At 68.7% G+C, this 56,481-nt stretch carries 52 protein-coding genes, 2 tRNA genes and 3 rRNA genes (2 of these 57 running past the window's edge); 20 read left to right on the forward strand and 37 right to left on the reverse strand.

Annotated elements, in window-relative coordinates; genetic code table 11:
• Together J2S42_RS14820 and J2S42_RS14825 are read left to right on the forward strand one after the other, a co-directional pair.
• Positions 1-274, forward strand: the final stretch of a protein-coding gene (locus J2S42_RS14820; RefSeq protein WP_307239555.1) for an ABC transporter permease. 515 nt of this gene lie to the left of the window's left edge; only the last 274 of its 789 coding nucleotides appear in the window; the start codon falls outside the window, past its left edge; the stop codon is at positions 272-274.
• A gap of 16 nt (positions 275-290) precedes the next feature.
• Positions 291-1,304, forward strand: a complete 1,014-nt coding sequence (locus tag J2S42_RS14825) for a serine hydrolase domain-containing protein (protein WP_307239557.1) — start codon at positions 291-293, stop codon at positions 1,302-1,304.
• 1 nt (position 1,305) lies between these two features.
• Here the strand turns inward: J2S42_RS14825 and J2S42_RS14830 are convergent, their stop codons facing one another.
• On the reverse strand, positions 1,306-2,838 hold the full coding sequence (locus J2S42_RS14830; RefSeq protein WP_307239559.1) for an alkaline phosphatase D family protein: 1,533 nt from the start codon (positions 2,836-2,838) through the stop codon (positions 1,306-1,308).
• A 250-nt stretch (positions 2,839-3,088) separates the two neighbouring features.
• The gene (gene ndk, locus J2S42_RS14835) at positions 3,089-3,514 is read right to left on the reverse strand and encodes a nucleoside-diphosphate kinase (RefSeq protein WP_306826366.1); all 426 of its coding nucleotides are present in this window, start codon (positions 3,512-3,514) and stop codon (positions 3,089-3,091) included.
• 174 nt (positions 3,515-3,688) lie between these two features.
• Here ndk and J2S42_RS14840 point away from each other — a divergent pair, with 174 nt between their 5' ends.
• Entirely contained in the window at positions 3,689-9,733 is a 6,045-nt protein-coding gene (locus J2S42_RS14840; protein ID WP_307239560.1) for a VOC family protein, read from the forward strand.
• On the forward strand, positions 9,709-11,001 hold the full coding sequence (locus tag J2S42_RS14845) for a glycosyltransferase 87 family protein (protein ID WP_307239562.1): 1,293 nt from the start codon (positions 9,709-9,711) through the stop codon (positions 10,999-11,001). Before J2S42_RS14840 ends, J2S42_RS14845 begins: the two co-directional genes overlap by 25 nt.
• On the opposite strand, the gene J2S42_RS14850 is transcribed toward J2S42_RS14845, so the two are convergent.
• From J2S42_RS14850 to J2S42_RS14875, 6 genes are all read right to left on the reverse strand, one after another.
• Entirely contained in the window at positions 10,924-11,280 is a 357-nt protein-coding gene (locus J2S42_RS14850; RefSeq protein WP_307239564.1) for a DUF4233 domain-containing protein, read from the reverse strand. The two genes, J2S42_RS14845 and J2S42_RS14850, sit on opposite strands and share 78 nt — an antisense overlap.
• The gene (locus J2S42_RS14855) at positions 11,277-12,602 is read right to left on the reverse strand and encodes a bifunctional folylpolyglutamate synthase/dihydrofolate synthase (RefSeq protein WP_307239567.1); all 1,326 of its coding nucleotides are present in this window, start codon (positions 12,600-12,602) and stop codon (positions 11,277-11,279) included. The genes J2S42_RS14850 and J2S42_RS14855 overlap by 4 nt, the downstream gene beginning before the upstream one ends.
• Positions 12,603-12,710: 108 nt before the next feature.
• The gene (locus J2S42_RS14860; protein WP_307239569.1) at positions 12,711-15,335 is read right to left on the reverse strand and encodes a valine--tRNA ligase; all 2,625 of its coding nucleotides are present in this window, start codon (positions 15,333-15,335) and stop codon (positions 12,711-12,713) included.
• A 92-nt stretch (positions 15,336-15,427) separates the two neighbouring features.
• Positions 15,428-15,544: ribosomal RNA gene (gene rrf / locus J2S42_RS14865) — 5S ribosomal RNA — on the reverse strand.
• Positions 15,545-15,631: 87 nt separating this feature from the next.
• Positions 15,632-18,706: ribosomal RNA gene (locus J2S42_RS14870) — 23S ribosomal RNA — on the reverse strand.
• Between the two features lie 361 nt (positions 18,707-19,067).
• A 16S ribosomal RNA gene (locus J2S42_RS14875) occupies positions 19,068-20,585 on the reverse strand.
• The 16S, 23S and 5S rRNA genes sit together here, the layout of an rRNA operon.
• A gap of 677 nt (positions 20,586-21,262) precedes the next feature.
• On the opposite strand from J2S42_RS14875, the gene J2S42_RS14880 reads away from it, so the two are divergent.
• Entirely contained in the window at positions 21,263-21,487 is a 225-nt protein-coding gene (locus J2S42_RS14880; protein WP_307239571.1) for a hypothetical protein, read from the forward strand.
• Positions 21,488-21,603: 116 nt separating this feature from the next.
• On the opposite strand, the gene J2S42_RS14885 is transcribed toward J2S42_RS14880, so the two are convergent.
• Together J2S42_RS14885 and J2S42_RS14890 are read right to left on the reverse strand one after the other, a co-directional pair.
• Positions 21,604-22,413, reverse strand: a complete 810-nt coding sequence (locus J2S42_RS14885) for a DUF6585 family protein (RefSeq protein ID WP_307239573.1) — start codon at positions 22,411-22,413, stop codon at positions 21,604-21,606.
• A gap of 24 nt (positions 22,414-22,437) precedes the next feature.
• Positions 22,438-23,088 (reverse strand): TetR/AcrR family transcriptional regulator, encoded by a 651-nt coding sequence (locus tag J2S42_RS14890; protein ID WP_307239574.1) that lies wholly within the window; start codon positions 23,086-23,088, stop codon positions 22,438-22,440.
• Positions 23,089-23,174: 86 nt separating this feature from the next.
• Here J2S42_RS14890 and J2S42_RS14895 point away from each other — a divergent pair, with 86 nt between their 5' ends.
• Entirely contained in the window at positions 23,175-24,626 is a 1,452-nt protein-coding gene (locus J2S42_RS14895; RefSeq protein WP_307239576.1) for an MFS transporter, read from the forward strand.
• Positions 24,627-25,132: 506 nt separating this feature from the next.
• Here J2S42_RS14895 and J2S42_RS14900 read toward each other — a convergent pair.
• The 7 genes from J2S42_RS14900 to J2S42_RS14930 form a co-directional block, all read right to left on the reverse strand.
• Positions 25,133-25,930, reverse strand: coding sequence for a carbon-nitrogen hydrolase family protein (locus J2S42_RS14900; RefSeq protein WP_307239578.1), 798 nt, complete (start codon positions 25,928-25,930; stop codon positions 25,133-25,135).
• Positions 25,931-25,940: 10 nt separating this feature from the next.
• Positions 25,941-26,591, reverse strand: a complete 651-nt coding sequence (locus J2S42_RS14905; RefSeq protein ID WP_307239580.1) for a GNAT family N-acetyltransferase — start codon at positions 26,589-26,591, stop codon at positions 25,941-25,943.
• Between the two features lie 44 nt (positions 26,592-26,635).
• Positions 26,636-27,931 (reverse strand): ATP-dependent Clp protease ATP-binding subunit ClpX, encoded by a 1,296-nt coding sequence (gene clpX / locus J2S42_RS14910; RefSeq protein WP_307239582.1) that lies wholly within the window; start codon positions 27,929-27,931, stop codon positions 26,636-26,638.
• 318 nt (positions 27,932-28,249) lie between these two features.
• On the reverse strand, positions 28,250-28,915 hold the full coding sequence (locus J2S42_RS14915) for an ATP-dependent Clp protease proteolytic subunit (RefSeq protein ID WP_307239583.1): 666 nt from the start codon (positions 28,913-28,915) through the stop codon (positions 28,250-28,252).
• Between the two features lie 11 nt (positions 28,916-28,926).
• Positions 28,927-29,559 carry an ATP-dependent Clp protease proteolytic subunit gene (locus J2S42_RS14920; RefSeq protein ID WP_307239585.1) on the reverse strand — a complete coding sequence of 211 codons (633 nt, stop codon included), beginning with the start codon at positions 29,557-29,559 and terminating at the stop codon, positions 28,927-28,929.
• Between the two features lie 166 nt (positions 29,560-29,725).
• Positions 29,726-31,060: a trigger factor gene (tig, locus tag J2S42_RS14925; RefSeq protein ID WP_307239586.1), complete on the reverse strand. Its 1,335-nt coding sequence runs from the start codon at positions 31,058-31,060 to the stop codon at positions 29,726-29,728.
• Positions 31,061-31,247: 187 nt separating this feature from the next.
• Positions 31,248-31,321 (reverse strand) — tRNA-Pro (locus J2S42_RS14930).
• Positions 31,322-31,463: 142 nt separating this feature from the next.
• On the opposite strand from J2S42_RS14930, the gene J2S42_RS14935 reads away from it, so the two are divergent.
• Positions 31,464-31,537 (forward strand) — tRNA-Gly (locus J2S42_RS14935).
• A gap of 146 nt (positions 31,538-31,683) precedes the next feature.
• Here J2S42_RS14935 and J2S42_RS14940 read toward each other — a convergent pair.
• Genes J2S42_RS14940 through J2S42_RS14950 form a run of 3 tightly spaced genes read right to left on the reverse strand, consistent with a single transcriptional unit; the run spans position 31,684 to position 34,771 of the window.
• Positions 31,684-32,826: a tyrosine-type recombinase/integrase gene (locus J2S42_RS14940; protein ID WP_307239590.1), complete on the reverse strand. Its 1,143-nt coding sequence runs from the start codon at positions 32,824-32,826 to the stop codon at positions 31,684-31,686.
• Positions 32,826-33,044, reverse strand: a complete 219-nt coding sequence (locus J2S42_RS14945; protein WP_307239592.1) for a helix-turn-helix domain-containing protein — start codon at positions 33,042-33,044, stop codon at positions 32,826-32,828. The genes J2S42_RS14940 and J2S42_RS14945 overlap by 1 nt, the downstream gene beginning before the upstream one ends.
• 20 nt (positions 33,045-33,064) lie before the next feature.
• Positions 33,065-34,771 (reverse strand): replication initiator, encoded by a 1,707-nt coding sequence (locus J2S42_RS14950; RefSeq protein ID WP_307239594.1) that lies wholly within the window; start codon positions 34,769-34,771, stop codon positions 33,065-33,067.
• Between J2S42_RS14950 and J2S42_RS14955 the strand changes: the two genes are divergently transcribed.
• Positions 34,770-35,138: a CPCC family cysteine-rich protein gene (locus J2S42_RS14955; protein ID WP_307248765.1), complete on the forward strand. Its 369-nt coding sequence runs from the start codon at positions 34,770-34,772 to the stop codon at positions 35,136-35,138. The two genes, J2S42_RS14950 and J2S42_RS14955, sit on opposite strands and share 2 nt — an antisense overlap.
• Here the strand turns inward: J2S42_RS14955 and J2S42_RS14960 are convergent.
• From J2S42_RS14960 to J2S42_RS14985, 6 genes are all read right to left on the reverse strand, one after another.
• Positions 35,120-35,674 (reverse strand): DUF2637 domain-containing protein, encoded by a 555-nt coding sequence (locus J2S42_RS14960; protein WP_307239596.1) that lies wholly within the window; start codon positions 35,672-35,674, stop codon positions 35,120-35,122. The genes J2S42_RS14955 and J2S42_RS14960 overlap by 19 nt on opposite strands.
• On the reverse strand, positions 35,671-37,104 hold the full coding sequence (locus tag J2S42_RS14965) for an FtsK/SpoIIIE domain-containing protein (protein WP_307239598.1): 1,434 nt from the start codon (positions 37,102-37,104) through the stop codon (positions 35,671-35,673). Before J2S42_RS14965 ends, J2S42_RS14960 begins: the two co-directional genes overlap by 4 nt.
• Entirely contained in the window at positions 37,095-37,451 is a 357-nt protein-coding gene (locus J2S42_RS14970; RefSeq protein WP_307239600.1) for a hypothetical protein, read from the reverse strand. Before J2S42_RS14970 ends, J2S42_RS14965 begins: the two co-directional genes overlap by 10 nt.
• 17 nt (positions 37,452-37,468) lie before the next feature.
• Complete coding sequence (locus J2S42_RS14975) at positions 37,469-37,651, reverse strand: hypothetical protein (RefSeq protein WP_307239602.1); 183 nt, start codon at positions 37,649-37,651, stop codon at positions 37,469-37,471.
• Entirely contained in the window at positions 37,651-37,875 is a 225-nt protein-coding gene (locus J2S42_RS14980) for a hypothetical protein (protein WP_307239603.1), read from the reverse strand. The genes J2S42_RS14975 and J2S42_RS14980 overlap by 1 nt, the downstream gene beginning before the upstream one ends.
• Before the next feature lie 92 nt (positions 37,876-37,967).
• On the reverse strand, positions 37,968-38,399 hold the full coding sequence (locus J2S42_RS14985; RefSeq protein WP_307239605.1) for a hypothetical protein: 432 nt from the start codon (positions 38,397-38,399) through the stop codon (positions 37,968-37,970).
• A gap of 181 nt (positions 38,400-38,580) precedes the next feature.
• Between J2S42_RS14985 and J2S42_RS14990 the strand changes: the two genes are divergently transcribed.
• On the forward strand, positions 38,581-38,883 hold the full coding sequence (locus J2S42_RS14990; protein WP_307239607.1) for a YrhB domain-containing protein: 303 nt from the start codon (positions 38,581-38,583) through the stop codon (positions 38,881-38,883).
• 28 nt (positions 38,884-38,911) lie between these two features.
• Here J2S42_RS14990 and J2S42_RS14995 read toward each other — a convergent pair whose 3' ends face one another.
• The 3 genes from J2S42_RS14995 to J2S42_RS15005 form a co-directional block, all read right to left on the reverse strand.
• Positions 38,912-39,625: a GntR family transcriptional regulator gene (locus tag J2S42_RS14995; RefSeq protein WP_307239609.1), complete on the reverse strand. Its 714-nt coding sequence runs from the start codon at positions 39,623-39,625 to the stop codon at positions 38,912-38,914.
• 92 nt (positions 39,626-39,717) lie between these two features.
• Positions 39,718-39,999, reverse strand: a complete 282-nt coding sequence (locus tag J2S42_RS15000; RefSeq protein ID WP_307239611.1) for a hypothetical protein — start codon at positions 39,997-39,999, stop codon at positions 39,718-39,720.
• A complete protein-coding gene (locus J2S42_RS15005) occupies positions 39,996-40,250 on the reverse strand; it encodes a hypothetical protein (RefSeq protein WP_307239613.1) in 255 nt (84 codons plus the stop codon). The genes J2S42_RS15000 and J2S42_RS15005 overlap by 4 nt, the downstream gene beginning before the upstream one ends.
• A 495-nt stretch (positions 40,251-40,745) precedes the next feature.
• On the opposite strand from J2S42_RS15005, the gene J2S42_RS15010 reads away from it, so the two are divergent.
• From J2S42_RS15010 to J2S42_RS15020, 3 genes are read left to right on the forward strand one after another with little or no spacing between them, the layout of a single operon-like run.
• A complete protein-coding gene (locus J2S42_RS15010) occupies positions 40,746-40,949 on the forward strand; it encodes a winged helix-turn-helix domain-containing protein (protein WP_307239615.1) in 204 nt (67 codons plus the stop codon).
• The gene (locus tag J2S42_RS15015) at positions 40,946-41,497 is read left to right on the forward strand and encodes a GntR family transcriptional regulator (RefSeq protein ID WP_307239617.1); all 552 of its coding nucleotides are present in this window, start codon (positions 40,946-40,948) and stop codon (positions 41,495-41,497) included. The genes J2S42_RS15010 and J2S42_RS15015 overlap by 4 nt, the downstream gene beginning before the upstream one ends.
• Positions 41,498-41,518: 21 nt before the next feature.
• A complete protein-coding gene (locus tag J2S42_RS15020; RefSeq protein WP_307239619.1) occupies positions 41,519-42,184 on the forward strand; it encodes a YdcF family protein in 666 nt (221 codons plus the stop codon).
• On the opposite strand, the gene J2S42_RS15025 is transcribed toward J2S42_RS15020, so the two are convergent.
• A complete protein-coding gene (locus J2S42_RS15025) occupies positions 42,163-42,585 on the reverse strand; it encodes a hypothetical protein (protein ID WP_307239621.1) in 423 nt (140 codons plus the stop codon). The two genes, J2S42_RS15020 and J2S42_RS15025, sit on opposite strands and share 22 nt — an antisense overlap.
• Before the next feature lie 177 nt (positions 42,586-42,762).
• On the opposite strand from J2S42_RS15025, the gene J2S42_RS15030 reads away from it, so the two are divergent.
• Together J2S42_RS15030 and J2S42_RS15035 are read left to right on the forward strand one after the other, a co-directional pair.
• On the forward strand, positions 42,763-43,602 hold the full coding sequence (locus J2S42_RS15030; RefSeq protein WP_307239623.1) for a helix-turn-helix domain-containing protein: 840 nt from the start codon (positions 42,763-42,765) through the stop codon (positions 43,600-43,602).
• Positions 43,590-43,781, forward strand: coding sequence for a DUF397 domain-containing protein (locus J2S42_RS15035; RefSeq protein WP_307239625.1), 192 nt, complete (start codon positions 43,590-43,592; stop codon positions 43,779-43,781). Before J2S42_RS15030 ends, J2S42_RS15035 begins: the two co-directional genes overlap by 13 nt.
• Before the next feature lie 123 nt (positions 43,782-43,904).
• Here the strand turns inward: J2S42_RS15035 and J2S42_RS15040 are convergent, their stop codons facing one another.
• From J2S42_RS15040 to J2S42_RS15050, 4 genes are all read right to left on the reverse strand, one after another.
• The gene (locus tag J2S42_RS15040; protein WP_307239628.1) at positions 43,905-44,399 is read right to left on the reverse strand and encodes a hypothetical protein; all 495 of its coding nucleotides are present in this window, start codon (positions 44,397-44,399) and stop codon (positions 43,905-43,907) included.
• On the reverse strand, positions 44,399-44,869 hold the full coding sequence (locus tag J2S42_RS41945) for a helix-turn-helix domain-containing protein (protein WP_370879185.1): 471 nt from the start codon (positions 44,867-44,869) through the stop codon (positions 44,399-44,401). Before J2S42_RS41945 ends, J2S42_RS15040 begins: the two co-directional genes overlap by 1 nt.
• On the reverse strand, positions 44,866-45,216 hold the full coding sequence (locus tag J2S42_RS15045; protein WP_307239630.1) for a hypothetical protein: 351 nt from the start codon (positions 45,214-45,216) through the stop codon (positions 44,866-44,868). The genes J2S42_RS41945 and J2S42_RS15045 overlap by 4 nt, the downstream gene beginning before the upstream one ends.
• A gap of 1,509 nt (positions 45,217-46,725) precedes the next feature.
• Positions 46,726-47,169 (reverse strand): HNH endonuclease, encoded by a 444-nt coding sequence (locus tag J2S42_RS15050; protein WP_307239632.1) that lies wholly within the window; start codon positions 47,167-47,169, stop codon positions 46,726-46,728.
• Positions 47,170-47,505: 336 nt separating this feature from the next.
• Between J2S42_RS15050 and J2S42_RS15055 the strand changes: the two genes are divergently transcribed.
• A complete protein-coding gene (locus tag J2S42_RS15055) occupies positions 47,506-48,855 on the forward strand; it encodes a serine hydrolase domain-containing protein (protein WP_307239634.1) in 1,350 nt (449 codons plus the stop codon).
• Between the two features lie 105 nt (positions 48,856-48,960).
• The gene (locus tag J2S42_RS15060; RefSeq protein ID WP_307239635.1) at positions 48,961-49,344 is read left to right on the forward strand and encodes an RDD family protein; all 384 of its coding nucleotides are present in this window, start codon (positions 48,961-48,963) and stop codon (positions 49,342-49,344) included.
• Here J2S42_RS15060 and J2S42_RS15065 read toward each other — a convergent pair.
• Positions 49,337-50,548: an MFS transporter gene (locus J2S42_RS15065; RefSeq protein ID WP_307239637.1), complete on the reverse strand. Its 1,212-nt coding sequence runs from the start codon at positions 50,546-50,548 to the stop codon at positions 49,337-49,339. The two genes, J2S42_RS15060 and J2S42_RS15065, sit on opposite strands and share 8 nt — an antisense overlap.
• A 98-nt stretch (positions 50,549-50,646) precedes the next feature.
• On the opposite strand from J2S42_RS15065, the gene J2S42_RS15070 reads away from it, so the two are divergent.
• Positions 50,647-51,531, forward strand: a complete 885-nt coding sequence (locus tag J2S42_RS15070; RefSeq protein WP_307239639.1) for a LysR family transcriptional regulator — start codon at positions 50,647-50,649, stop codon at positions 51,529-51,531.
• Here J2S42_RS15070 and J2S42_RS15075 read toward each other — a convergent pair.
• Entirely contained in the window at positions 51,518-52,066 is a 549-nt protein-coding gene (locus J2S42_RS15075) for a flavoprotein (protein ID WP_307239641.1), read from the reverse strand. The two genes, J2S42_RS15070 and J2S42_RS15075, sit on opposite strands and share 14 nt — an antisense overlap.
• A gap of 90 nt (positions 52,067-52,156) precedes the next feature.
• On the opposite strand from J2S42_RS15075, the gene J2S42_RS15080 reads away from it, so the two are divergent.
• The 3 genes from J2S42_RS15080 (at position 52,157) to J2S42_RS15090 (ending at position 55,016) form a co-directional block, all read left to right on the forward strand.
• Positions 52,157-52,432, forward strand: coding sequence for a hypothetical protein (locus tag J2S42_RS15080; protein ID WP_307239643.1), 276 nt, complete (start codon positions 52,157-52,159; stop codon positions 52,430-52,432).
• A gap of 70 nt (positions 52,433-52,502) precedes the next feature.
• Positions 52,503-53,729 carry a hypothetical protein gene (locus J2S42_RS15085; protein WP_307239645.1) on the forward strand — a complete coding sequence of 409 codons (1,227 nt, stop codon included), beginning with the start codon at positions 52,503-52,505 and terminating at the stop codon, positions 53,727-53,729.
• A gap of 123 nt (positions 53,730-53,852) precedes the next feature.
• Positions 53,853-55,016, forward strand: a complete 1,164-nt coding sequence (locus tag J2S42_RS15090; RefSeq protein WP_307239647.1) for a trans-sulfuration enzyme family protein — start codon at positions 53,853-53,855, stop codon at positions 55,014-55,016.
• A gap of 51 nt (positions 55,017-55,067) precedes the next feature.
• Here the strand turns inward: J2S42_RS15090 and J2S42_RS15095 are convergent, their stop codons facing one another.
• Positions 55,068-56,481, reverse strand: the 3' portion of a protein-coding gene (locus J2S42_RS15095) for a chitinase (protein WP_370879186.1). The gene runs 98 nt beyond the window's last position; only the last 1,414 of its 1,512 coding nucleotides appear in the window; the start codon falls outside the window, past its right edge; the stop codon is at positions 55,068-55,070.

Raw genomic sequence — 56,481 nt, forward strand, 5'->3', positions numbered from 1 at the left:
GAACGTGACGTCCGCGCTGATGGTGCTGCTCACCGGCGTGAACGTGCCGCTCGATCAGCTGCCGGCCGGGCTGCGCGCGATCGGCTCGGTGCTGCCGATCACGCACGCCGCCGCGGCCGCCCGGGACGCTGCCGCGGGTGCCGGGCTCGCCGAGATCGCGCCGGATCTGCTGACCGAGGCCGGCATCGGGCTGGCGTACGCGGTGCTGACCGCGGTGCTGCTGCGCGTCTTCGAGGCGGAGTCCCGGCGGCGGGCCTCACTGGACACGCTGTGAGACGTAGGCTGCGTCGATGACGTCCCTGGCGGAGGCGGTCGACGCGATCGCCGAGGAGCACGGGTTCTCCGGCGTGGTGTCGGTGGACCGGGGTGGCCGGGCCGAGTTCGCGAAGGCGTACGGCCCGGCCGACCGCGCATACGCGATCCCGAACACGGTGGACACCCGGTTCGCGATCGCCAGCGGCGCGAAGGCGCTGACCGCGCTGACCGTGGTGAGCCTGATCGAGGACGGCGTGCTGCGCCTGGACACGACCGCACGGTCGCTGCTGCGCGACGACCTGCCGCTGATCGACGACCGGGTGACCGTGGAGCAGCTGCTCGCCCACCGGTCCGGGATCGGCGACTACCTGGACGAGGACGACCCCGATCTGGACCTCGACGACTACCTGCTGCCGGTGCCGATGCAGCAGCTCGCCGCGCCGGAGGACTATCTCGGCGTGCTGGACGGGTACGCCGCGAAGTTTCCGCCCGGCGAGCGGTTCAGCTACTGCAACGCCGGTTACGTCGTGCTGGCGCTGCTCGCGGAGCGGGCCAGCGGCGTGGGCTACCACGAGCTGGTCCGCAGCCGGGTCTGCGCACCGGCCGGGATGCGCGACACCGAGTTCCTGCGCTCCGACGAGCTGCCGGACCGGACCGCCCGCGGTTACGTGCCGGCCGGGGACGGGCGGTGGCGCAGCAACGTCTTCCACCTGCCGGTGCGCGGCGTCGGCGACGGCGGTGCGTACACCACGGTGGCCGACATGAGCGCGTTCTGGCGGGCACTGTTCGCCGGGCGGATCGTCCCGGCGCGGTGGGTGACCGAGATGGTCCGGCCGCGGCAGGACGTGCCCGGCGAGCGGCTGCGCGCCGGCCTCGGGTTCTTCCTGCACGAGACGCGTGACCAGGTGACGCTGATCGGGCAGGACGCCGGGGTGTCGTTCATGAGCGTGCACGACCCGGCGTCCGCCCTCACCTACACCGTCATCGGGAACACGTCCGCCGGGGCCTGGCCGGTGCTCCGGCCGCTGCGCGAGCGGTTCTCCGGCTGAGTCACGGGCGCGGCAGCGTCCGGCGGAACAGCGACCGGCCGTCGATGTCGCGCAGGTCCACGGTGAACGCGCCGGTGCGTGCGTCGATGTTGACCTCGCCGAAGTGCTGGAAGCCGGCGGCCGGTGAGGTGTTCGCGGCCGGTGGCGCGTTCACGAACACCGCCTCCGGGCCGAACGTGCCGTCCAGCGCGTTCGGGCCGAACGCGCCCGCGTGCGCCGGGCCGGAGACGAACTCCCAGAACGGCGTGAAGTCCTGCACCGCGGCGCGCGCCGGGTCGTAGTGGTGCGCGGCCGTGTAGTGCACGTCCGCGGTCAGGAACACGATGCCGCTGACCCGCGCCCGGTGTGCCTCCCGGAGCACGGTGTGGATCTCCAGCTCGCGGCCGAGCGGCGCGCCCGGGTCACCCTGGGCCACGCCCTCCTGCGCGGTCCCGCCGTCCGGCACGACGAGGCCGATCGGCAGGTCGTTCGCGATCACCTTCCAGGTGGCCCGGGACCGCTTGAGCCCGTCGATCAGCCACCGCTTCTGCGCGGCGCCGAGCAGGCCGCGGTTCGGGTCGGCGTACGTGTTGCCGTCGTTGACGTCCTTCACCGTGCGCATGTCCAGCACGAACACGTCGAGCATCGGGCCGTACGACAGCTTGCGGTAGATCGGCCCGGACAGGTCCGGGATCGGCAGGTACTCGAAGTACGCCTGCCGTGCACGCCGGGCCAGCACGTCCACCCGCTTCTCGGTGTACCGGGCGTCCTCCAGGATCTCGCCCGGGTACCAGTTGTTCGTGACCTCGTGGTCGTCCCACTGATTGATCTGCGGCACCTCGGCCGCGAACCGGCGGTACGGGTCGTCGAGCAGGTTGTACGCGTACTGGCCGCGGTACTCGTCGAGCGTCTCCGCCACCTTGGACTTCGCGTCGGTCACCACGTTCGTCCACACGGAGCCGTCCGGCAGCGTCACGGACTCGGAGATCGGGCCGTCCGCGTAGACGGTGTCGCCGCTGTGCAGGAAGAAGTCGGGCCGTCGCGCACGCATCGAGTCGAAGATGCGCATGCCGCCGAACGCCGGGTTGATGCCCCAGCCCTGGCCGGCCACGTCCCCGGTCCAGACGAACCGGATGTCGTCCCGGCCGGTGGGCGCGGTGGTCAGCGAGCCGGCCAGCGGCGCGGAGGCCCGGCGGTCGCCCTCCACCCGTACCCGATAGAAGACCTTCTCGCCGGCCGGCAGGTCACGCAGCCGCACCTTGCCGGTGAAGTCCGAGCCCGCGGTCAGAACCGGCCCGCGCACCAGCCGCGCGCCACGGAAGTCGGGCCGCCGGCTGACCTCCACCAGCATCCGCCCGGCCCGGTCGGACCGGGTCCAGACGATCGCGGAGTTCGCGGTCGCGTCGCCGCTCTGCACGCCGTGCGTGAGCACCGGACGGCCGCCCGGGTGGAACGCCGGGCCCGCGCTCGCGGCGCCGGCCAGCAGCTGACCACCGATGATGCCCGCGCCGGCGCCGAGGCCCGCCCGGAAGAGTCCACGCCTGTCAATAGTCATGCCAGTCGGTCTACCGACCGAACCTTGCGCAGCGGCGACGAACCACCAAATCCCACACGAAGCCGGTACGGGTTTTGCGGGACCGCCCACGGATCGGACAGGGAGGAGCGCCAGCGACGACCGGTGCCCGCGGGAGCATGCGGAAGGTGCCCAGGCCGGAAGCGGGAACATCAAGATCTTGATCTCCCCGGCCCCGGCCTGGCCCACAGCTCGCGGCCGCGGAACGACCGGTCACGTGGTCAGCGGAAGGTCAGGCCTTGCCGGGGAACCAGAGGTCGATCTCACGCTTCGCGGACTCCGGGGAGTCGGAGGCGTGCACCAGGTTCTCGCGGTTGGACAGGGAGAAGTCGCCGCGGATGGTGCCGGCCGCGGCCTTGCGGCCGTCGGTCGCGCCGATCAGCGCGCGGGTGACCGTGATCGCCTCGTCGCCGGAGAGGACCAGCGCGACGAGCGGACCGGACGTGACGAACTCGCGGAGCGGCGGGTACCACGGCTGCTCGGTGTGCTCGGCGTAGTGGGCGTCCGCGGCGGCGGCATCGATCGTACGCAGCTCCATCGCGTCGATGGTCAGGCCCTTGCGCTCGAACCGTCCGAGCAGCTCGCCGACGAGGCCGCGGCGGACCGCGTCGGGCTTGAGGAGCACGAGCGTGCGCTCGGCCGGGGTGGTGGTGGACACCGAACTGCCTCCTGGGGTGGATCACCGCGTTCCCGATGGAACCGGCGTGACGTTGGGTACTCAGACTAATAGCCGCAGGTTGCGGGGCAGCCGTCACCCAGCGGATGACCTGGCCCTTCCCATCCCCCTGCGAACCGGCCTAGCCTGGTTTTCAACACTCCCGGGAGGTCCACTGTGGCGAACGGTACCCGACCGATCGCGCCGATCCGCAAGGTGAGCGCCGCCGTCCTCGGCACCATCGCGGTGTTCATCATGCTCTTCGGCGCGGGCATGACGAGCTGGCCGATCGCGGCGCTCGGCATCGCGCTGCTCGTCCTCGCCATCAGCCTGCTGGTGACGAACGTGATGCGCCGCGGCCCGCGCGCGCTGGTCCAGGGCACCGCCGAGGTCCGCAGCATCTCCGAGGCGCCGGTCGGCCAGCAGTACGGCCGGGCCGAGATGCAGGTGCGGATCGACGCGCCCGGCCTGCCGATCGCGGACGTGCGCATCCGCGATCCGCGAGTGCCGGTCAACAAGTGGCCCGACCCGGGCGCGCTGCTGCCCGTCCTGGTCGCGATGGACGACATGCGGTACGCGCGGATCCAGTGGGACGACGTGCTCACCCACGCGGAGGCCGCGGCCGGCATGGGCGAGACCGCGTTCCTCGCACCGGCCGACGAGGACGTGGACGAGATGCTCCGCGAGGCGGAGCAGACACCATGGGACCGGCGCGCGGACGACAACCCCGGCGGTACGCCGCTCTACACCGACGAGGGGTACGCGGCGAGTCCGTACGCGACCGAGTCGTACCCGCCGGAGCCGCCCGCGGGCGGTGGCGGCGGCGCTCCGGCCGGCGGCGACATCCCGCACGGCCGCACACCGCAGGACGACCGGCCGAACCCGGTGGTCATCCGCGAGACGCCCGGCGGCGGGATAGTGCTGGAGGGCAGCTTCGTCGCGAAGGACGACCCCGGCGTCACGCAGCTCCCGCACCGGGCCCGCCGCCCCCGCCCGCACCGCACGGATGCGGCCACGGCCGGGCACCCGACCGGCACCGCGCTCGCCGATCCGCCGCCCGCACCCGGCGCGCGCTCGGTGCCCGACTGGGACGACGACGACCGCGACCCGGAGACCGACGTACCGCTCGACGGCCCGTGGTCGTCCCCACCGGAGGAGACCGCGGACCGGCCGTCCGTGGGCGTGACCGACGCCGGGCGGGCCCGCATCTCCGGGCTGGACGTGCCGGACGGCGACTACTCACCGCGCACCCGGTCGGCGGCCGACCTGGACCCGGAGATGGGCTCGGCGTACTCACCGCGCGGCGCGTCCACGACGGCGCCGCCGGCCGGCTACTCGCCGCGGGTCGCGGGCGACACCGCGGACCGGGGAGCCGGCTATTCGCCGCGGGTGGTGCGCGAGTCGTCCGAGGCCGGCGAGGGTTACTCGCCGCGGCCGGTGCGCGACGTGGAGGGTGAGGCGCGGTCGAATCCGGGGCGGGCACCGCGGAGCGAGGGCCGGTCGGCCGCTCGGCCGCGCAGTACGGACGACGATGCGGAGGATGACACACGGGCCTCGTCCGCCGAGAGCCGCGGGCGGCGGACGGATGAGGACGTAGCGGCACCGAGGCCGTCGCCGTTCGTGGACGACGAGGCTTATGCGGATCATGACTCGCACGTCGAGGACGACGCCGCGGCTGGTTCGGCTGCGGAGACTGAGTCTTTCGCTGAGTCCGGTGCCGCTGCTGCGCCTGGTTCCGGCGACGAGTCCGGTTCCGCCGGTGGGACCGGTTCTGCCGCGGGGGGCGCGTTCCGCACCGCGGCCGCGGCGGCGGCCGGGGCGGCCGTGGGAGCGGCGGCGGCGCGGTTCCGCAATCGCCGGGATCGGGAGCCGGCGGGCGGCGATCATGAGCCGGAGGAGGTCACGGGCGATCGGCCGGCGGCGCGGGACCGCTTCGCGTCCGACGCGGATCTGGATCCACCGTCGCCGTGGGCGCGGCCGGCCAGGGAGCGGGATTCGGCACCGGGTGGTGAGCCGGCCGAGTCCGATGTGGCGCCGGGCGGTGAGCCGGCGAAGGCCGATGCGGCGCTCGGCGGTGAACCGGCCGAGGGCGGTGTGGCGGCGGGCGGGGTCCGGCCGCGAGGTCCGATCACCGGGCCGGCCGATGTCGCGGTGGAGGGGCCTGCGGTCGCGGCGCCGTCGGCGAGCGCGGCACGCAGCCGCCCCGCCGCGATGCCGGCCGCAGGCCCGGCCCCACGTGCCGATGACGATGACCTGGCAGGACGCCGGCCGGGCCGCCGGGGACCGAGCGATGGCGACGGCACCGGCGAGCGTGATGGCGACGCGGGTCCGCGTGGCGGAGATGTCGGCCGGCGTGGCGATGACCCGGCGACGGGTGCCGATCGTGGCGTCGTATCGGATCGAACGTCGGCGGCCGGTGCTGCCGGTCCCCGGCCGGTCGCCGGGCCGGGGCCGGTCGGCGAGCAGCGGCCGGGTGGCAGAGCGGCGGGAAGTGCGCCGGGTGGTCCGGTGAAGGGTCTGATCGCGGGCGTGAAGGGGCTCCTCGGCCGACTGGCCGGGCCGGCATCGCGCGATGATCACGGCCCGGCCGCGCGCAAGCTGGCCACCGCGCCGAGGCCGCCGGCCACCCCGGCCGGGAACGATCTGGGCCTGCCGTTCGAGGAGCAACGTGCGGCACCGAGGCCACGCCCGGCGCCCGGTGAGCACCGCACGGCACCCGGCGAACCGGACACGACGACGGCTCGCACCACCGCGACCCCGGCCGAGCGGCATCCCGGCCGGACACCGTCCGATGAGCTGGACGTCCCGATCGACGACGAGCGGATGACCGCGTCCCGATCGGACGCGGCGGCACCGGGCGGCACGTCAACGGCGGCCGCCGCCGGTGCCGTAGCGGCGGCAGCAGCGGCCGGTGCGGCCGCGGCAGCCGCCGACCGGGAGTCCGGGACTGCATCCGACCTGCGGTCCGACCGTGCCTCCGGCACATCCGCCGACGGTGCCACCTCCACCGGACCGGCCGTCAACCGGGACATCGCCGCGGACGCGGCCACCGGCCGGGACAGTGCCGCGAAAACCGCGGGCAGCGAGGACACGGGCGCGGGGCACGCGGGTTCGCCGGATGCAGCGGCCGGTGCGACGGCTGCGGCCCCGCGGGCGGCAACGCCGGAACCCGCGGATGACGACATCGACATCGCGCTGCACGATGACGTCGATCTTCCGCTCGACGACGGCCCGCAGACGCGGGCACCGAGTCGGGTCGTGCCGGGTGGACGCGTTGCGCCCGCATCGGACCCGGTTCCGCTCACCGATCCGACGATCTCGCCGGCCGGCGACGCCAACCGGTCTGACCTCGACGACGGAGACACCGGCGGCCGCACCACCGCGACGGCCACGTCTGGCGGGGTCAGCGGCGACGCCGAGCCGGTCGCCACCGGTGACCCGGCCGGCACGCCGGACCCGGCTTCTCCGCCGGATCACAAGCGCCGCGCCACGGTCAGCGACAGCACCATCGAGTCTGATGATTCCGCGCCCGGCGAATCCGGCGGGCCCGCGCTTGGTGGCCCTGCGCCCGGGGAACCAGCATCCGCCGGGCCCGCGCCCGGCAAATCCGGCCAGTCCGCGTCCGGCGAGTCGGCGACCGGCGGGTCCGCGGCGACCGGCGCCGTGTCCACGCCGGTGGACGGCGGTGCCCGGAGCATGCCCAGGCGGGAGGCGGACGTTTCGGCGCCACCCGCAGCGGGCGGCATGGTGCGGTTCACCGCTCGCCCCCGGGTTCCGGCGGATCAGGAACACGCCAGCCCGAGCGTGGCCGCGCCTCCTGCCCGTTCTGCGGAGCCGTCGCCTGGCGGCCGTGCCGCATCATCGGCGGCCGCGGGCACACCGGAGCGGGATATCGCCACCCATGAGCGCGGCGGCTCCAGGCACCGCGACGCCGACCGGCACGACGACCGCACCGGCCGGGGCGAATCCGGTATCGGTGCCGATCAGCGCAACGCACGCACCGACCAGCGTGCCGCCGGCACGGACCAGCGCGACGGCGGTGGTGTGGGTGGGCGCGACCGTGGCGGGGTCACCAGGGACCGCGTCTCCTGGGCGAGTACTCCACTGCCCGCGGACGCGCCCGAACTGGCGCCCCGTCGCTATGCCGGTGCCGGCGAAGAGCAGTCCGGTGACGCGCGGGAGGCCAGCCGATCGCGTCCCGGCGGGAGCGGTGGGCACCCGTCCGAGTCCGCGTGGTCCACGCCACCGGGAACCGCCCGGCGCACTCCCCCACCGGTCGGCTCCGGCCGCACGATCTCCGCCAGTCCGACGCCCTCCGACCTCACCGCGCCGGACGCCCGCCAAGACGTGTCCAGCGACCGGAACACGCCCGCCGAGCGGAACCTGTCCAGCGGCCCGAACGCAGCCGCCGGTACGAACGTGTCCACCGCCTCGGGCGCGGACACGACCGGGGAAGCGGCCGCTGCCGGGCAGACCGGGGCCGGCGGCGAAGGTCCGTCCGCGCGTTTCGTCGCCCCGGCCACGGTCGGCCATGACGTGCGGCCTTCGGCGAGCAACGACCCGGAAACCGACCGGACCGGCACCGAACACCCGGCTGGTCCGCGCACCGAACACCCCGCCGGGCCGGGCACCGAACCGGCGGGGGCAACCGCCCCGCCGACCGTTCACCCGGGCCGCCCGGTCGCGCCCACCCATCCGGACACCAGCCGAACCGCCACCGGCCCGGACACCGGTTGGCCGACCGCAAGCCGGGACGCTGACGGACCGGCCACCGGCATCGAGGCCGGCCGGCCGGTGACCGGACCGGCGACCGCGCATCCGACCGCGGGCATGGGAACGACCCGGCCGGCTCCGTTCCGGCCGGACGAGAGGGCCGACGGCGGCGACCCGGGCACCGGTGCGGAGGGCAGCCGGCCGGCACAGCCGAGCGCGACACCGAAGCTGCCGCCGAATCCACGGCTGCAGCGCCCGACCGGCAACAAGATCGGGCCGCCACGGCTGCCGAAGCGGCCCACGACGATCGAGATGACGCTCATCTCACCGCATTCGCTGCCACCGCTGGAGACGGAAGCTCCCACGGCACCCCAGGCGCCCGCACCGCCCCAGGACGATGCGACACCGTCCACCGCCGACAGCCCGGGATCGGACTCCGGCTCCCGGACGACCGCACCGGAGGCAACCGGGCCCACGGCCGTCACACCGGATGCCGCGAACGGGACGAGCTGGCCGGGAGCGCTGGCCGACGACGTCCGCGCGGCAGGTTCCCGCGATGACCACGGAACGGCGACGCCGCCCGAGGACGGCACCGGACCGATGTCCGAGCACGGCGGGCTGGGACCGGTGCTCGGGGCTCAGGTCGTTCCGGGACCGTGGAGCGCGGGCGACGCCCCGCCGGCCGCGCTGCTCGGCTCGGCGACCACCCGCCCCACCACCCACGCGGATCCGGACCCCGAAGCCCGGAAAGCGGCCACCGGCGCAGACACCGACACCGCTCACGACGCGACGGGTACGGCGCCGGAGGCTCCGGGCAGCGGCGCGGCTCCGGGCGTACCCGCGCGGGATGTGCCGGAGTCCGCGGAACCGGCGGCGGACGACGCGGGCGGCACCGGTACGCACGCCGCTCCCGGTCCGCGGGAGCTCGGCGCCGGTCCGCCGGTGTCCGGGATCGGGACCGTCGGGTGGCGGGACGTGGATCCGGCGACCGCGCCGGACCGGCCGCTGAGCCGGGGTGCGCACCGCGCGCCGGAGGAGGTGCCGGCCCGGTCGCGGTTCTCCGACGAGGCGGGCGGCGCGGCGCTGGATGACCTGATCACGGCGTATCCGAGCGCGCGCCCGGGTGCCTCGGGCGGGATTCACGGTGTCGGCATCACGATTCTCGTGACGGAGCTGGACCGCTCGATCGAGTTCTACCGGGACGTGCTCGGCTTCCACGAGATCGACCGCGGCGAGCGGAACGTGTTCCTCGCGTCCGGTGACACGCGCCTGGTGCTGCGCACCGTGTCCGAGTCACTGCCGGCGCACGTGCGGACCGTGCACGTGAATCTGGAGGTCGGCGACGTGCAGGCGGTCTACGACGCGTTGCGTCGGAAGGGTGTCGCGTTCGCGCACGAGCCGCAGCCGCTCAACCGGGGCGAGCGGCTGGAGCTGTGGGCCGCCGCGTTCTCCGACCCGGACGGCAATGGCATTACGGTGTCCCAATGGAGGACCGCTCCACCCGTCTGACCCGGTTCGTCCGGTTCGGCCGCCCCCACCCGGGGGCGGCCGCGCTGTGGGCCGTGTTCGTGGCGACCGCGATCGTCTCGTCCGTGCTGGTGCTGCACCGCGCGCCGGACGACCGGCTGTCCGACCTGCACATCTATTACGGCGCGGCCGAGGCGGTCCGGGCCGGTGACGCGCTGTACGGGTTCGTGGCGGAGAACGGCGGTCCGTTCACCTACCCGCCGTTCGCCGCGGTCCTGTTCCTGCCACTGACCTGGATCCCCGAGCTGACGCTGCGGATCGTCTGGCTCGCGGCGACGGCCGGTGCGGTGGCCGCGATCGGCGCGGCGATGTCCCGCCTGGTGCCCGCGCGGCGCACCGCACTGCTCGCACCACTTCTCGCGTTCGCCGTGCTGATCACCTCGTCCGCGCAGAGCAACCTGCGGTTCGGGCAGGTCAGCGCGTTCCTGGTGCTGCTGGCGCTGGTCGACGCGGCCGGTCTGACGCCCGCCCGTCACCGGGGCGTACTGATCGGTGTGGCGGCCGCTATCAAGCTGATCCCGCTGCTGTTCGTGGTCTTCCTGGTGTGGTCCAGGCAGACCGGCGCCGCGGTACGGGCGGCCGTCACGTTCGCCGGCTGCGCCGTGCTGGGCGCGCTGGCCCTGCCGTCGGACAGCTGGACGTACTGGTCCGGCACGGTGCTGCGCACGTCCCGGATCGGCGACCTGGCCTCGACCGGCAACCAGTCGATCAACGGCATGTTGCTGCGCGCGGGTGTCCCGCAGACCGCGGTGTGGGTCGCGGTGGCCGGCGCGGTCTGCGTCGTGGCGCTCTGGCACGCGCGCCGCGCGCACCTGGCCGGCGAGCCGGGCCGGGCCGCCGTGCTGGCCGGTTGCGCGACCGTGGCCGCGTCGCCGGTCTCCTGGACGCACCACCAGGTGTGGCTGCCGCTGGCGGCGATCATGTTGATCACCGCGGGCGGCGGACGAGCCAGACCCGTCGCCGGTACGGTCCTGCTGTGCGCGGCCGTGCTCTCGCCCAGCACGGTGCTGCGCGCCGCCGGGGCGTACCCCGGCCTGGCATTCCTGGGTGACAACGCGCGGACGCTGGCCACGATCGCGGTGTGCCTGACCGGGCTCGGCCTCGCCCGGGCCGCCGGTTCCCCGCCGGTGCTGCCCCTGCCCCGCTCGGATCCCGGCCGCCGATGGTCGCGGCTAGGACAGGATCGTCTTGCGTACGTGCAGCGCGTAGAGCCAGACCAGACCGAAGATCACCCCGAGCGCGGTCAGTGACCAGTGCAGGAAGCCGCCGGCCAGTAGCACGATCTGCAGCGCGCTGCCACCGTGCCAGGCCCATGGCCGGCGCATCAGGCCGGCCAGCGCGATCGCGGCCACGGTCAGCGTGATGACCAGGCCGATCGCGACCGGTCCCAGTTCGCCGCCGAGCAGCCGGATCGGCTGGATGGCGAGCAGCAGGATCACGGCTTCCATGATCAGGGTGCCGGCGCCGAGGCCGCGCACCGCGCCCTCCGGGTTGCGCAGCCCGGAGGGCTTACGGTCGGGCGTGCTCATCGCTTCAACAGCGCCCGTGCGTCCGCGACCGTCACCATCGAGCCGGTGATCAGCACGCCGACGCCGCTCATGCCGCCCTCGGTGTCCGACTCGGCCAGTTCGACCGCGCGCTCGATCGCATCCGGCATGTTCGGCAGTACGTGCACCCGGTCCTCGCCGAAGATCTCGTCCGCGATCTGGGCCAGTTCCTCCGGCGCCATGCAGCGCGGCGACGAGTTCCGGGTCACGATGATCTCGGAGAGGACCGGTTCGAGCAGCTCGAGCACGCCCTCCACGTCCTTGTCGCCGAGCATCGCGACGATGCCGACCAGGTTGCGGAACATGAACTCGTCCTCGACGGCCTTGACCGTGGCGGCCATGCCGTGCGGGTTGTGCGCGCCGTCGACCAGGATCGTCGGCGCGTGCCGGACCCGCTCCAGGCGGCCGGGCGAGTCGACGTTCGCGAAACCCTCCCGGACGATGTCGATGGACAGCTCCTTGGCGTTGCCGGCGCCGAGGAACGCCTCGACGGCGGCGAGCGCGACGGCCGCGTTCTGCGCCTGGTGCTCGCCGTGCAGCGGCAGGAAGATCTCGTCGTACCGGGCGCCGAGGCCCTGGAGGTTGAGCATCTGGCCGCCGAGCGCGACGGCCCGCTCGATCACCCGGAACTCGCCGCCCTCGCGCGCGATGGTGGCGCCGACCTCGGCGCACCGCTCCAGGATCGGCCGCGCCGCCTCCTCGTCCTGCACCGACGTGATCACGGTGGCGCCGGCGTGGATGATGCCGGCCTTGGCCAGCGCGATGTCCTCGATCGTGTCGCCGAGCCACTCGGTGTGGTCCAGGCCGATCGGGGTGATCACGCAGACGCCGGCCTGGATGACGTTGGTGGCGTCCTCCGCGCCGCCGAGCCCGACCTCGACCACGGCCACGTCGACCGGCGCGTCCGCGAACGTCGCGAACGCCAGCGCCGTGGTCATGTCGAAGTAGGTCAGCGGCTCCGCGTTCCGCGCGTCGATCAGCTCGGCGAGCGGCTCGACCTCGGTGTAGACCGCGGCGAACCGTTCCTCGGAGACCGGTTCGCCGTCCAGGCTGATCCGTTCGCGGACCGACTCCAGGTGCGGGCTGGTGTACCGGCCGGTGTGCAGCCCGTACGCCCGCAGCAGCGAGTCGATCATCCGGGCCGTCGACGTCTTGCCGTTCGTGCCGGTCAGGTGAATCGACGGGTACGCCCGCTGCGGGCTCCCGAGTACGTCGAGCAGGTCCTCGATCTTGCCGAGGTCGAACTCCATGCGGGTGAAGCCGCGCCCGTCGAGCGCGGCCACCGCCTCTTCATAACTGCTCATGCCGACTTCCGGTCTCGTCACGGCTCCGCCGCGCGGGCGCAGCGGAGTGGCTCTGCCACGCGCGTGGCAGAGGACCTCCGCCGCACGCGCGCGGCGGAGGGTGGAGCGTCAGCTCGCGGGCAGCGCCTCGAGCGCCGCCGCGATCCGGGCCAAGTCTGCCTCGGCCGCGGCGAGACGGTCCTTGATCTTCGCCACTACGGCCTCCGGTGCCTTGCCGACGAACGCCTCGTTGCCGAGCTTCGCCTGGCACTGCGCCTGCTCCTTGGCCGCGGCGGCCCGGTCCTTCTCCAGTCGCGCCCGCTCCGCCTTCACGTCGATCGTGCCGCGCGTGTCCAGCTCCACGGTCACCTGGTCGGAGACGGCCAGCGTCGCGGACGCCGCGAAGTCGCCGTCGGCCGCGTCCAGCCGGGCGAGCGAGCGGATCAGCGACTCGTGCGCCGCGATCCCGGCCGTGTCCAGGCCGGTCAGCCGCGCCGTGACCCGCTGGGTCGGCTTCACACCCTGGTCGGAGCGGAACCGGCGGATCTCGGTGACCACCTTCTGCAGCGTGGCCAGCTCGGCCTCGGCCGCGTCGTCGACCAGCTCCGGGACCGCGACCGGCCACGGGGCCCGCACGATCGTCTCGCCGCCGGTCAGCGCCAGCCACAGCTCCTCGGTCACGAACGGCACGATCGGGTGCAGCAGCTTGAGCAGCTTGTCCAGCACCTCGCCGAGCACCCGGCGGGTCGCGTCCGCGGCCGGGCCACCGGCCTGCATGACCGGCTTGGCCAGCTCGACGTACCAGTCGCAGACGTCGTCCCAGGCGAAGTGGTACAGCGCGTCACAGACCTTGGCGAACTCGAACGCCTGGAAGCACTGGTCGACCTCGCCGATCACGTGATGCAGCCGGGACAGGATCCACCGGTCCACCGTGGACAGCTCGGCCGGCAGGTCGCCCTCCACGGTCGCGCCGTTGAGCAGCGCGAACCGGGTCGCGTTCCACAGCTTGTTGTTGAAGTTCCGGGAGCCCTGCGTCCACTCCTCGGAGACCGCGACGTCCGAGCCCGGGTTGGCGCCGCGGGCCAGCGCGAAGCGGGTCGCGTCCGCGCCGAACCGGTCGATCCAGTCCAGCGGGTCGACCACGTTGCCGAACGACTTCGACATCTTCTTGCCGTACTGGTCGCGCACCATGCCGTGCAGCGCCACCACGTCGAACGGCTGCTTCCCGTCCATCGCGTAGAGCCCGAACATCATCATCCGGGCGACCCAGAAGAACAGGATGTCGTAGCCGGTGACCAGCACCGACGTCGGGTAGAACTTCGCCAGCTCCGGCGTCTGCTCCGGCCAGCCGAGCGTGGAGAACGGCCACAGGCCGGACGAGAACCAGGTGTCCAGCACGTCCTCGTCCTGGGTCCAGCCCTCGCCGGACGGCGGCTCCTCGTCCGGGCCGACGCAGACGATCTCACCGGCCGGGCCGTACCAGACCGGGATGCGGTGGCCCCACCACAGCTGACGCGAGATGCACCAGTCGTGCATGTTGTCGACCCAGGCGAAGTAGCGCTTGGCCAGCTCCGGCGGCTCGATCCGGACCCGGCCGTCGCGCACCGCGTCACCGGCGGCCTGCGCGAGCGGCGTCGTGTTCACGAACCACTGCAGCGACAGGCGCGGCTCCACCGTGGTCTTGCAGCGCGAGCAGTGCCCGACCGCATGCACGTACGGCCGCTTCTCCGCGACGATCCGGCCTTCCGCACGCAGAGCGGCCACGATCGCCGGACGAGCCTCGAACCGATCAAGACCTTCGAACGGCCCGGGTACGGTGACGACGCCGCGCTCGTCCATCACGGTCAGGCTCGGCAGGCTGTGCCGTTGGCCGATCTCGAAGTCGTTCGGGTCGTGCGCCGGCGTCACCTTCACCGCGCCGGTGCCGAAGCTCGGGTCGACGTGTTCGTCCGCCACGATCGGGATGCGCCGGCCGGTGAGCGGCAGCTCTACCTCGGTGCCCACGAGGTGCTTGTAGCGCTCGTCGTCCGGGTGGACCGCGACCGCGGTGTCACCGAGCATGGTCTCGGCCCGCGTGGTGGCGACCACGATCGCGTTCTCGCCCTCGCCGTAGCGGATCGAGACCAGCTCGCCGTCGTCGTCGCTGTGCTCGACCTCGATGTCGGAGAGCGCGGTCAGACAGCGCGGGCACCAGTTGATGATCCGGTTCGCGCGATAGATCAGGCCGTCGTCGTACAGCTTCTTGAAGATGGTCTGGACCGCGCGGGACAGGCCCTCGTCCATGGTGAAGCGCTCGCGGCTCCAGTCGACGGAGTCACCGAGCCGGCGCATCTGACCGAGGATCGCGCCACCGGACTCCGCTTTCCACTGCCAGACGCGCTCGACGAAGGCCTCGCGGCCCAGGTCGTGCCGGGACTGGCCGTTCGCGGCGAGCTGGCGCTCCACCACGTTCTGCGTCGCGATGCCGGCGTGGTCCATGCCGGGCAGCCAGAGCGTCTCGAAGCCCTGCATGCGCTTCCGCCGGATGATCGCATCCTGGATCGTGTGGTCCAGCGCGTGGCCGACGTGCAGCGAGCCGGTCACGTTCGGCGGCGGGATGACGATGGTGAACGGCGGCTTGTCACTATGCGCGTCCGCCGTGAAGTACCCGTTGGATACCCACGACTCGTACCGCCGCTGCTCTACCTCAGCCGGCGCGTACTGGCTGGGGAGTTCGGTGGTCGGGTTCGTGCGGGCATCCGTCGTATCGGTCACCCGTCGATTCTACGGACCTGCGGCGGGCTGCCCGTCCCGGGGTTGAAACACATCAGGGCCACCCCGGATGGGGTGGCCCTGATCATGAAGAAGTCCGGCGGCGTCCTACTCTCCCACACCCTCCCGAGTGCAGTACCATCGGCGCTGAAAGGCTTAGCTTCCGGGTTCGGAATGTAACCGGGCGTTTCCCTCTCGCTATAACCGCCGTAACACTATGAACTTAACAAACCGGGGTGTTCACGGTTGTTTGTTCAGATATCACACAGTGGACGCGTAGCAAACTTTGCACGTTTAATGTAGTCAAGTCCTCGGCCTATTAGTACCGGTCAACTCAACACGTTACCGTGCTTACATCTCCGGCCTATCAACCCAGTCATCTACTGGGAGCCTTACCCCACCGAAGTGGGTGGGATACCTCATCTTGAAGCGAGCTTCCCGCTTAGATGCTTTCAGCGGTTATCCCTTCCGAACGTAGCCAACCAGCCATGCCCATGGCAGGACAACTGGCACACCAGAGGTTCGTCCGTCCCGGTCCTCTCGTACTAGGGACAGCCCTTCTCAAGTATCCTACGCGCGCGGCGGATAGGGACCGAACTGTCTCACGACGTTCTAAACCCAGCTCGCGTACCGCTTTAATGGGCGAACAGCCCAACCCTTGGGACCTGCTACAGCCCCAGGATGCGACGAGCCGACATCGAGGTGCCAAACCATCCCGTCGATATGGACTCTTGGGGAAGATCAGCCTGTTATCCCCGGGGTACCTTTTATCCGTTGAGCGACACCGCTTCCACACGCAAGTGCCGGATCACTAGTCCCGACTTTCGTCCCTGCTCGACCCGTCAGTCTCACAGTCAAGCTCCCTTGTGCACTTACACTCAACACCTGATTGCCAACCAGGCTGAGGGAACCTTTGGGCGCCTCCGTTACCCTTTAGGAGGCAACCGCCCCAGTTAAACTACCCACCAGACACTGTCCCTGAACCCGATAAGGGCCCGAAGTTAGATACCCAGATCAACCAGAGTGGTATTTCAAGATTGCCTCCACCCGAACTGGCGTCCGAGCTTCACCGGCTCCCACCTATCCTACACAAGCCAACCCAAATACCAATGTCAAGCTATAGTAAAGGTCCCGGGGTCTTTCCGTCCTGCCGCGCGTAACGAGCATCTTTACTCGTACTGCAATTTCGCCGGGCCTGTGGTTGAGACAGTGGGGAAGTCGTTACGCCATTCGTGCAGGTCGGAACTTACCCGACAAGGAATTTCGCTACCTTAGGATGGTTATAGTTACCACCGCCGTTTACTGGCGCTTAAGTTCTCAGCCTCGCCATCACTGGCTAACCGGTCCCCTTAACGTTCCAGCACCGGGCAGGCGTCAGTCCATATACATCGTCTTACGACTTCGCATGGACCTGTGTTTTTAGTAAACAGTCGCTTCCCCCTGCTCTCTGCGGCCATACCACGCTCCACCAGCAAGTGGCTTCACGCGTCCGGCCCCCCTTCTCCCTAAGTTACGGGGGCAATTTGCCGAGTTCCTTAACCACAGTTCACCCGTCGCCTCGGTATTCTCTACCTGACCACCTGTGTCGGTTTAGGGTACGGGCCGCTCAAAGCTCGCTAGAGGCTTTTCTCGGCAGCATAGGATCACTGACTTCACCTGAATCGGCTCGGCATCACGTCTCAGCCTATATGCGTCACGGATTTGCCTATGACACGGCCTACACGCTTACCCCGGCACAACCACTCACCGGGCTCAGCTACCTTCCTGCGTCACCCCATCGCTTGCCTACTACCCACCAGGATCCCAGACTCCCCTTTATCAGTCCGAAGACGTCAATCAGTTCGCGTGGTTAGCACAGTGAGGTTCGGCAGGGACGCTTCTTCGCGGGTACGGGAATATCAACCCGTTGTCCATCGACTACGCCTCTCGGCCTCGCCTTAGGTCCCGACTCACCCAGGGCGGATTAGCCTGGCCCTGGAACCCTTGGTCATCCGGCGGAAGGGATTCTCACCCTTCATTCGCTACTCATGCCTGCATTCTCACTCGTCCAGCGTCCACCACTCGGTCACCCGGCAGCTTCACCCGCTGAACGACGCTCCCCTACCCATCCACACAAAATGTGAATGCCACAGCTTCGGCGGTGTACTTGAGCCCCGCTACATTGTCGGCGCGGAACCACTTGACCAGTGAGCTATTACGCACTCTTTAAAGGGTGGCTGCTTCTAAGCCAACCTCCTGGTTGTCAATGCGATCCCACATCCTTTTCCACTTAGCACACGCTTAGGGGCCTTAGCTGGCGATCTGGGCTGTTTCCCTCTCGACTACGAAGCTTATCCCCCGCAGTCTCACTGCCACGCTCTCACTTACCGGCATTCGGAGTTTGGCTGACTTCAGTAACCTTGTAGGGCCCCTAGGCCATCCAGTGCTCTACCTCCGGCAAGAAACACGCAACGCTGCACCTAAATGCATTTCGGGGAGAACCAGCTATCACGGAGTTTGATTGGCCTTTCACCCCTAACCACAGGTCATCCCCCAACTTTTCAACGTTGGTGGGTTCGGCCCTCCACACGGTCTTACCCGCGCTTCAGCCTGCCCATGGCTAGATCACCCCGCTTCGGGTCTAGAACATGCGACTCGAACGCCCTCTTCAGACTCGCTTTCGCTACGGCTACCCCACCCGGGTTAACCTCGCCACATGCCACTAACTCGCAGGCTCATTCTTCAAAAGGCACGCCGTCACCCCAAAAGGCTCCGACGGATTGTAGGCGAACGGTTTCAGGTACTATTTCACTCCCCTCCCGGGGTACTTTTCACCATTCCCTCACGGTACTCGTCCGCTATCGGTCACCAGGAAGTATTCAGCCTTACCAGGTGGTCCTGGCAGATTCACAGCAGATTTCAGGAGTCCGCTGCTACTCGGGTGCCATCACGAAAGATCGACTATTTTCACGTACCGGACTTTCACCGTCTACGGCCAGACATTCCAGACTGTTCCGTTAACAATCGACTTTGTAACTTTCGTCCACCATGTCAGTAATGGAAAGATGGTCCCACGACCCCGATAACGCAACCCCTGACAGGTATCACGCGATATCGGTTTAGGCTAGATCCGCTTTCGCTCGCCACTACTCGCGGAATCACATGTTGTTTTCTCTTCCTGCGGGTACTGAGATGTTTCACTTCCCCGCGTTCCCTCCACGTATCCTATGAATTCAGATACGGGTGACGTCACATGACTGACGCCGGGTTCCCCCATTCGGAAATCCTGGGATCACAGCTCGGTTGACAGCTCCCCCAGGCGTATCGTCGCCTCCCACGTCCTTCATCGGCTCCTGGTGCCAAGGCATCCACCGTTCGCCCTTGACAACTTGACCTACAGAAAACAAAGATGCTCGCGTCCACTGTGCAATTCTCAACAAACAACCAACCCACAACCACCACACACAACACCATGCCGGCGTCAAAGCCGAGGTATGCCGCGCAAGGCCATGCTTGGCGTTTCGTTCCTTGAAGTCCAACCCGTGGGTTGTTCCTTCAGGACTCAACAGGGTGCTAATCGAATCGTGCTAGCCGCACCGAACCCTCGCACCGTTCCTTCCCCATCGCTGAGGTGTACTAGGCAGGTCGGCCGTTGCCGGCTCTCATCTCGGCCAGTGTCTCCGCCTATGAGCACCCCGATCCGGCATTCGCGGACCGCGGGCTTCTTGCACCTTTTCAGGTGAAGTTGCTCCTTAGAAAGGAGGTGATCCAGCCGCACCTTCCGGTACGGCTACCTTGTTACGACTTCGTCCCAATCGCCAGCCCCACCTTCGACGGCTCCCTCCCACAAGGGGTTGGGCCACCGGCTTCGGGTGTTGCCGACTTTCGTGACGTGACGGGCGGTGTGTACAAGGCCCGGGAACGTATTCACCGCAGCGTTGCTGATCTGCGATTACTAGCGACTCCGACTTCACGGGGTCGAGTTGCAGACCCCGATCCGAACTGAGACCGGCTTTTTGGGATTCGCTCCACCTCACGGTATCGCAGCCCATTGTACCGGCCATTGTAGCATGCGTGAAGCCCTGGACATAAGGGGCATGATGACTTGACGTCATCCCCACCTTCCTCCGAGTTGACCCCGGCAGTCTCCCATGAGTCCCCACCATAACGTGCTGGCAACATGGAACGAGGGTTGCGCTCGTTGCGGGACTTAACCCAACATCTCACGACACGAGCTGACGACAGCCATGCACCACCTGTCACCGCCCCCGAAGGACCCCCCATCTCTGGAGGATTTGCGGTGATGTCAAACCCAGGTAAGGTTCTTCGCGTCGCATCGAATTAATCCGCATGCTCCGCCGCTTGTGCGGGCCCCCGTCAATTCCTTTGAGTTTTAGCCTTGCGGCCGTACTCCCCAGGCGGGGCGCTTAATGCGTTAGCTGCGGCACAGAGGACCGGAGAGGCCCCCCACACCTAGCGCCCAACGTTTACAGCGTGGACTACCAGGGTATCTAATCCTGTTCGCTCCCCACGCTTTCGCTCCTCAGCGTCAGTATCGGCCCAGAGACCCGCCTTCGCCACCGGTGTTCCTCCTGATATCTGCGCATTTCACCGCTACACCAGGAATTCCAGTCTCCCCTACCGAACTCTAGCCTGCCCGTATCGAATGCAGACCCGCAGTTGAGCCACGGGATTTCACATTCGACGCGACAAGCCGCCTACGAGCTCTTTACGCCCAATAAATCCGGACAACGCTCGCGCCCTACGTCTTACCGCGGCTGCTGGCACGTAGTTGGCCGGCGCTTCTTCTGCAGGTACCGTCACTTGCGCTTCGTCCCTGCTGAAAGAGGTTTACAACCCGAAGGCCGTCATCCCTCACGCGGCGTCGCTGCATCAGGCTTCCGCCCATTGTGCAATATTCCCCACTGCTGCCTCCCGTAGGAGTCTGGGCCGTGTCTCAGTCCCAGTGTGGCCGGTCGCCCTCTCAGGCCGGCTACCCGTCGTCGCCTTGGTAGGCCATTACCCCACCAACAAGCTGATAGGCCGCGAGTCCATCCCAGACCGAAAAACTTTCCCGACTGATCCATGCGAATCTGAAGGAGTATCCGGTATTAGCCCCCGTTTCCGAGGGTTATCCCAAAGTCTGGGGCAGGTTACTCACGTGTTACTCACCCGTTCGCCGCTCGAGTACCCCGAAGGGCCTTTCCGCTCGACTTGCATGTGTTAAGCACGCCGCCAGCGTTCGTCCTGAGCCAGGATCAAACTCTCCAACGAAATCTAGAGAAAATCTGTCCCGACAGTCATCAAACTGCCAAAGGAATCCAACCGAAACCAAAGCTCCGGCCGGGGTATAAATCAATTGGCACTGGCTTTTCAAGCACCCTGTTGAGTTCTCAAAGAACAACCGCACACCACACCGCGACCCGGGTCAACCGGACCCCGCCGTGGGGCATTTCGTCCGTTCCGTACCCTTTGTCTCCGCCGGGCACTTGGTCTATCTTACCGGTCGTTTTCGCTCTGTCAAGTCCGTTCTCCGTGAGGAGATAGCGGATCTTTCCGAGAGCAACGCCCGGGTCTCCCCATGCTGACGCACATCGTCTCCGATGTCTGCCGCTTCGAGGAATCCCGCGGACCGGCCTGCGACCTCAGAACGCGTCAAAGCGCTCGGATCGTTCTTGCCCGGCTCCCGCTGGCTGTCCTACTCTACCCGGCCGGTTTCGCAACTCCAAATCGAGGTCTCCCCGATCCGGTCACACCACCCGGTTGCCCCGATTCCGGCCTCTCAGCGGCTTTCGCCCTGTTCGTCCGGTTCCCCGTGGCGAAGAGAAAGTTACGCGGCCATCGCCCCGGAACACAAATCATGATCCGTCGATGAGACCCGGTGCGCCGGTCCGGCATCGATGTCCGCAAGACACTCCCGGTGCCCGGTTCCGCGTGCCAGAGTTGGCGGCATGGCAACCGATACGCCCGCGACGAGCCCGGCGGCCGACGCGCTGCTCGGCCAGCTCTTTCCGCTGTGGCACCTGGTCATCGGCGGTTTCGTGCTGCTCGTGCTGGTGCTCTCGGTCCGCCGTCTCGCCGCCCGCGGCCAGACCCGGATGACCACCGCGCTGCTCGTCACCGGCACCGCCATCGCGGGTCTCACCGCCCTCGGCATCTTCTTCGACGCCCGCTGACTTGGTCTCGCACCACCCCTCGGTTCCACGCGGCTCCCCGGGCGATACAGAAGACCGGCCGTACGGATGCCGGCACCCGGAACTCCGGATGCCGGCGTGGCGAAGCGGAGTGACGGTCAGCCGCGAAGGTGCTGGACCAGCGACAGGAAGAGGCGCGCGTTGGTCAGCTTGCCGTAGGAGAACCCGACCAGCGTTCGCCCACCCGACTGGATCTTCGCGTCGTCGTAGCTGCGCTCGACACCGGTGATCTGCGACCACGGCGTGAGCGTGCCGGACCAGATCAGCCCGTCCGCTCGTACCGTGAAGTCCTTGAACGGCACTTCACCGCCGGCCGCGAGGGCCTGCTGCGCCGCGGGAAGTTTCGCCCGGGCCACGCCGGTCTCCAGGGCCTCGGCCAGTTCCGTCGTGTCGGTCCAGCCGCTGAGCAGCACGATGTCCGGCCGCCCCGCGCGTTCGACGGTGTAGAGGTGGTCGATCCGCCAGTTGTTCTGGGTGTGGATGTAGGTACGGGTGATCGAGATGTACAGGTCCTGCACCTCCGTCCACGGCACGACGTCCACGGCACCCGGCAGCGCCCGCGCGAAGCCGTTCTCAAAGATCACCATGGCGGTACGTCGTTTGGGCAGCACCAGCATCGCGATGATCGATCCGGCGAGCAGGGCGGCGCCGAGGATCGCGAGCGGCACGCCGACCGACGCCCCGCCGAGGAGGCCGCCGAGTCCGCCGCCGCCGATCAGCACGACGACGCCGCCGAGCAGCGCCGGGTACACGACGATGAACTGCCAGGTCGGCAGCGACGCGTGGTAGTGGGTCCGCAGCTTTTCGCCCAGCCGCCCGCCCGCCTCGGATATCGCGGCCGCTTCGAGTTCCGGTGCGGCCGCGGTGGCGTTGGCCAAGCCGGCTTTCTGATCTCCCCGTGTGGTCATCCGCCGGACCCTACCCGGCGAAGCTCAGGGGCGGTGCACGCGGAAGTGGGACATCGCGGTCTCCACCTCCTCCTCGGTCAGGTGCCGGCCGGGCAGCGGCGTCGGCGCGTCCCGGCGGGCGGCGAGCCCGTCGCGGAGGATGGTCAGGAAGCGCAGCCACACGTCCGGCCCGACCGGCCGACTGTAGTCCGTCACCGCCCCGATCATGACCATCAGCACGGGTACGTCCGAGGGCTGCAGATCCTCGCGGAGGACCCCGGCGGCCTTGGCGCGGTCGAACAGTCGGGTGACCGCCGGGTTGAGCCGCTCGCGGACCAGGGTGACCCGGTCACCGGAGTACCGGCCGCCGAGCATGACCTCGCGCAACCCGCGGTCGCCGGCTTGCAGGTCGGCGACCGCGCGGAGCCAACGGTCCAGCGCCACGGCCGGGTCGGGTTCGTCCGCGGCGTTCTCGGCGATCTGCGCCAGCCGGGCCATCTTCGACTCGAACAGCGCCTCGACCAGCGCGTCCTTGGTGGGAAAGCGCCGGTAGACGGTGCCGACGCCGAGACCAGCGTGGTGGGCGATGTCGTCGAGCGTCACGTCGAGGCCCTGAGCGGCGAACAGCTCACGGGCCGCCTGGAGGATCCGCTGGCGGTTCAGCTCGGCATCCCGGCGCAGCGGTTTGGCGGCCATGTGACGAGTCTAGCAATAAGTGGAGATGGTGCCTCAACTTGTCGTTAAACTGGAGAACGCATCTCCACTTCTCCCGAAGGAATCCCATGACCGAGACGGCCCACGGCCGCCGCTGGCTGATCCTCGCCGTGCTCGGCGTCGCCCAGCTCATGGTGGTACTCGACGCCACCATCGTGAACATCGCGCTACCGACAGCCCAGCAGGACCTCGGCTTCTCCGACGCGGACCGGCAGTGGGTCATCACCGCGTACGCGCTGGCGTTCGGCAGTCTGCTACTGCTCGGCGGCCGGATCGCCGACCTGTTCGGCCGCAAGAACACGTTCCTGACCGGCCTCGCCGGCTTCGCCATCGCGTCCGCGCTCGGCGGCGCCGCGCCCAACTTCGAGACCCTGGTGGCTGCCCGCGCGCTGCAGGGCATCTTCGGCGCGCTGCTCGCCCCGGCCGCGCTGTCGCTGCTCACCACCACGTTCACCGATCCCGCCGAGCGCGGCAAAGCGTTCGGCATCTTCGGCGCGCTCGCCGGCGGTGGCGGCGGCATCGGGCTGCTCCTCGGCGGAGTGCTCACCGAGCACCTGTCCTGGCGGTGGTGCCTGTACGTCAACCTGATCTTCGCGGCCGTCGCGTTCGCCGGTGGTGTCGCGTTCCTCAGCCGCCAGCGGCCGGCGCACCGGCCCGCGCTCGACATCCCCGGCGTGATCACCGTGTCGGCCGGCCTGTTCGGCCTGGTCTACGGCTTCGCCAACGCCGAGACCGAGGGCTGGTCCGACCCGATGTGCTGGGGTTTCCTGGCCGCCGGCGTCGTCCTCGTCGCGGTCTTCGTCGTCCTGCAGACCCGCGTGCCGCATCCACTGCTGCCGCTGCGCGTCATCCTCGACCGTGGCCGCGCCGGCTCGTACATCGCGGTGGCGGTCTCCGGTGCGGGCATCTTCGGCGTCTCGCTGTTCCTCACGTACTACCTGCAGGCCGTACGCGGATACAGCCCGGTCGAGACCGGCCTGGCGTTCCTCCCCCAGATCGGCGGCACCATGCTGGCCGCGACCACCGGCAACGCCGTCCTGGTCCGCCGGTTCGGCGCCCGCCCGCTGGTCACGCTCGGCATGGTGCTGTCCGGCCTCGGCATGGTGTGGATGACGCTCCTGGAGGCCGACTCCGCCTACGCCGCCCACGTACTCCCGCCGCTGATCACGCTCGGTCTCGGCTTCGGCCTGATCATCGCCCCGGCGATGAGCACCGCCACGTCCGGCGTCGATCCGGCCGACGCCGGTGTCGCCTCCGCCACGGTGAACACGTCCCAGCAGGTCGGCGGCTCCATCGGCACCGCACTGCTGAACACGCTCGCGGCCTCCGCCGCGGCGGACTACCTGACCGGCCGTCAGCCGACCGCGGACGCGATCATCCAGTCCCAGCTGGCCAGCTACCACACCGCCTTCTGGTGGACGGCCGCGTTCTTCGCGGTCGGCGCGATCACCTGCGGATTGCTGCTGCCGTCCGGCCGCCCGATCCACGACCCGGACGCCGAACCGGCACTGGTCCACTGACCGCAGGCATCATCGGCAAGCAGGATCGCGTAGTGCCGACAGAGTTACGCGGCCCGCGACACGCAAAGCCGTGGCGCGGGCCGCGTGACGCGCACCGTGTGACGCGGGCTGCGTGACGCGGGCTGCGTGAAGCGGGCTGCGGACCCAAGCAGCGCAGCGCCGGCGCGCGACGCAAGCCGCGCAGCAGTACCACCCGCGCGACGCAACGGCGCATCACCAGCGGCACGGCACGAACCGCATCACCGGTCGCATGATTCGGGCTGCGCAGCCGGGGGCCGGGAATCCCGCGAGAGACGAGGCCGTGCGGCGCCTCGGTTGTGCGAACCGAGGTCGGGGCCGGGAGTTGAGTGCCGCCGGACGCGCGGGTTTTTGCGGGACCACGGCGGAACCGGCTCCGATGCCGCGGGCGGAGCGGAGTGCCAGCGGAGTCGGAGGCCTCGGCGAGGTTTGCCCGCGGGAGCGTGCGGGCCGCGCCACGCCGGGAGTGGGAATATCGGTTTGCGCGGTTAGAGGCGGCGGTTGGCCAGGCTGGGGAGTTCCAGACGGATCGTGTCGAGGCGGGGGAGGTCGAGGTCGGCGATGGCGATGGTGGTGGTGTCCGGGGCCTGGGCGAGGACGGTGCCCCACGGGTCGATGATCATGCTGCGGCCGAAGCAGGTGCGGGACGGCTCGTGGTTGCCGATCTGGCCGGCGGCGAGGACGTAGCACTGGTTTTCGATGGCGCGGGCGCGGAGCAGGACTTCCCAGTGGTCGCGGCCGGTGTGTGCCATGAAGGCGGCCGGGACCACCAGCAGTTTGGCCTGGCCGTCGGCGGCGAGGCGGCGGTAGAGCTCGGGGAAGCGCAAGTCGTAGCAGATCGACAGGCCGAGGCCGATGCCCTCGACGTCGACGACGACCGGGGTGGTGCCTGCGGCGACCGTGCGTGACTCGTGGAAGGAGACCTTGCCGGGGATCTCCACGTCGTAGAGGTGGATTTTGCGGTAGGTGGCGGCCAGCTCGCCGGTGCGGTTGAACACGAGGCTGGTGTTGTAGATGTGGTCCGGGTCGGGGCCGGCCTCGTGAAAGGAGCCGGCGTGGACCCAGATGCCGAGGTCGCGGGCGGCGTCGGCGAAGAACGTGGCGTATTCGCCGTCGACCGGCTCGGGTTTCGGGGCACCAGCGGCGGGGCCGAGGTAGTCCGTGTATTCAGGGAGGACCGCGAGGTCGGCACCGGCGTCCGCGGCGCGGGTGAGAAGGTCGCGGGCGACGGCCAGGTTGGCGGCGCGGTCCGCACGGGCGTTGAGCTGGCACACGGCGACTCGCATGCAGCCGAGCCTACGGCGCTCCCGGCGCGTCTACCAGGGGCGTTTGCAGGATCGCCTCGGCACCGACCGGGGTGAAGCCGGCGGCCAGCAGCGTGCGGGTGCTGGCCGCGTTACCCGGGGAGATCTGCGCCCAGACGTGCGCACCGGCGGGGATCAGGTGGCGAGCGGCGGTGACCAGGGCGCGGCCGAGGCCGGCGTTGCGGTGCTCCGGGAGAACCTCCATGGAGAGCTCCCACCGGCCGGCCAGGCCCCGGCCGACGGTGAGCAGTCCCCCGGTGGCGGCGTAGACCCGGACGTGGTCGCGGTAGCCGACCGCGTGGCGTACCCGGGGATGCGTGTGGTCGGTGATCTCAGTCAGTGCGAGCGGGGGCGGGCCGGGCAGCGCGGGGGCGACGAGCATCTGGTCGATGTTGTTGACGCGGCGGCCGAGGTGGCGTTCGAGCGCGTGCAGGAACGGCGGGTTCATCGGCTCGGAGAACTCGTCGCCGGAGTCCGGGAGGTGTGCGGTCACCCAGTCCAGCGTGACCGGGGCGGCGATCACCACGTGCGCCGGGAAGGAGAGCACGGCGAAGTCGCGAGCGGACGGCGGCGGGACGATCTCCAGGAACGGCTCGGTGGGCAGGCGCCCGCCGTGGGCCACGTGGTCCAGCAGCGACGACAAACGCCCCGGCGTGAACGCCGGGGCGTGCGTGTCGTGCGGGGCGGTCAGGCCGACTTCTCCTCGCGCTCGCGGCGGGCACGGCGGCCGGTGAACTCGCGCGGGACGATGGTCGGGTTGACGTTCTCCAGGACGACGCCCTTGGTGATGAGCACGCGGGCGGCGTCCGGGTTCGACGGCACCTCGTACATCACGTTCTGCAGGACCTCTTCCATGATGGCGCGCAGGCCGCGGGCGCCGGTGCCGCGGAGCATGGCCTGGTCCGCGATCGCGTTCAGCGCCTCCTGCTCGAACTCCAGCTCGACGCCGTCGAGCTCGAAGAGCCGCTGGTACTGGCGGACGAGCGCGTTGCGGGGCTCGGTGAGGATGCTGACCAGTGCCTCGCGGTCGAGGTTGCGCACCGTGGTGAAGACCGGCAGACGGCCGATGAACTCGGGGATCAGGCCGAACTTCAGCATGTCCTCCGGCATCACCTTGGACATGATGTCGTCGGTGTCGCGGTCGCGGATGCTGCGCAGATTCGCCCCGAAGCCGACGCCGCCGGCGCCGATCCGGGACTCGACGATCCGGTCCAGGCCGGCGAACGCGCCACCGCAGATGAACAGCACGTTCGTGGTGTCGATCTGGATGAACTCCTGGTGCGGGTGCTTGCGGCCGCCCTGGGGCGGAACGTTCGCCGTGGTGCCCTCGAGGATCTTCAGGAGGGCCTGCTGGACGCCCTCGCCGGAGACGTCGCGCGTGATCGACGGGTTCTCCGACTTGCGGGCGATCTTGTCGACCTCGTCGATGTAGATGATGCCGGTCTCGGCGCGCTTGATGTCGTAGTCAGCGGCCTGGATCAGCTTGAGGAGGATGTTCTCCACGTCCTCGCCGACGTAGCCGGCCTCGGTCAGCGCCGTGGCGTCGGCGATCGCGAACGGGACGTTGAGCATGCGGGCCAGCGTCTGCGCCAGGTGCGTCTTGCCGCAGCCGGTCGGGCCGATCAACATGATGTTCGACTTGGCGAGTTCGATCTGCTCGCTGCCGGAGCCGGGGGCGCCGTTCGCCTCCGCCTGGATCCGTTTGTAGTGGTTGTAGACCGCGACGGCGAGCGCGCGCTTGGCGCTCTCCTGGCCCACCACATATTGATCCAAGAACTGGACGATCTCCATCGGCTTGGGAAGCTCTTCCCACTTCACCTCGCCGGACTCGGCCAGCTCCTCCTCGATGATCTCGTTACAGAGATCGATGCACTCGTCGCAGATGTAGACCCCGGGGCCCGCGATGAGCTTCTTGACCTGCTTCTGCGACTTTCCACAGAAGGAGCACTTCAGTAGGTCGCCGCCGTCACCGATCCGTGCCACCTACGCTCTCCCTGCGCTCATCGGCTGGAAACTCCCAACCCTGGCCTGAGGACGACCTGGTCAAACGGTCTTCGCTCAACGGTATTCGATCGTCCACCGGACCGCGATGTTTAGCGGTGCGGCCTCGACGTTACCCCCTGCGGGGGCGTTTCTCCGACCCCCAAAACTGGCGTGTCAGAGACCAACCAGGCTAGCGGGTCGCCCCCACTGGAGGTTTGACGCCGTTTGCCCGATTTCAGTGCGTATCTTCGAAGCAACCACAGTGAAGACCAGCCACAGTAACCTACCTGCGGCTGGCCTCCGTCGCGGGCGCTGGGTCTAGCTGGAAGCGCCGACCCCGATCAGGCCGCTCTTCTTCCGGTTCGCCAGGACCGTGTCGACGATCCCGTACTCCTTGGCCTCTTCCGCGGTCATGATCTTGTCACGGTCGATGTCCTTGGTGACCAGATCGGCGGACCGGCCGGTGTGCCGGACCAGCATCTCCTCCATCTGCGAACGCATGCGGAGGATCTCCCGGGCCTGGATCTCGATGTCCGAACCCTGACCGTAGCCACCCTCGGTGGCCGGCTGGTGGATTATCACCCGCGAGTGCGGCAGCGCCATGCGCTTGCCCGGGGTGCCCGCCGCCAGCAGGATCGCGGCCGCGGACGCCGCCTGGCCCAGGCAGACCGTGACGATGTCGGGGCGCACGTACTGCATGGTGTCGTAGATCGCCGTCATGGCCGTGAACGAGCCACCGGGCGAGTTGATGTACATCGTGATGTCGCGATCCGGGTCCGTCGACTCCAGCGTCAGCAGCTGGGCCATCACGTCGTTCGCCGAGGCGTCGTCCACCTGGACGCCGAGGAAGATGATCCGGTCCTCGAACATCTTGTTGTACGGGTTGGACTCCTTCACCCCGTACGACGTGCGCTCGACGAAAGAAGGAAGCACGTACCGGTTGTGCACCGGAGCGAACCGCGGGGGAAGTGTCATGTCCGTCATTGTCGCCTTCCTCAGTTCAGCGTTCCGGCGCCCTCGGGGACCTGCGTCGCCCCGGTGATCACCTTGTCGATGAAGCCGTAGTCCTTGGCCTCCGCGGACGTGAACCAGCGGTCCCGGTCCGAGTCGGCCTCGATCGTGCTCTGCGTCTGCCCGGTGTGGAACGCGACGCGCTCCTGGAACATGCGCTTCGTGTAGAGCATCTGCTCCGCCTGGATCGCGATGTCCGCCGCGGTGCCGCCGAGGCCACCGGACGGCTGGTGCATCATGATCCGCGCGTGCGGCAGCGCGTAGCGCTTGCCCTTCGTGCCGGCACAGAGCAGCAGCTGGCCCATGGAGGCCGCCATGCCCATCGCGACGGTCGAGACGTCGTTGTCGATCCACTGCATGGTGTCGTAGATCGCCATGCCGGCGTAGACCGAGCCACCGGGCGAGTTGATCCAGAAGTGGATGTCGCGCTCCGGATCCTCCGCCGCGAGCAGCAGCAGCTGGGCGCAGAGGCGGTTGGCGACCGAGTCGGTCACCTCGCTGCCCAGAAAGATGATCCGCTCCTTCAGCAGCCGGTTGTAGACCGAGTCGTCAAGGCCACCGGCGAGGTCGCCGCCGCCTCTGGCCAGAGGCGACGCATTGAGATGCAAGTCGGTCATGGCAGCCCTTCGCTGTTGTCCGTCGTAGGACCGACCCTAGCCCGTCATTGGGGCACTTCGTCCGTGCATGGGGCACTGTTCGCTGTAAGCGCACGCCTTCTGCCCTCAGAAGAACCAGAGCCGCCGCGGGTACGCGTACCCGCGGCGGCTCTGGGTTTCCGTGCCTTTAGTGCACGTGGTGGTGCTCGTCCTGGATCGCCTCGAGCGTCACCGGGTTGCCCGCGGTGTCCTTGATCGTCACACGCTCCAGCACGATCTGCAGCGCCTTCCCGCGACGCACGTCACCGAAGACGGCCTGCGCCTCACCCGAGCGGGCGAGCTGGTCGTAGTACTGCTGGGGCTGCATGCCGGCCCGCTGCGCGCGGTGCATGATCTCGTGGCCGAACTCGTCGTCGGAGACCTGGACCTGCTCGGCCTCCGCGATCGTGTCGAGCAGCAGCTGAATCTTGACGCCCTCGGTCGCGGCCTCCTGCAGCTCGGTGTCGATCTGCTCCTCGGTCTTCTCCTCCGAGGCGAGGTAGTCCTCCAGCGACGCGCCGATGCGCTCCAGCTGGTCGGTCATCGCGGCCTTGCGCTGCTCCACCGCGTCCTTCACGACGCCCTCCGGCGCCGGGATCTCGGCGGCCTCGACGATCTGCGCCAGCACCTTGTCACGGGCCGCGTAGATCTGCTCGACCTTCTTGACCCGGGTGACCCGCTCACGGACGTCGCCCTTCAGCTCCTCCAGCGTGTCGAACTCGCTGGCCAGCTGCGCGAAGTCGTCGTCGAGCGCGGGCAGCTCCTTCTCCTTCACGGTGCGGACCGTGGTGGAGACCTCCGCGTCCTGACCGGCGAAGTCGCCGCCGACCAGCTTCGTGGTGAACGTGGCGGACTCACCGGCGGACAGGCCAACCAGAACCTCGTCCAGACCCGGGAGCAGCTGCTGCGAGCCGACCTCGTGCGAGATGTTGGACGCGGAACCGCCCGGCACCTCGACGCCGTCGACCGTCGCGTTCAGGTCGAGCTGCACGTAGTCGCCCTCGGCAGCCGGCCGCTCGACCGTCTTCAGCGTGGCGAACCGCTCGCGCAGGTTGCTGACCTGCTCGTCGATCTCGCTGTCACCGATCACCAGCTCGTCGACCTCGACCTCGATGCCGGACAGGTCCGGGATCGTCAGCTCCGGCCGCACGTCCACCTCGGCGGTGAACTTCAGCGGCTCGTTGTCCGCGAACTCGGTCACGTTGACCTCGGGCCGGCCGAGCAGCTTGACGTCGTGCTCCTGCACGGCCGCGAACAGCTGCGCCGGGATCGCCTCGTTGACGGCCTCGTTCAGCACGGTCTCCCGGCCGACCCGCTGGTCGATGACCGCCGCCGGGATCTTGCCGCGGCGGAAGCCGGGGATCTGCACCTGAGACGCGATCTCCCGGTACGCCTTCTTCAGGCTCGGCTCGAGCTCGGCGAACGGCACCTCGATGGCGAGCCGCACCCGAGTCGGGCTCAGAGTCTCGACGGTGCTCTTCACAGGCGTACTCCTTGATGGATCTGGGTGATGTGCGGCGTGTCCGCTGTCCTGGGCGTCTGCGCTCTGTCTGCGGTCTGCCACTGTTTCGTCTGCAGACACGCCGGCGTTACGCGCCGTCGCTCTCGCGAGTTTAGGCCGTCGTCGCGGCACGCTCGCGCCCGGGTTTGAAACCCGGGTCATCCTGTCGTCGGGGTGGCGGGATTTGAACCCACGGCCCCTCGCTCCCAAAGCGAGTGCGCTACCAAGCTGCGCCACACCCCGTGGCGCTTCGAGTGTAAGCGCCGTGCGCACGCATCGGCGCGGCGGGCCGGGGAGGTTCCGGTGTGGCGAGGGGGATACCGGCTTGGGAAGATCGGGGGGAGTGGGTAGTCTAGGGCGGCACCGGCCGTTACGGGCGGGGCGCGCGGACGTAGCTCAATGGTAGAGCCTCAGTCTTCCAAACTGATTACGCGGGTTCGATTCCCGTCGTCCGCTCCACTTGGGGTCACTGTGTCAACGGAGTGCGTTGACCTGGGCGTTCCGCATGCCACCCGGGGGCCGAGCCCCCGGACCCCCACGTTCCGGTTGGTTGCTGTTTCGGCGTGGTTGATCTTGCGTGCCATTCACGTGCCATTGGCGTGCCACTAGGTCTGCTTCTTGGGCTTCTTGGGCTTGGTTGCCCTGGCGATGCGCTTGTCCATGTCGTTGGCGATCTCGCGGTCGCGTTCGTTCGTTGCGTGCTGGTAGATCAGTGCGGCCCGCATGCTGGACTGGCCCATCCGGACCATCAGCTCGCGGGTGCTGGCGCCGGTTGAGGCGGCGAGGGTGTTGCCGGTGTGGCGCAAGTCGTGGAAGTGGAAGCCGTCCGGCATCTTCGCGTTCTTGAGTGCGGTCTCCCACTTCACTGCGCGGCGGAAGTTGCCGGTGCGCAGTAGGGCGCCCTTGTCGCCGGTGAAGATGAGCGCCTCGTCTCCGGCGTCGACGTGCTCCTTCAGGTGTTCTTCGAGGGCGGCTTTGGCGATTGCCGGAAGAGTGACGGCGCGGCGGCCAGCGGCGGACTTGGGTGGACCGAAGATCAGTTCGCCCTTGAGTGCGGCGAGCTTGCGGTGGATTCGGAGCGTGCCGGTCGTTGGGTCGTAGTCCGCGCGTCGCAGCGCGACCAGTTCGCCCCAGCGGGCGCCGGAGAATGCTGCCGTGATGATCAGGGCGCTGAAGCGGTCGGGCATCTGGGCAGCGAGCGCGAGCACCTGGGCGACGGTTGCGGTCGGGCGCTCGGGGGTGTGGTAGCGGTCATAGCCGGGGATGCGGCACGGGTTCTGCCGGATGATCTCGTCTTCCTTGATCGCGGTGTTGAGGATCGCGCGGAGCAGGGAGTAGGCCTTGACCGCCTGGGGCTCGGTGGTGCCGCGCTTGAGGAGCTGGCGACGCCAGGAGCGGATCGCCGCCGGGGTGATGTCGCCGAGCGCGGTGTCGCCGAGGTCGGGCACGACGTGCAGGCGGAAAAGATCTTCATAACCCTCGCGGGTACGAGGTTGAAGCGTGCGTTCCGAGATCCAGCGCCGGCCGTAGGGGGCGAGACGGATCTCCTTCTCCTCGGGTGGCTGCCACTCCCCCTTGATGATTTCCGACTCGACGACTGTCAGCCAGCGGTCCGCGTCACGGCTCGTCTCGAATGTGTGCGGAGCCGTGCGCATGATGCCGTCCGGGCCGCGATAGCGCGCCTGGTAGCGGCCGGACGGAAGCTTGCGGATGCTGCCGAAACGGCGGTGGCCTTCCTTGTTCGCCATCAGGTGGCACCCCTCAGCCAGGCGCGGATCTGCGCGCGGTCGGTCGGCTCGATTCGCTGGTTGCGGATGTAGGTCTCGACGTCGGCCGGGTCGAAGCGGACCAGCCGGCCGACCTTGACGTAGGCGATGCGGCGCTCGGAGACGAGCCGGCGCACGAATCGGGTGGTGGACTTGAGGCGAGCGGCGACCTCGATCGGGGTCAACAGCTCGTCGATCATGCGGGTGCCTCCTTGTGGGTTCATGCGGCTTGGGTCCGGGCGGTGTCGAGCTGTGCGCGCCATCGGATGCGAGCCGAGACAGCGCGCAGGACGCGATGTTCGAGCGGGAGGACATCCGGGTCGTCCGGTCTGGCCAGCTCGAAGCGGAAGCGCTTGGGATCGGTCTGCTCGGTCGCGCTCTGGCCGTCCTCGGTGTCCGCCAGGTCACCGGCCAGGACCGCGCGGACCCAGGCGCGGTTGTCCGCGCGGTGGTCGGCGAGGGTCTTGCCGGACCACTGCCGAGACACCAGGACGCGGCGGCCGGTGAAGCCGAGCGTCGAGCGCTGGTGGACCTTGCCGGAACAGCGGCCCGGCGTGAGGCCGGGTTTCGCGCCGTCCGGCTGGACGTTGTAGAGCAGCCAGTTCGCGCACGTCGGCGAGCACGGAAGCGTGGACAGCTCGGCGTGGAGCCGGTCAAAGTGCGCGCGCTGCGGGTCGGTCTTCGGGGTGGCGTGCTCGGTCAGGTCTTTGGTGACGTACTTCGTCACGTAGCGGATCGCGCGCTCGGCGTCCTTAGTGCCGGACTCGATCCCGCGTGCGTCGATGCGGCCGAGCCGGGCGACGTAGGCGGGGTCTTCGTCGATCGCGTCCAGGGCCTCAGCCCACGTCGGTAGCGGGACGCGGGTCTTCGGGTCGACGTAGGCCGCCTGGTCGGCGTCCCAGACCGGCGGCTTGTCGACCGTGTACGTCGGGCGGTCGAAGGACGGCCACCACACCTGGTGGTAGGTGGCCGCCGCTACCTGCTTGAGCAGCCGCCGCGGAATGGTGCCGCGGATCGCGAAGTGCGCATGCGGAGCGAGACGCCGTTGCAGCTCGACGGCACCGGCATATTGAACGTTCCAACCGGCCGCCCGGCGGAGGTTCTGCCACCAGCGGTCCATCACGCGCGCGAAGTGGATCGCGTCGAGTGCGGCCCGCCGGTAGTCGTAGGTGTCGAGGTCGACCGGTGTGCCGAGTTCCGGGTCGTACTGGCCGTGCCGGGCGCCGCACTCGCACGGGACGACGTAGGCGCCGCGCCGGATGTGCGAGTGGACCGGCCCGTGCGAGTCGAGGGTCAGCGTGACGAGCATCGACGGCCGGTAGGTCTTGCCCTCCCGGCCGGCGAAGGCACGGCCGACTGTGCGGCCGTCGACGGGCAGGCGCGGGAGGTCTGGGGAGTCCTGGCGCCGCTTGGTAGACCGTTTCCGCCGGGGGCGGTCGTCCCGGTCGCGTGGGGTGAGGTGGCCGCGGAGATTTGTCTCGGCCAGCAGCTCGTCAGCCTGGGCGATCTCCTCATCCAGGCCGGTGATCTGCGCGGCCCGCTCGTCCGGGGTCATCGGCTGGTAGTTGACCGCTTCCCGGTCGAACTCCAGATGTGCCCGCCGCGCCACCAGGTCGAGCACATCCGCCGCGGGCGGGTCCGGGTCGATCGCGGGCTCGTCCGCGAGGTGCCAGCCTTCCCGGATCTGCTGGATGCGCAGCCGCCGGCCGCGCTCGGCGCACGGCTTGCACTTCGCGGCGAGAGTCGCGCCGCACGGCACTTCGACGATCTCCGTGACGCCGGTGAACGTGTCGGTGCGGCGCAGGACGACCGGGCGTACGCAGACGCCGTTGTTCTCCGCGAGCTGCTTGAGCGCTTCCTTGGCGAGCGGCTGCCGCATCCGCGCGGCCCGCGAACCCGGACGGGGCATGTCGGTCACCTCAGACATGCCTATTCGCCTCGCCGCCTGTACCTGCTCGTGCGACTCTGCCGCCGTGGACAACTTCGGCACCGAACCCTTCGTGAACGTGGATCTCCCACGCAGCGGCGGACCGTACGCATGTCCGTGCTGCGGCTACCTGACCCTTGGAGAGCGCGGAGGCTTCGAGATTTGCGACGTCTGTTTCTGGGAGGACGACGGGCAGGACGCTCACGACGCCGACGAGGTTCGCGGCGGACCGAACCGTGCCCTGAGCCTCACCGATGGCCGGCGTAACTTCGCTCGATACGGCGCGAGCGACCCCAGGGACTTGAGGCACGTCCGTCCGCCCCTGCCGGAGGAGCACCCGCCTCCTCCTCAAAACGGCACCGCCTGACCGACAACCGGCGCCGACACGCGAGACGCGAACGCCGTTGACGGAACCGGCACGACGCCAGGACGACGCACCGGCATTTCCGGCCCCAGCTCGGTTGCATCCGATGCGGGTTTCTCGGCCGCCGCTTCGACCTGCACCGGCCCCAAGTGCTTGGCCGGCGTCCCGGAGAGGACGAGCTTGGACAGGCCCATGAAGGCCAGCGCCGGTACGGCGGACAGCAGCCAGCCGGAGATGCCCGGCTTGGCGACCGCGAGCTGTGCCGACAGCGACAGCGCGACGCCGCAGATGAGCAGGAACATCGGGTAGCGGGTCGGCTTGTCGGCCCGCCGCCGGGCGCGGATGGTGAGCAGTGCGGCGATCGGGAGGAGTTCGGAGATCGCGGCGTTGGCCCAGCCGAACCAGTCCGGCGTACCGGCGGGGCTGTTGTCCATGGTCCAGTCGTGGACGTGCGTGAACGACGCTGCGCCGGCGAGCGTGCCCACGGTCAGCAGGATGGCGACCAGGACGATGCCTTCGAAGCGTTCGGCTCGGGTCATCGGTCCCCCTCCACGATCTCGCCCTCGACGACCTGCGCGTATCCGTACCGGTGGCAGAGGTCTTGAATGTCGCTGTCGGAGTGGTAGGCGAACCGGACCCGGACCGGCTCACGCACGCCGTCGAGCGCTACGTAGGCGACGCCGGGTGAGGTCTCCGGGATCTCGTCGGCGAGTGCGCCACGGTTGCGGGCGCCGTCGCCGAGGATGAGGTCCACTTGCTCGGCCTCGGTGAGTCGGAGTGCGATCCGGGTCGGGAACAGGTCGCGGAACGGCAGCACCTCCTTGCGCGGGTCCTGGAGTGCGGCGATGACGTGGACGCCGACCGCGCGGCCCTGGGACAGCAGCAGCGACAGGGACTCGCGGATGCGGTCGCGGACCTTGCGGTCGGAGATGTAGGAGGTGAGCGCGGCCAGCTCGTCGATCACGATGACGATCAGCGAGTCGCCGGGGGTCGGGGTGTGCTGGCGGGTGATGCCGCGGAGCCGGTTGGCGCGTGCCCGCATGCGCACCACGGCGTCTTCCAGGGCGCCGGCCATGGTCTCGGCGGTGTCGTAGACGAAGCGGGTGAACAGCGGGAGGCCGCCGGCCAGTTCCATGCCGCCCTTCGGGTCGAAGACCCACAGCTCGACGAGCCGTTGTTGGATGCCGCCGGCGAGCGCGGCGATCAGCGCCCAGATCACCGAGCCCTTGCCTGCGTTCGTCGCCCCGCCGACCAGCACATGCGACCCGGCGAGCCGCAGCGCGTACGCGTCGCCGTTCTCCTGAACGCCGAGCGGCAGCCGGGCGAGGTCGAGGCTCGTGGGAGTCGCAATCGGTGCGATCGTCTCTGCCAGCGGATCGCGGCGCAGGAAGACCAGAACGATCCGGTCGGGACGGCGATGCGTGCGAGCGCGGCCGTCCCGGACGCGGAACGTGTAGGCCAGGCGCGGTGCAGCTTTGCCCCAGTCGTCCGGGTGCTGGCCGGGCAGCATCCGTACGGTCACTTCGTCGCCGAACTCGGTGGCGCGGACGCCGAGGAGCTGCGGGACATACTTGTCCCCGCCGAACGCGGTTGCCAGCCCGCAGGTCGCCATGGCCGGCGCCCAGCTGCGCCGGTAGACGAACAGCCGCCGCCACCGGCCCAGCAGCGGCCACCACACGAACCGTTGCCAAGTCGCCCGATGCCACCGCCACCACGCCGCACCGCCCGCCGCCAGCGTGGCGAGCACCACGAGCAGGGTTTGCCAGCCGAAGTCCACCCAGATCCAGGCGGCCAGCGCGGCCGGGCCGGTCAGCCACCAGTAGCGGACCGCGAGCACGGTCGCGTGGAAGGTGCCGCGGAGCGTCCACCATAGGACGAGGAGCCAGCCGGGCACCCGCCATACGGGTACCCGGACGTTCATCGGCGCGGGCGGGATCTTGTCGCCTGGGATGACGTTGATCAGTGGCATGACGTCGCCCCGGTGTCGGGGAACAGCGCGATCTGATCCGCGTGCTGTGCGGGCTCCGGTGCCGGCTGCCGGCTGTGCTGGCCCGGCTTGGTGTTGGTCTCGGGCACGTGCCGGATCATGGTCGGCAGCCACCGGCCCCGGCCGAGGACCGCGCGCATGTCGCCCGGATCGGAGACGTAGGGCGCGATGCTGGCCGGGTCGAGGTGGTTGAGCTTGACGATGGTCCGGGCGAGGGAGGCGGCGGCAGCGGAGATCTCCACCAGGGCCGCCACCCGCAGCACGTCGACCGGGGACGAGACGTAGACGTGCCGGACGACCGCGATCCCCAGCGCCGCCAGCTTCCGCACGACAACACGACGGACGGTCACAGCGACCACCGCCACACCGGCCGGCCCAGCCGCGCCCGGCAGCGACGGCAGCACATCCGCTTCGGGTCGAACCGGCGCGGCTTCACCCAGGACTCGCAGTACATGCACCACATCGCGGAGACCGTCGACCGGGCACCGCAGTGCAGCCCGACGATCGTGAACAGCGTGGCCGTGGTCATCACGCTACCTCCGAACCGCGCAGCCGGGCCGCGGTCTCCCGCGCCGTGCCCGCCAGCTCGACGGCTTCCACGGTGCCGACGCGCTCCAGCAGGTCAGCCTTCGCGTCGAACCAGGCCGCCCGTTCGTGGTCACTCGCGTTTCGGTCCGGCATGGCACCCAGTAACGCCGACAGCTGCGCGCCGATCGACTGCATCGGGGCAGCCTCGTCTACCGTGGGCTTCACAGCCCCACTCCTTTCGAGGGGTATGGGTTGGCAGCGCGGGGCCGGGCCGAAGTCTTTGGTCGGAGGACGGCCCGCCCCGCGTCAACATCTGTTCAAGTAGCAGCCGCGCCGGGCACGACGCCCGCGGCACGCATCCCGGTAGCGCGCAGCGAATACGCCATCCGCGCCCGGCACTTACTCGACGACCCGCCACAGCGGTTCCCGTCCACATACGGCGTGATCGTCAGCCCGTCGAACTCCACCGCCGGCGGGTAACCCGGCACGCTCGACGCCGGCGGCACCGGCTGATGCGGCGCCACGACCTTCACCTTCACCTCGGTCGTCCGCCCGAACTTCCCGGCCTCCGGGTCCAGGTCCATGACCTTGACGACCCAGACCCGCTCCCCCGTCTCCTTGTCCCGCGCCTGGTTGTCCGCCTCCCCACGCCGGTCAAAGTCGACCTGCGCATCCACCCCCAGGCAGAGCGCCCCGCGCGGAAACACGTACTCGGACGGCACCGGCACCTTCAACGTCAGCGGAACCACGAACCAGCCTCCTTGCTACACAGCCATCCAAGTGATGACCGGTTATGCAAACAAGCTAGGCCGACTTGTGCACACAAGCAAGAAACGAGATTTGGTTTTCAGATCACGCACATCCGGGCGCTTCGATCCCGGCTTGACGAGCGGCTTCCGTCTGCGTGGACGCCGCACGTAGGGTGCCTTAATGATCGACGAGGAGCGGGCGCGGCAGATCGCGGAAGCGATTCTGGCTCACGATGCGACCGAGCCCGGCACACCGCCCTTGGCCATCGTCAACGTCGAGGAACACCCGATCGGCTGGGTGCTCTACTACAACTCCGCGAAGTACGTCCGGACCGGCAACTTCATGGACGCCACCGTGGGAAACGCGCCAATCGTGGTCGAGCGGGCGACTGGCCGTGCACACATCACGGGCACAGCTCGAAGCACCGCCTACTACCTGGCCGAACTCGACGCGGGAACGCACTCATGCACACACTGCCCCTAGCGAGGCGGCAGGGCATGAAGCTGCTGAGCTAGGGCAGCGGATATGCGTCGTCGATCTCGTGCCGCGAACCGGGCATCACCAATTGGGACGACAGCACGGCCTCACCCGACGACTGATACACCGTGATCACGGTGCTGATCACGGACTCGTCGTACGGCACCTCAAGCCAGCCGGCCTCGCTCTCGGTGACGCGGCGAGCGGTCAGCTGCTCGATCACGTAGTCCCCGCGGATGCCGCGTACCCGGTTGATGTGGTCAAGGAGGCTGCCGGCAATCGGGTCCGGCTTGATGATGTCGGTGCCGACCGCCACATCCACCGGAACGTACGTCGACACCATGTCAACCGGCCCGAACTCCGACACCGTGATCCGGTGCCGCACGTAGACCGGCGTCTCGTTCGGGATGTGCAGCGAAGCCGCAATCCGCGGCGGAGCTAGCACCGGCCCGACGTGCACGACGTTTGTGGAAACGGTCTCATCCAGATACAACGCTTCCCGCGCATACTGCGGCGAGACACCGGACGCGGACGGCCGGCCACGCACGAAGTGCCCCTTGCCCTGCTGCGACTCGATCCACCCGTCCTGACGCAGGATGCCCAGCGCCTTCAACACGGTCGGCCGCGCGACCCCGAACTCCTTGGCAAGCGTGTTCTCCGACGGCAGCGAGGTCCCCGGCGGGTACGTGTCGCTCTCGATGCGCTCACGGATCGTGTTGAGCACCCGCAGGTACTTCGGCGTCGGCACCTCGTACGCGCTCACACACACCCCGTCCGGATCAACAACCCACTTGACAACACAAGACACTAAACCTGATGCACATGAGCAGGCAAGAACCGTCACGCGTCGGAGGGCTCTTCAACCACTTGAACGCCGAACCACTCCGTCCGGACGCCAACTCTGCGAAGCCCGATCAGCTGCGGGCGAGTGGCGCCGGGCCGCCGCGCCGGCAACCGCAAGTAGCGACCGAACACCCGCAACGCCGCGCGCCGCAGCGGACACGGCCCTTCAAGATCGCAGACCGGGCACCGCCCGTCGCTGGCGAGATCGGTATGCCGATCCAACTGGCGCTGCGCCTCCCGCAGTTCGGAGCGCGCCTCAGCGGTCAGGTAGACCGTCATCGCTCAACCTTCCTCATCGGTCGTCGCTCCGGCGCAGCACGTCGTAGACCACCGCGGAGCACGAAGACCTCTCGTCGTACGGTCGCTTCACCAGTTACGGGGTCGACGACGTAGCCGAGAACCCAGGCCCATCCGTCGTAGGTCGCCCGGTCGGACACCGAGATCACCCGCAGAATCAATGCATTGGCGCCGTTGAACTGCACCGACGCTTGCCGATCGACGATCAGAACGTCGCCGACTTTGGGTTCCATCGCACCCTCCACCGAAGCCGGAATGGCGAAGGGCGCCGAGGCGGGCCTTCCTACTCCTGTTGCGAGCCAGGAGAGAGAAGCGGCGCGAGCTTGGCCCGCCTCGACGCCACATCAGGACGCGACTGCTTCCCAGAGCCGCCACAGTCCAGGCACGGCCGACGAAACGACGCGTCGGCCCGTTCGCAGGTGTAGGCCATCACGCGCATGGCCGACCGCCTGACCACGTACTTCCAGCCGAACCCCCGACACGAGGCACAGACCAGAAACTCCACAGCAGCGGCTGGAAGCGGATGCCTGACCTGCTCGTCCCGATCCGGGCACCGCTCGGAGACACCCGTCTCGATCTCGCTCGCCGACATCCGACCTCCCAGCCACCACCATTAGAGCTAGCTCTATTAGAGCCACGGCAGGTCAGCAGTGTCAATAGAGCTACCCCTAAGAAAGAAACTGGCGCTCCGAGGTGCTAGCTTCAGGGCGCTCGATCGAGGAGGAACCATGACCACCGGCTATCGCGAGCTGGCAGCCATCCTGCGGACGGCGATCCTGCAAGGCGAGTACGCCGAGGGCACCACGCTGCCCAAGCAGGACGAGATCGCGACGCTGCACGGCGTCAACATCAAGACCGTCCGCCAAGCGGTACGCATCCTCGAAGCCGAAGGTCTCGTGACCCCGGTGTCGTCCGCCCGCGCCTGCCGATGAAGCGGCTCGGCGCCGACCGCTACGCGAAGAGCAAGTGGAAGGGCACCGGCCTGGTCGCGTTCGCTGCCGACCGCGAGGCCACCGGCCGGCCATGGCAACCCGGAGACCAAACTCAGACGGTACGGATGACGACCGCGGACGCCGATATCGCCGAAGCGCTCGGCCTGGAGGTCGGTGATCCGGTCTACGAGCGGGCACGCCTGGTCAAGGAAGCCAACGTCCCGACGCACACCCTGACCAGCTACTACCGCCCGGAAGACGTCGAGGGCACTCCGCTCGTCGACGCGAAGGCCGGCCCGGCCGGCCGCGGTGGCGGTTTCGCCGTCCTCACCAGCCAGGGCTTGGAGCCGGACAACATGACGGAGACGATCTGCGCCCGGATGCCGTCACCCGACGAGATCGAACAGCTCCAACTACCCGCCGGCGAACCGGTGATGATCCTGCACCGCACCACCTACACGGCCGAGGGACGCCCGATCGAGTTCGCCCGCGGCGTCCACGCAGCTTCCCGCTTCGCCTGGACCTACCACTTCCAGATCCCCGACTGACCCACGCTCGGAGGCCCCGCCATGCCGAACAGCACCGCCGTCATCCCCGCCGAGATTCGCGAGGATGTCGAGACCCTCTGGAACTACCACCAGATGGGCCACGAAGTCCGCCCGACCGACATCGGCATCGGGCTCGGCAGCCACGACATCGGCGTGGCCATGATCGGCACTGACCTCTACCACCGCGGCATGTACCCGATCCTGCTCTTCACCGGCGCGAACGCCCCACCTACGGTCGAGGTCTTCCCACGCGGCGAAGCCGTGCACTACCGCGAATACGCCCTTGCGCACGGCGTCCCCGACGAGGCGATCCTCATCGAGACCAAGGCCCGGCACACCGCCGAGAACATCGTGCTGTCCCGCGAACTGCTGGAAGAGCGGGGCTACAAGGACATCAAGACCATCACCCTCATGTCCCGCCCCTACCAGCAGCGACGCGGCTACTCCATTTGCAAGAAGCACTGGCCCGAGGTCGAGGTCATCTGCGCTTCACACCCCCTGCCGATCGACGACTACTTCGCCTTCATCGGCAACGCCAAAAAGGTCATCGACACCATGGTCGGCGATACCCAGCGCATCGACACCTGGGCGGAAGCCGGGTGGGCAATCCCCCAGCCGATGCCCGACTCAGTCCGGATGGCATACGGCCGCCTCGTGGCAGCCGGCTACACAAGCCGCCTGGTCTGAGGGTTCAAGCTCGAAGCCGGCTTCTCCCGGCCTTTCCCTCTGCTCCCGGAATCGCAAGGAGCACGGGCCGCGCCATTTACCCTGCCCAGGGCGCGCGACATGGACCCGAGCAGCCGGGAGAACCCCTCAAGGTCTTCCTCCACAAGGATCAGCTCCATCACCGGCTCCTCAATGCCGACGGCATACGCCTCGAACTCGACCAAGGTCACGTCCGGCAACAACGTGCACCTGAGCAGGCGGATCCCAACCCGAGTACCCAACGCATCACTCAATTGCATGAATTCCATGCGCGATCGATGCCACGTGCCCGCCGATTCCACCCAGCACTCAGCCGGATCACACCAGAGCGGGTGATCGTCGCTCTTTGTTTCCGTCTCGCCTTCAATAGTTTCCGCAGACATCAACTCTCCTCGGACATAGGTGCCAGTCGCGCCGGCTGCCATGGCCGCCTCGCCACAAGAACTATTTCCGATAGCACCGCTCGATGGAATCGTTCCGACTCCCCATGACCGACAGTCCGAAGCCGTTAGCCAGCAAGGGAATCCGAGATCATTCATGAGGAATGGCTGTGGTACGCCATGATCGGCGACCAATCACGTACCCCACACCCGACCCTGGTCTCCCTGGGCAGAGAACTGCGGATCGCACGCGAATCTCGCGGCATAACCCAACAAGATCTGGGCGCAGAGATCCACTTCTCGGACAGCCAGATTTCCGCCGTTGAGACCGGCCGGCGCCTACCCAGCGACGCCCTCATCCGGCGTGCCGACGAGACACTCGGCACAGCCGGCCTTCTCATCCGCCTCTTGGAAACCGCGCAGGCGACCGCAACCCGAGAGACTCTGCCCGAGTGGTTCCGCCCCTGGGCAGACATCGAGCAGGCCGCCACCACGCTCCGCTCATACCAACCACTCGTCTTGGACGGCCTACTACAGACCCCCGCCTACGCGCACGCCATGTTCAAAACCGGCGACCCAGCAGCCGACAAGGACACGCTCCAGCGCGCAGTAACGGCCCGCATCGACCGGCAACAGATACTCAGCCGCCCGAACCCACCGCGGCTCATCACGATCCTCGAAGAGGCAGTTCTCTACCGCCCCGTCGGCGCCACCCCTGAGCTGATGCGCCATCAACTCGATCACCTGGCCACGGTCGGCCGCACCGGCACCATCGAGATCCACATCCTCCGCACCGAGGTAGGCACACACCGAGGCCTAGCCGGCGCCTTCGCACTCGCCACGGTCCCAGGCCATCCTGAGGTCGCGTACATCGACACTCAGCTCAGCGGCCTGGTCATCGAGGCCACGACAGACGTTGATGCCATCCGCCACATCTGGGAAGGTCTCCTAGGGGAGGCCCTTCCTCAACGCCAGTCGCTCAAGCTGATCCAGGAGGCATCAGAGTCATGGACCACTTGACTTGGAAGAAGTCCACCCGCAGCAGCCCCAACGGCGGCCATTGCGTCGAGGTTGCGACAGCATCGAGCGATCACGTCCTAATACGGGACAGCAAAGCCGTCCGCGGCCCACTCCTCCGGATAAGCAGCCCATCATGGAAAGCATTCATCCAAACACTCACGCACCAGGCCAACACTTGAGATGCTGGTCAAATCGCGCCTCTACAGCAAGACCACACCACACGCCGCCGCAATACACCTACGCCGCAGGTGAGGCCAAAGTCAACCAACGCGTCGCTTCAGCGATTGGGATATCCGGCAAGTTCAGAAGGAGCGCGAAGTGAAGCTCATGTTCGCATCACGAAGGTTACCCAACGTAATACGAGGAAAGCCCAATCTAGTCGACATGGAACTAATTGCCTCCCGAACGTACGGAAACGCTGTAGGCAGAGCTACCTTCTGAGCAAAAACCGCAATTTCCTCACGAGCGCAGCCCTGAACCTCAGTCCAGCTTCCCGACGGAACTTCATACTCGCAGACAATTACGCATTGAAGCCGCGCCAACAAATGCCCGTCGCTGAATTCATCATCGTCCGCATTCTCGTCGTCCATCTCCACATCAAAAAGAGAGCACCGAGCTACAAATCGGCAGAGTATGCCCTCTTCATCATCCTTAAGCGCCCAAGCAGTTCCCAGCGCAAACTGAAGACCTTCCACTTTTGCTAGGCGCTTCAAGGAAGCATTGAAGGACTGAACCACAACTTCCGCAAGCTCAACAGTATCCAACACACTTCGCGCGCTCACCGAAGTATCACCCATCAAGAAACAGCCTCATTAAAGACGATGAAGACGTTACCATCAAGGCGTTGCGACCTACCGCCAGAATGACTTTCCTCGCCAAGCTGATTCCAATTAACGTCGCCCAAATCGGAATTTGCCAAGGAACGAGGCGAATCTTCCCTCACGGCCTTGTGCGTGGTCCAGGCCACCCTCATTCTCCTTACAGCATCTTCCCGGGGGCGCCCCAGAGGCACGGCCTTAATTTCCAGTTCGCATCCGAGCTCATGCAGATACTCGGCTAGAGTCGAAATTCGGACATTTCCATCCCCCCGAAAAACCTGATTAACCGCCGACTTCCGAATGCCGAGACGGCCAGCAAGTTCCGCTTGACTCACACCCGAGCGTCGAAGCGCTGAATGCAAAACCTTAAGGACCCCATACCGTAAGCGTGAGACCGAGAGCGCACGAGCACCTTTAGGCGTTGCTACCAACTGATCATAAAGCGTCATAGCAGCTCATCCTCTCCCCTCACCCGCATTGCCAATCTTTTATACCTAGGAGGACACTCTCTACCATTTTTTAAAAAGCCATTCGTCAAACGAACGGCCCTGCATCGGGAATGGGAATTTGCATAATAGAAAGGCAATCTAACATCCACCGCTTTAATTTCCCAGATATCGTTACCCAAGCTATTCAACTGCAAAGGAACGTCTAGAGTTCCAGTTCGCGCAAACTCCTCGAACCTAATAAGAACATCCGCAATTCTTCCGAAATCTTCTTTTCTTATTAACTCTTCGAGGAAAGCATCGGCAGGAGCTGCTCCGTTCGCCATGCGCGCAGCCTCGATGACCAGCACACCACCTCGCTCGTACCGAATCCTCCCGCAGTCTTCGCAGCTTGAGCGACCGAGTACAGTCAAGACTGTACCTCCATGTCCGGCATTATGCCATGCTGATCACAGGAATGACACTTCAAGATCGCACTAGGTGATCGACACCCGCTCCTGAGAAGTACACGCTCAAGCAGCAGTCGGCAAGCAGCACGTGGCAGGCCAGCAACGGACAAACGGTGCAGATAACGCTAAGAGGCGCGGAATCACCCGAACGGGCCACAGCGAACACCTGGATGGCTGACTTGGATGCCAAATCGGCCCATACATTCCGGAACGGCCGATCAAGGTTCTATATCGCACAAAGTCGATAAAGAATCGCTACGTATTCTACGTTACCCGCCGGGACTTGAAAGGGGCTATCTCACCTCCCGCTAGTTCAGTTTCTCCTCGTGTCGAATCTTGAGAGTCGCTGCCGCGACAATAGCAATCTGCCGAACTACTCTCTTTTGAATCAAGGCGCCGCGCCAGCGCGGCGCAGGGCGTCGTGTCGCCCTGCGGGCGGCCTCCGGCCGTCCTCGGTCACCACGACGCCGGCGACTACCGTGGCTTGGTGGCAGTCGATGAGGTTCTCTCGTTAGCGGGTCTGCGCTTGCTGCACCTACGGCATTCGCCCGGCTCAGGGACGCAGCAGCTCCTACTGATCAGTGGCCGGTCCAAGGCCGCATGGTTGGACTACGACGTGTGTTCGCGTTGTCGACGGGGCCACGTATGGAATCTCACGGTCCATGCTCCACACCAGCGCCAGGGCTTGGGCCTTTACCTGCTCAGCATTTGCCCGGAGCAGAGCCCCCGGCTTTCGTTGGACTACCATCGGGCAGCGAGGAAGCGCGAAGCGGTGGGTGAAGGTGGGCGAGCGGACCGGAGCGGGATACCAGCCCGAGAACCCTTGCCGATGCTTGAAGAACGCCACTCCGTTCTGGCGCCGACAGCTCGATAGCTGGCGATCGAAAAGAGCCACCCGTCGGTAGCGGCCCGACGATCGCTGTGGGTGGCTGGGTGCCGTAGTGGGTTCCGGCGATCGGCTGCCGCGCCGCTACGCGGCTTGCCACCGGTCTTCTTGATCGCGTGCCGCGCGGGGTGCCGGCGCCACGGCAAGCCGCCCCAGACCGCGTACGGTCCGGGGCGGGAAGCCGCCTTGCGGCGCCGGAGCGCCGCGCGGCGGAGGTTGAGCGGCCGTGCCACTAACTCAGGCCGCAAGCGGCCCTGTACGGTCATGATCGGGCAGGACGGCACCCGCGCTGACCAGGCAAAACCGGACGATCATCCCAACGCGGCGAGATCTTCCAAACTGATTACGCGGGTTCGATTCCCGTCGTCCGCTCCACTTCGGGTCACTGTGTCAGCCGAAGGCGCTGACCAGGGCGTTCCGCATCAAACCTGGGGGCCGAGCCCCCAGACCCCCACGGTGCGGGATGGTCGCGTTCCGGCCTGGTTGGCCTTGATAATCCGTCCCATGGGCTCGGCGAAGTCGCGTCAGCTCGGAGTGTCAATGGCTTCCTCTCCCGTAGCAAGGGTGGGGGCAATCAGCTCAGCGGGCGGTGAAGTGTGCATTCCGGCGATGTAGGGCCGCGATGCGACCAGGCCGAACTCCACGAGAGCACGTGTCTGTTGGTCAGCCAGTTCGTAGAGCTTTGCCATGACGATCTTCAACTCGTCCACGTCGGGCTCGTACCGGTACTCGGTGATGTAGGCGCTGATCGCCTCTCTCCGCGGCTCGTCCAGCATCGGGTGGCCGTACCACGGATCGTCCTTCTTGGCGTTGTTGCAGGGGCGGCAGGCAGGCACGATGTTGCCCCATGCATGCAGGCCGACTGATGCCCGATTCATAGGCACGACGTGTTCGTCGACCGGCGAGGCGTCGGCGTCACCGCAGTACGCACAGGCATGGTCGAAGCGGTTCAGCAGCTCCTTGTTCATGCTTCGGAAGGGCGGGAAGCCGCGGTTGATGTCGTACTCGCGTCCGGCTTCCTGGAGGGAACAGCCGCACGACCCGGTTGGGGACATCTGAGTAGCTGCGGATCGCCATGACCTATGACTACCACCCACGCACCGAGCAGCAGTGCGAGGCGGCATCGGTCCGTGACGGTCACCCGGGCAACCGGCTTTCGTGGTGGCGTCCGTTGATCATCTGCCGCGCCGCTGCTCGATTTCACGCCCTATCTCTGGTTGCGGCCCGACGAGGTGGATCGAGAGCAGGCGCCGGTGAGCGGTGGCAGTGCGAAGGAGGGCAGGCTGATCGATAGGTTGGCGGGTATGACCGATCTTCTGCCTGAGACCCGCCGCGCCCTTCGTCACCGTCTCGCCGTGGGGCAGAGCAGCGGGCGGACGCCGTCGGTGGTGGCGGCCGTGGTGCGGGACGGCGGGCTGATCTGGGCCGACGGGTGGGGCACCGTGGACGGGGTGGTTCCGGATGCGGACGTCCAGTACCGGATCGGCTCGATCACCAAGACGCTGACCGCGATCCTCGTGCTCCGCCTCCGCGACGAAGGGCTGCTTGACCTCGACGACCCGCTGGACGCGCACCTGCCGGGGACCGCGGCTGGCAGCTCGACGGTCGGGGCGCTGCTGGCGCACACGGCGGGGCTGGTGGCGGAGCCGCCGGGGCCGTGGTGGGAGCGGACGCCGGGGGCGCTGCGGCCCGAGCTGGCGGACGTGCTGCCGGAAACGCCGTACGTGTATCCGCCGGGCCGCCGCTTCCACTACTCCAACCCTGGTTACGCCCTGCTCGGCGCGCTGATCGAGAAGGTGCGCGGCGTGTCCTGGGCGGAGGTGCTGCGCGCGGAGGTGCTGGAGCCGCTCGGCATGGACCGCACCGGGCCGGAGCCGGTGGCGCCGCACGCGAGCGGCTGGGCCGTGCATCCCTGGGCCGACGTGCTGCTGCCGGAGCCGGCGCAGGATCTCGGCCGGCTGGTGGCGGCCGGGCAGCTCTGGTCGACCGCAGCCGACCTGGCCCGGCTGGCCGGGTTCCTGCTGGACGGCGACGAGCGGGTGCTGCGCCGGGCGTCGGTCGAGGAGATGTGTGCGGCGCGGACCACCGAGTACGGGCTCGGCGTGCAGATTCTTCGTGCGCCGGACGGCCGGGTGCTCACCGGGCACACCGGGTCGCTGCCCGGGTTCGTGTCCACGGTCGCGGTCGATCCGGCGGAAGGGCTCGGTGCGGTCGTGCTCGGCAACGTCACGGCGGGGCTGGAGGTCGGCGTCATCACGGCGGACCTGATCCGGATCGTGGCGGAGCGGGAGCCGCGCATCCCGGAGCCGTGGCGTCCGCTGCGGTCGGTGGATCCGGAGCTGCTCGCGCTGGCCGGGCCGTGGTACTGGGGTCCGAACCCGTACGTGCTGCGCCCGGCGGCGGACGGCTACCTGGAGCTGTCCGCGCTGCGGGGTGGCGGGACCCGCGCGACCCGGCTGCGGCCGGACCCGGACGGTGGCTGGACCGGGCTGAGCGGGTATTTCGACGGTGAGCGCCTGCGGATCGAGCGGGACGCGGCCGGCGCGGTCACGCACCTGGACATCGGCACGTTCGTGTTCACCCGCCAGCCGTACGACCCGGCCTCGCCGATTCCCGGCGGCGTGGATCCGGCGGGGTGGCGCGGGAGCGACTGAGTACGACTTCCGTGTACCGGCCGTCCGCACTTTCCACCGACGCGACGCGGGGGCGCCGGCCGCCACGCTGGAGCGGACACCGGATCACCGAAAAGGGAGTGGGACATGACGTTCTCCGGCTGGTTCACCCGCGTCGCCGCCTACCTGGCCGACACGGCCGTCGCCGCGCCGTTCTTCCTGGCCGCGGGGCTGCTGGACGGCAACCGCGCAGCCTATTACGGCCTGGCCGCGGCCGGGTTCGCGGTGTGGGCGTACAACCGGTGGTGGCGTGCCGGGCGCACCGGGCAGAGCTGGGGGCGGGCGCTGGTCGGGATCCGGCTGGTGGGCGCGGACACCGCACGGCCGATCGGCCCGGTCCGGGCGGCCGTGCGGGACTTCGCCCACCTGCTCGACGACGTGATCCTCTACGTGGGTTACCTGCTGCCGCTCTGGACCGCGAAGCGGCAGACCCTGGCGGACAAGGTGATGCGCACGGTCGTGGTCAGCTGACCGGCCGGCGGCTGCGGACCGCGACCACCGCGGCCAGCGCGACCACCACGGTCGCGAAGCCGGCCAGCGCGATCTCGGTGGACACCACCGCGGTCGCGACGCCGAAGCCGAGGATCGGGATGGACAGGCCGAGGTATCCGGCGAGGAACAGCCCGGCCAGCGCCTCGCCGCGGGTGGCCGGTTCGGCGATGCTGAACACCGTACCGATGGATCCCTTGAACAGCAGGCCGGCGCCGGCACCGGCGGCGGCGCCGCCGATCAGGAACATCGGCAGGCTGGGCAGCCAGACCGCGGCGGTCGCGGTGACCAGGCCGACGCTCAGCGAGGTGAGGCCGCCGAGCACCTGACGGCGCGCGGCCGCCCGGGCGAACACGAGTTGCGCGGTCACCGCGCTGCCGAACGTGAGGAACGCGACCAGCCCGGCCAGCGCCCGGGACGGATGCCCCATGGTGCCGCCGACGAATCCGGGTGCGACGGACGCGAACAGTCCCAGCACGGAGAACGCGGCGAACGCGCCGATCGCCACCGTGACGAACCGGCCGCGGGTGGCGGCGGGCACGGCGACGCGCTGCGGCCGGTACGGCGCGCGGGTGGGTGTCACGGTCTCCGGCACCAGCGCGACGCCGATCGCGACCGCGGCCAGCAACACCAGATAGACCACATAGGGGGTACGCAGCGGCGCGCCGGCCCACTCGGCCAGCAGTCCGGAGGTGAGCGAGCCGACCGCGAAACCGCCCATGTTCGCGGCCGTGCCGACCAGTTCGGCGAGCGCGCGGCCGGCGCCGGGACGGGCGGCCGCGTGCAGCTCGACCAGGTGCGCGGTGGCGGTCGCGGTGATCATGCCGACCGCGACGCCGCTGAGCGCACGGCCGGCCAGCACCAGCGGGAACGCGGTGGACGCGAGCAGCAGCACACCGGAGACGATCTCGACGAGCAGCGCCGGGACCAGGACGCGGCGGCGGCCGAGCCGGTCGGAGAGGTGACCGGCGAGGAACAGGCTGACCGTGACGCCGACCGCGTAGGCGGCGTACGCGACCGTGACCATCAGCGTCGAGTAACCCGCCTCGCGCTGATAGAGCGGCCAGAGCGGCGTGGGTACGACCGTGAACGCCATCGCGATCAGGAACGCGGAGGCGACGACCCAGAAGCCGGCGCCGTGACTGACGGTGCGCCGGGCCACGACGGGCAGGGTCTGAGCGGACATGACGAGCTCCTCACACCGAGAAGGGAACGTCGTCAGCCTTCCGCGCCCGGCCCATCTCCGCCAACGATGGTTCATGCTGGGGTCTAGCATCATCCGTGATGGACCTACGCCACCTTGCGTACTTCGTGGCGGTCGCCGAGGAGCTCAGCTTCACCCGCGCGGCCGCACGCCTGCACGTGGTCCAGTCCGGCGTCTCCGCCACGATCCGCGCGCTGGAGCAGCACCTGCGGGCCGACCTGTTCGAGCGCGGCCCGCAGCGGATCGCGCTGACCGACGCGGGCGCGGCGCTGCTGCCGGAGGCGCGCGCGGTGCTGGACGCGGCGCAGGGCGCCCGGGACGCGGTGGCCCGGGTGCGCGGCGGCCTGCGCGGCACCGTGCACGTCGGCGCGATGACGTCCGTCACCATCCTGGACCTGCCCGGTCTGCTGGGCCGGTTCACGGCCGACCACCCCGGCGTCACCGTGCGGCTGCGCGCGGCGCCGAGCGGCTCGGCCGGGCTGGCCCAGGCGCTGCTGGACGGCGAGTTCGACCTGGCGTTCCTGTCCGACATCGACCGGCCGCCCACCGGCCTCGACATTCAGAACCTGGCCACGGTACGGATGGTCGCGATCGTCCCGGCCGACTGGCCCGGCTCGGCGGTCACGCTGGAGCAGCTGGCCGAGCGGCCGTTCATCGACTCGCCGGCCGGGTTCGGCAACCGGGTCGTGGTCGACCGTGCCTACGCGGCCGCGGGCCTGCAGCGGCGTGTCGCGCTGGAGGTCGTCGAGATCGGCACCGCACCCGAGTACGTGCGGCACGGGCTCGGTGTCTCGATCATGCCGGCGTTCTCCGTACCCGCTGATGATCCTGGGTTGAGAGGCCTGCCGATCGCCGGAGCGGAGTTGTGGTGGACGCTGTCACTGGCGACCGCCACCCGGCGCCGGCCGACCGCGGCCACACGCACGTTCCTGGAGCTGGCGAAGGATTACGTCAGGCGCGGCTGAACGGGCGCAACGCCTCGGTCACCCAGGCCGGCTCGAAGATCGCGCCCGGGTCACCGCCCAGGTCCGGCGCGACCGGGCGCGGACCGGGACGGCCGTTGTGCACGTCCAGCAGCACCGTGCCGGCCGACTCCAGCAGCGCCAGGTTGCGCCGCCAGACCGGGTGGCCCCAGAGCTTCTCGTTCACGGTCGGCACCGCCACCACCGGCACGCCCTCGCCGAGCGCCTCGCAGAGCCGGGCCAGCGCGTACGTGTCCGCGGCACCGCTCGCCGCCTTGTTCAGCGTGTTGAACGTGGCCGGGCAGACCACCACCGCGTCCGGTGGGCCGCCCTGCTTCGGCTGGTCCGGCGTGCGGAACTCGAACTGCGGCGGCGTGCCCAGCACGTCGTGCACCGCGGCCGGGTCCAGCCATGCGCGCGCCGCGGGCGTACCGATCAGGATCGGCGTCCAGCCGTCGCCGAGCAGAGCCTTGAGCAGATCGGGGGTACGCGCGGTGAGCGGCGCCCCGCAGACGATCACTGTGACGTTCCCGGCCATGGCCGCACCGTACCTCTCTACCTTCCGATAGAGACCGACGCCCGTCTCACGGGCGATTCATCACACCCGATCCGCCCATAGATTCAGGTCATGCTGATGAACGAGGAACGGGCGACCCGGCGGGACCGGAAACTCATCGCGGCCGGCGCGGTCACGCTGACGATCGCGGCCGTGCTGATCTGGGCCGGCTGGCAGTTCACCGGCATCACGTACGACTGGTCCGCCACCGATGACCGGATCGGCGTCGCGCTGCGCGGCGCCGGTGCGCTGCTGATCGGCAAGACCGGCCTCAAGATCGGTCTCGTGGTGGTCGGTGCCGCCATCGCGACCGTGATGTGGATGCGCGGGCGCCGCCGCCACCACTGAGAACTACCATGCAGTCCGGCCGAGCTGACGGGACTGCACGAGGATGTCGACTTCGATGGGAGCGGCCTGGGTGGATCTCAGGCCGGGCGCGGACGTGGACGCCGCACTCGACGTGCTCCGCGCGGACGGCCCCGACGTGCTGTACGCCCGCGTCGTGCCGCTGGACGGAGGCTGGCACCGGCTGGAACTCACCACCGGGGACGCCGGGCCGGCACTCGGCCGGTCGGTGGTGGCGCTGCTGGCGTCGGCGGAGCACGCGGTGCGGGCGTTCGTCGCGCTCGACCACGACGCCGACGGTGCCGAGCAGGTGGTGCTGGACGGGCGGTCCGGGACGGTCACGCGCGTGCACCAAGTGCGGATCCACCCGTTCGGGGCGGGCTTCGGCTTCCGGCCGGGTTCCGGCTCCGGGGAGCCGCCGGTGCTGCCCGAGGTGCCGGCCGGGGTGGCGCCGGGCCGCTTCCCGGGTCGCGGGCAGATCCTGAACGGCCCTCAGTCGATCGCCGCGCTGGCCGGCCTCTACGACGTACCCCCGGCTGATCTGAAACGCGCGCGGCGGCGCACCCGCCGCCCGGCCGGCCTGCTGGGCGCCCCCGGTGGCCCGTTCCAGCCCTGGCTCGACGCGCTGCGGATCCCGTGGACCGCCGCGACCGGCGACCGCCCGATCAAGCTGCGCCCCGGCCCGGTCTGGCGCGAGGCCGTAGTCCGCTACGCGCTCCCGTCCCTGCCCGGCCGCTGGCTCGTCTTCGACGAGGAGCTGGTCGCCGAACCGGTCGGCCTGATCGCCCGCGCCATCGTCCAGGGCCAGGCCGTGCTGCACCCGCTCTACCTGCCGCCCGGCCACCCCGGCTGGCGCGTCCACGACGCGCTCGACCTGCGGCTCCCACGCACCACGCTGGCCACCCGGGAAACCGCCGAGCCGGCCATGCAACACCTGGCCGAGGCGATCCGTTCCCGCGCCCTGCCGCACTTCGCCGCATACGGCACGCTGTCCGGTTACGTCGAGCACTGCCGCGCGGTCTCGTCCGATCCGTACCGGTTGCATGCGCAGGCCCTCACCGAGATCGTCCTGGAACGCTTCGACGACGCCTTGACCAGCCTCGACGCCATCACCAGCATGGTCGTCCCCCGCCTCTACGACCGGACCCGCCCGGCCGGCCTCGGCCCCGCCCGCCTCACCGACCTCGCCGCCGAGGCCGATCACTGGCGCCGCCGCCTCGCCGAGGACCCGTTCGGCGCCCAATCCGACCTTCTGGCCAACGTCCCCACCCAGCGCCGGCACCTCGGCCTCCCGGCCTGACCACCATTCGATCGATGGTCCGCCCCGCCCTGGGTGGCGATGCCGAGGACCTCGCCGTGAAGGCAACCACTGCCTCGGAATTGGCTCTCTGGCCGGACCGGGAGCCGGGCGGAGGATCGGGGGATGAGAGCTGAGACCCGTGCGGTGCATCCGCGGCTGCCGGAGCAAGAGGGCAGCCAGCCGATCGTGATGCCGCTGTATCAGGCGTCGACCTGGGCGTTCGAGGATCCGGACGTGTTGGCGGGAGCGTTTCAGAAACCGGATGGGCCGTTTCTGTACTCGCGGATGACGAATCCGACGGTGCGGGTGGTGGAGACGGCGGTGGCGGATCTGGAAGGTGGGGTGGCGGGGATCGCGACCGCGTCCGGGATGGGGGCGGTGAACCTCGTGCTGCAGGCGCTGCTGCGGAGCGGGGATCACATCGTGGCGCAACGGCGGCTCTACGGCGGGGCCGGCACCGCGCTGCGGGGGCTACGGGAGCGGTTCGGGGTCGACGTCGAGTACGCGGACGACGCCGACTCGCTCATCGAGGCGCTGCGGCCGGGACGGACCAAGGTCCTCTACCTGGAGACCATTTCCAACCCGACCGGGTACGTGGCGGATCTGCCGCGGCTCGCGGCTGCGGCGCGGGCGGCGGGGGTGCTGACGGTGGTGGACAGCACGTTCGCGACGCCGGTGCTGTGCCGGCCGATCGCGCACGGGGCGGACGTGGTGCTGCACTCGGTGACGAAATATCTCGCGGGGCATCACGACGTGGTCGGCGGGATCCTGGTGTTCGCGGATCCGGCGCTGCACGAGAAGGTGTGGCATCACAACGTGGAGTTCGGCGTGGCGGCGGATCCGTTCGCGGCGTGGCTGACGGCGCGGTCGCTGCACACGCTGGCGCTGCGGGTCGAGCGGCACTGCGCGAACGCGGCCGTGGTGGCGGAGCGGCTGGTGGCGCATCCGGCGGTGACCGCGGTGCACTACCCGGGGCTGACCACGCATCCGGCGCACGAGGTGGCACGCCGGCTGCTGACCGGCGGGTTCGGCGGGACGTTCGCGTTCGATCTGGCCGGTGGGCGGGACGCCGGGACCGTATTCAGCAAGCGGCTGCGGCTGGCCCGGCTCGCGCCGTCGCTCGGCGGGACGGTGACCACGGTGATGCATCCGGCCAGCACCTCGCACCGGAACCTGGACGAGGGGCAGCTGGCGGCGGTCGGGATCGGTGCGGGGACGATCCGGGTCTCGGTCGGGATCGAGCACGTCGAGGATCTGTGGGCGGACGTGGAGCAGGCGCTGGCGTGACGAATGAGCCGGGTGGACCACGGCGTGGTCCACCCGGCTCTTTCGAAAGGGCTACGGCAGTGCCTTCAGGAACGGTGCATGCGCGTTCTTGAACTCCCATGAGTAGAAGCGGTCCCAGTTGATGGACCACGTCATCAGCCCGCGGAAGTTCGGGTTGGTCCCGCTGCGCGGCGTGTAGGAGCCGCAGGTGACGCCCTTGACCAGGCAGTTGACCGCCTCCTGGATCGCGGCCGGGGCGACGTACCCGTTGCCGGCGCTGACCGACGACGGCGTGCCGAACGCGACCTGGTCCTCGCGCAGCGGAGGGAACACGTTCGCGGTGTTGCCGGCGACCGGGAAGCCGGCCAGCAGCATGTCGGTCATCGCGATGTGGAAGTCCGCGCCACCCATCGTGTGGTAGACGCCGTCCAGGCCGACGATCGGGCCGGAGTTGTAGTCCTGCACGTGCAGCACCGTGAGGTCGTTGCGCAGAGCGTGGATCACCGGGAGGTACGCGCCGGAGCGAGGGTCCTGGCCGCCCCACGGGCCGGAGCCGTAGTGCTGGTGGCCGAGCTGCACGAAGAACGTCTCCGGGGCCATGGTGAGCACGAAGTTCGCGCCGTACCGGGCCTTGAGCGTCTTCACCGCGGAGATCAGGTTGACGATCGCGGGCGTGGTCGGGTTCTTGAAGTCCGTGTCGCCGGCGTTCAGCGGCAGCGAGTGGCCCTCGAAGTCGATGTCCAGCCCGTCCAGACCGTACCGGTCGATGATCGCGGCGACCGAGGTGACGAACGCGTCGCGGGCCGCGGTCGTGGTCAGCTGCACCTGGCCGTTCTGTCCGCCGATCGAGATCAGCACCTTCTTGCCCTGCGCGCGCTTGGCCTGGATCGCGGCCTTGAACGCGGCCTCGGACTCCACGGTCGGGCACTCCGCGACCGGGCAGAGGCTGAACCGGATATCGCCGGAGGTGGCGGTGGTCGGCTCACCGAACGCGAGGTTGATGATGTCCCATTCCGCCGGTACGTCCGCCATGCGCAGATATCCGGACCCGTTCGCGAAGCTGGCGTGCAGGTAGCCGATCAGTGCGCGCTTGGGCAGAACGCCCGGATCGGGGTTGGACGGAGACGGGGACGGAGACGCGGACGGGGACGGGGACGCGGAGGTGGGACCGGTCGTCGGCGTGACCACCCCGCCGCAGGACGCACCGTTGAGCGTGCAGTTGACCGGCGTCCCGGACCCGTTGGCCAGGAAGCCGAACGACACCGACGCGCCCGGCGCCACGGTGCCGTTCCACGACCGGTTGGTGAACGTGAACCGCTGGCCGGAGGAGGTCAGCAGCGCGTCCCAGTAGCTGCCCATGGTGGTGCCGGCCGGCAGGTCGAACGCCACCGACCAGGACGTGATCGCCGCCCCGGTCCCGTTGGTGATCGTGTACTTGCCCTCCCAGCCGGAACCCCAGTCCGAGGTCTTGGCGAACGACGCGGTG

The organism is Catenuloplanes indicus (assembly GCF_030813715.1).
Classification (GTDB): domain Bacteria; phylum Actinomycetota; class Actinomycetes; order Mycobacteriales; family Micromonosporaceae; genus Catenuloplanes; species Catenuloplanes indicus.

Coding starts and splice junctions, on each gene's coding strand:
- J2S42_RS14825 (WP_307239557.1), top strand. CDS start 291: ATGACGTCCCTGGCGGAGGCGGTCGACGCGATCGCCGAGGAGCACGGG.
- J2S42_RS15040 (WP_307239628.1), bottom strand. CDS start 44,399: ATGGGTGATACTTCGGTGAGCGCGCGAAGTGTGTTGGATACTGTTGAG.
- J2S42_RS15005 (WP_307239613.1), bottom strand. CDS start 40,250: ATGGAACCCAAAGTCGGCGACGTTCTGATCGTCGATCGGCAAGCGTCG.
- J2S42_RS15070 (WP_307239639.1), top strand. CDS start 50,647: ATGGACCTACGCCACCTTGCGTACTTCGTGGCGGTCGCCGAGGAGCTC.
- J2S42_RS14955 (WP_307248765.1), top strand. CDS start 34,770: ATGCCTATTCGCCTCGCCGCCTGTACCTGCTCGTGCGACTCTGCCGCC.
- J2S42_RS14990 (WP_307239607.1), top strand. CDS start 38,581: ATGATCGACGAGGAGCGGGCGCGGCAGATCGCGGAAGCGATTCTGGCT.
- J2S42_RS15035 (WP_307239625.1), top strand. CDS start 43,590: ATGGACCACTTGACTTGGAAGAAGTCCACCCGCAGCAGCCCCAACGGC.
- J2S42_RS14830 (WP_307239559.1), bottom strand. CDS start 2,838: ATGACTATTGACAGGCGTGGACTCTTCCGGGCGGGCCTCGGCGCCGGC.
- J2S42_RS14920 (WP_307239585.1), bottom strand. CDS start 29,559: ATGACCGACTTGCATCTCAATGCGTCGCCTCTGGCCAGAGGCGGCGGC.
- J2S42_RS14855 (WP_307239567.1), bottom strand. CDS start 12,602: ATGAGCAGTTATGAAGAGGCGGTGGCCGCGCTCGACGGGCGCGGCTTC.
- J2S42_RS15060 (WP_307239635.1), top strand. CDS start 48,961: ATGACGTTCTCCGGCTGGTTCACCCGCGTCGCCGCCTACCTGGCCGAC.
- J2S42_RS14940 (WP_307239590.1), bottom strand. CDS start 32,826: ATGGCGAACAAGGAAGGCCACCGCCGTTTCGGCAGCATCCGCAAGCTT.
- J2S42_RS15010 (WP_307239615.1), top strand. CDS start 40,746: ATGACCACCGGCTATCGCGAGCTGGCAGCCATCCTGCGGACGGCGATC.
- J2S42_RS14965 (WP_307239598.1), bottom strand. CDS start 37,104: ATGCCACTGATCAACGTCATCCCAGGCGACAAGATCCCGCCCGCGCCG.
- J2S42_RS14880 (WP_307239571.1), top strand. CDS start 21,263: ATGGCAACCGATACGCCCGCGACGAGCCCGGCGGCCGACGCGCTGCTC.
- J2S42_RS15075 (WP_307239641.1), bottom strand. CDS start 52,066: ATGGCCGGGAACGTCACAGTGATCGTCTGCGGGGCGCCGCTCACCGCG.
- J2S42_RS15015 (WP_307239617.1), top strand. CDS start 40,946: ATGAAGCGGCTCGGCGCCGACCGCTACGCGAAGAGCAAGTGGAAGGGC.
- J2S42_RS15030 (WP_307239623.1), top strand. CDS start 42,763: ATGATCGGCGACCAATCACGTACCCCACACCCGACCCTGGTCTCCCTG.
- J2S42_RS14950 (WP_307239594.1), bottom strand. CDS start 34,771: ATGTCTGAGGTGACCGACATGCCCCGTCCGGGTTCGCGGGCCGCGCGG.
- J2S42_RS14975 (WP_307239602.1), bottom strand. CDS start 37,651: ATGACCACGGCCACGCTGTTCACGATCGTCGGGCTGCACTGCGGTGCC.
- J2S42_RS14895 (WP_307239576.1), top strand. CDS start 23,175: ATGACCGAGACGGCCCACGGCCGCCGCTGGCTGATCCTCGCCGTGCTC.
- J2S42_RS15090 (WP_307239647.1), top strand. CDS start 53,853: ATGAGAGCTGAGACCCGTGCGGTGCATCCGCGGCTGCCGGAGCAAGAG.
- J2S42_RS14900 (WP_307239578.1), bottom strand. CDS start 25,930: ATGCGAGTCGCCGTGTGCCAGCTCAACGCCCGTGCGGACCGCGCCGCC.
- J2S42_RS14915 (WP_307239583.1), bottom strand. CDS start 28,915: ATGACGGACATGACACTTCCCCCGCGGTTCGCTCCGGTGCACAACCGG.
- J2S42_RS14960 (WP_307239596.1), bottom strand. CDS start 35,674: ATGACCCGAGCCGAACGCTTCGAAGGCATCGTCCTGGTCGCCATCCTG.
- J2S42_RS15020 (WP_307239619.1), top strand. CDS start 41,519: ATGCCGAACAGCACCGCCGTCATCCCCGCCGAGATTCGCGAGGATGTC.
- J2S42_RS15000 (WP_307239611.1), bottom strand. CDS start 39,999: ATGACGGTCTACCTGACCGCTGAGGCGCGCTCCGAACTGCGGGAGGCG.
- J2S42_RS15080 (WP_307239643.1), top strand. CDS start 52,157: ATGCTGATGAACGAGGAACGGGCGACCCGGCGGGACCGGAAACTCATC.
- J2S42_RS15025 (WP_307239621.1), bottom strand. CDS start 42,585: ATGTCTGCGGAAACTATTGAAGGCGAGACGGAAACAAAGAGCGACGAT.
- J2S42_RS14945 (WP_307239592.1), bottom strand. CDS start 33,044: ATGATCGACGAGCTGTTGACCCCGATCGAGGTCGCCGCTCGCCTCAAG.
- J2S42_RS14850 (WP_307239564.1), bottom strand. CDS start 11,280: ATGAGCACGCCCGACCGTAAGCCCTCCGGGCTGCGCAACCCGGAGGGC.
- J2S42_RS15055 (WP_307239634.1), top strand. CDS start 47,506: ATGACCGATCTTCTGCCTGAGACCCGCCGCGCCCTTCGTCACCGTCTC.
- J2S42_RS15065 (WP_307239637.1), bottom strand. CDS start 50,548: ATGTCCGCTCAGACCCTGCCCGTCGTGGCCCGGCGCACCGTCAGTCAC.
- J2S42_RS14890 (WP_307239574.1), bottom strand. CDS start 23,088: ATGGCCGCCAAACCGCTGCGCCGGGATGCCGAGCTGAACCGCCAGCGG.
- J2S42_RS41945 (WP_370879185.1), bottom strand. CDS start 44,869: ATGACGCTTTATGATCAGTTGGTAGCAACGCCTAAAGGTGCTCGTGCG.
- J2S42_RS15050 (WP_307239632.1), bottom strand. CDS start 47,169: ATGAACAAGGAGCTGCTGAACCGCTTCGACCATGCCTGTGCGTACTGC.
- J2S42_RS14845 (WP_307239562.1), top strand. CDS start 9,709: ATGGAGGACCGCTCCACCCGTCTGACCCGGTTCGTCCGGTTCGGCCGC.
- J2S42_RS14885 (WP_307239573.1), bottom strand. CDS start 22,413: ATGACCACACGGGGAGATCAGAAAGCCGGCTTGGCCAACGCCACCGCG.